Origin of the sequence: Novosphingobium sp. SG707, from assembly GCF_012275515.1 — a bacterium.
In the GTDB taxonomy this organism is placed as follows: Bacteria; Pseudomonadota; Alphaproteobacteria; order Sphingomonadales; family Sphingomonadaceae; genus Novosphingobium.
Genome location: NZ_JAAZQL010000002.1, coordinates 230,686 through 287,581, shown reverse-complemented (window position 1 = coordinate 287,581; position 56,896 = coordinate 230,686). Strand labels below are relative to the sequence as shown.

50 protein-coding genes (2 of these 50 running past the window's edge) are annotated in these 56,896 nt (G+C 64.2%); 16 read left to right on the top strand and 34 right to left on the bottom strand.

What is annotated here, in order from left to right:
* The 11 genes from xrtA to FHW92_RS06035 all read right to left on the bottom strand — a co-directional run.
* Positions 1 to 785, bottom strand: the 5' portion of a protein-coding gene (xrtA, locus tag FHW92_RS06085) for an exosortase A (RefSeq protein ID WP_349237653.1). It extends 757 nt beyond the left edge of the window; the window shows 785 of its 1,542 coding nt (coding positions 1-785); its start codon is at positions 783 to 785; the stop codon falls past the left edge of the window.
* The gene (locus tag FHW92_RS06080; protein WP_168602369.1) at positions 782 to 2,017 is read right to left on the bottom strand and encodes a TIGR03087 family PEP-CTERM/XrtA system glycosyltransferase; all 1,236 of its coding nucleotides are present in this window, start codon (positions 2,015 to 2,017) and stop codon (positions 782 to 784) included. Before FHW92_RS06080 ends, xrtA begins: the two co-directional genes overlap by 4 nt.
* 9 nt (positions 2,018 to 2,026) lie before the next feature.
* Positions 2,027 to 3,082: a FemAB family XrtA/PEP-CTERM system-associated protein gene (locus FHW92_RS06075; protein ID WP_168602863.1), complete on the bottom strand. Its 1,056-nt coding sequence runs from the start codon at positions 3,080 to 3,082 to the stop codon at positions 2,027 to 2,029.
* A 20-nt stretch (positions 3,083 to 3,102) separates the two neighbouring features.
* Entirely contained in the window at positions 3,103 to 4,005 is a 903-nt protein-coding gene (locus tag FHW92_RS06070) for an XrtA system polysaccharide deacetylase (RefSeq protein WP_246869974.1), read from the bottom strand.
* Positions 4,006 to 4,045: 40 nt separating this feature from the next.
* Positions 4,046 to 5,254, bottom strand: a complete 1,209-nt coding sequence (locus FHW92_RS06065; protein ID WP_168602368.1) for an XrtA/PEP-CTERM system-associated ATPase — start codon at positions 5,252 to 5,254, stop codon at positions 4,046 to 4,048.
* Positions 5,255 to 5,274: 20 nt separating this feature from the next.
* Positions 5,275 to 7,296 carry a preprotein translocase subunit YajC gene (locus FHW92_RS06060; RefSeq protein ID WP_168602367.1) on the bottom strand — a complete coding sequence of 674 codons (2,022 nt, stop codon included), beginning with the start codon at positions 7,294 to 7,296 and terminating at the stop codon, positions 5,275 to 5,277.
* 15 nt (positions 7,297 to 7,311) lie between these two features.
* Complete coding sequence (locus FHW92_RS06055; protein ID WP_168602366.1) at positions 7,312 to 8,412, bottom strand: AAA family ATPase; 1,101 nt, start codon at positions 8,410 to 8,412, stop codon at positions 7,312 to 7,314.
* A gap of 10 nt (positions 8,413 to 8,422) precedes the next feature.
* Positions 8,423 to 9,952: an XrtA system polysaccharide chain length determinant gene (locus FHW92_RS06050; protein WP_168602365.1), complete on the bottom strand. Its 1,530-nt coding sequence runs from the start codon at positions 9,950 to 9,952 to the stop codon at positions 8,423 to 8,425.
* Positions 9,953 to 9,967: 15 nt separating this feature from the next.
* Positions 9,968 to 10,612 (bottom strand): XrtA/PEP-CTERM system exopolysaccharide export protein, encoded by a 645-nt coding sequence (locus tag FHW92_RS06045; protein ID WP_168602364.1) that lies wholly within the window; start codon positions 10,610 to 10,612, stop codon positions 9,968 to 9,970.
* A gap of 305 nt (positions 10,613 to 10,917) precedes the next feature.
* Positions 10,918 to 12,147: a pyridoxal-dependent decarboxylase, exosortase A system-associated gene (locus FHW92_RS06040; RefSeq protein ID WP_168602363.1), complete on the bottom strand. Its 1,230-nt coding sequence runs from the start codon at positions 12,145 to 12,147 to the stop codon at positions 10,918 to 10,920.
* The gene (locus FHW92_RS06035) at positions 12,144 to 13,712 is read right to left on the bottom strand and encodes an acyl-CoA ligase (AMP-forming), exosortase A system-associated (protein ID WP_168602362.1); all 1,569 of its coding nucleotides are present in this window, start codon (positions 13,710 to 13,712) and stop codon (positions 12,144 to 12,146) included. Before FHW92_RS06035 ends, FHW92_RS06040 begins: the two co-directional genes overlap by 4 nt.
* A gap of 26 nt (positions 13,713 to 13,738) precedes the next feature.
* On the opposite strand from FHW92_RS06035, the gene FHW92_RS06030 reads away from it, so the two are divergent.
* From FHW92_RS06030 to FHW92_RS06015, 4 genes are all read left to right on the top strand, one after another.
* A complete protein-coding gene (locus tag FHW92_RS06030; RefSeq protein ID WP_349237652.1) occupies positions 13,739 to 14,758 on the top strand; it encodes a GNAT family N-acetyltransferase in 1,020 nt (339 codons plus the stop codon).
* A gap of 120 nt (positions 14,759 to 14,878) precedes the next feature.
* Positions 14,879 to 15,142, top strand: coding sequence for an acyl carrier protein (locus tag FHW92_RS06025; RefSeq protein WP_168602361.1), 264 nt, complete (start codon positions 14,879 to 14,881; stop codon positions 15,140 to 15,142).
* Positions 15,143 to 15,196: 54 nt separating this feature from the next.
* Complete coding sequence (locus tag FHW92_RS06020) at positions 15,197 to 15,889, top strand: hypothetical protein (protein WP_168602360.1); 693 nt, start codon at positions 15,197 to 15,199, stop codon at positions 15,887 to 15,889.
* Positions 15,889 to 16,671, top strand: a complete 783-nt coding sequence (locus FHW92_RS06015) for a hydrolase 1, exosortase A system-associated (protein WP_168602359.1) — start codon at positions 15,889 to 15,891, stop codon at positions 16,669 to 16,671. The genes FHW92_RS06020 and FHW92_RS06015 overlap by 1 nt, the downstream gene beginning before the upstream one ends.
* A 20-nt stretch (positions 16,672 to 16,691) precedes the next feature.
* Here FHW92_RS06015 and trxB read toward each other — a convergent pair whose 3' ends face one another.
* A complete protein-coding gene (gene trxB / locus FHW92_RS06010; protein WP_168602358.1) occupies positions 16,692 to 17,681 on the bottom strand; it encodes a thioredoxin-disulfide reductase in 990 nt (329 codons plus the stop codon).
* Positions 17,682 to 17,856: 175 nt separating this feature from the next.
* Here trxB and FHW92_RS06005 point away from each other — a divergent pair, with 175 nt between their 5' ends.
* The gene (locus FHW92_RS06005; protein ID WP_168602357.1) at positions 17,857 to 18,597 is read left to right on the top strand and encodes a hypothetical protein; all 741 of its coding nucleotides are present in this window, start codon (positions 17,857 to 17,859) and stop codon (positions 18,595 to 18,597) included.
* 33 nt (positions 18,598 to 18,630) lie between these two features.
* Here FHW92_RS06005 and pobA read toward each other — a convergent pair whose 3' ends face one another.
* Positions 18,631 to 19,800: a 4-hydroxybenzoate 3-monooxygenase gene (gene pobA, locus FHW92_RS06000; RefSeq protein WP_168602356.1), complete on the bottom strand. Its 1,170-nt coding sequence runs from the start codon at positions 19,798 to 19,800 to the stop codon at positions 18,631 to 18,633.
* Positions 19,801 to 19,925: 125 nt separating this feature from the next.
* Here pobA and FHW92_RS05995 point away from each other — a divergent pair, with 125 nt between their 5' ends.
* Complete coding sequence (locus FHW92_RS05995; RefSeq protein WP_168602355.1) at positions 19,926 to 20,777, top strand: helix-turn-helix domain-containing protein; 852 nt, start codon at positions 19,926 to 19,928, stop codon at positions 20,775 to 20,777.
* A gap of 9 nt (positions 20,778 to 20,786) precedes the next feature.
* Here FHW92_RS05995 and FHW92_RS05990 read toward each other — a convergent pair whose 3' ends face one another.
* The 4 genes from FHW92_RS05990 to FHW92_RS05975 all read right to left on the bottom strand — a co-directional run bounded on the left by FHW92_RS05990 (position 20,787) and on the right by FHW92_RS05975 (position 25,710).
* Positions 20,787 to 22,898 carry an acetate--CoA ligase family protein gene (locus FHW92_RS05990; protein WP_168602354.1) on the bottom strand — a complete coding sequence of 704 codons (2,112 nt, stop codon included), beginning with the start codon at positions 22,896 to 22,898 and terminating at the stop codon, positions 20,787 to 20,789.
* A gap of 25 nt (positions 22,899 to 22,923) precedes the next feature.
* On the bottom strand, positions 22,924 to 23,775 hold the full coding sequence (locus FHW92_RS05985) for a p-hydroxycinnamoyl CoA hydratase/lyase (protein ID WP_168602353.1): 852 nt from the start codon (positions 23,773 to 23,775) through the stop codon (positions 22,924 to 22,926).
* Between the two features lie 183 nt (positions 23,776 to 23,958).
* Complete coding sequence (locus FHW92_RS05980) at positions 23,959 to 24,705, bottom strand: FadR/GntR family transcriptional regulator (RefSeq protein ID WP_168602352.1); 747 nt, start codon at positions 24,703 to 24,705, stop codon at positions 23,959 to 23,961.
* 96 nt (positions 24,706 to 24,801) lie between these two features.
* Complete coding sequence (locus FHW92_RS05975; protein WP_168602351.1) at positions 24,802 to 25,710, bottom strand: LysR family transcriptional regulator; 909 nt, start codon at positions 25,708 to 25,710, stop codon at positions 24,802 to 24,804.
* 113 nt (positions 25,711 to 25,823) lie between these two features.
* Here FHW92_RS05975 and FHW92_RS05970 point away from each other — a divergent pair, with 113 nt between their 5' ends.
* From FHW92_RS05970 to FHW92_RS05960, 3 genes are read left to right on the top strand one after another with little or no spacing between them, the layout of a single operon-like run.
* Positions 25,824 to 26,600: a class III extradiol ring-cleavage dioxygenase gene (locus FHW92_RS05970; RefSeq protein ID WP_168602350.1), complete on the top strand. Its 777-nt coding sequence runs from the start codon at positions 25,824 to 25,826 to the stop codon at positions 26,598 to 26,600.
* Positions 26,601 to 26,639: 39 nt separating this feature from the next.
* Complete coding sequence (locus FHW92_RS05965; RefSeq protein WP_168602349.1) at positions 26,640 to 27,224, top strand: NAD(P)H-dependent oxidoreductase; 585 nt, start codon at positions 26,640 to 26,642, stop codon at positions 27,222 to 27,224.
* Positions 27,225 to 27,236: 12 nt separating this feature from the next.
* Positions 27,237 to 27,845: a YceI family protein gene (locus FHW92_RS05960; protein ID WP_168602348.1), complete on the top strand. Its 609-nt coding sequence runs from the start codon at positions 27,237 to 27,239 to the stop codon at positions 27,843 to 27,845.
* 77 nt (positions 27,846 to 27,922) lie between these two features.
* On the opposite strand, the gene FHW92_RS05955 is transcribed toward FHW92_RS05960, so the two are convergent.
* From FHW92_RS05955 to FHW92_RS05940, 4 genes are all read right to left on the bottom strand, one after another.
* Positions 27,923 to 28,438 carry a hypothetical protein gene (locus FHW92_RS05955; RefSeq protein WP_168602347.1) on the bottom strand — a complete coding sequence of 172 codons (516 nt, stop codon included), beginning with the start codon at positions 28,436 to 28,438 and terminating at the stop codon, positions 27,923 to 27,925.
* 110 nt (positions 28,439 to 28,548) lie between these two features.
* Positions 28,549 to 30,981: a TonB-dependent receptor gene (locus FHW92_RS05950; protein ID WP_168602346.1), complete on the bottom strand. Its 2,433-nt coding sequence runs from the start codon at positions 30,979 to 30,981 to the stop codon at positions 28,549 to 28,551.
* 118 nt (positions 30,982 to 31,099) lie between these two features.
* Positions 31,100 to 31,777: a response regulator transcription factor gene (locus tag FHW92_RS05945; RefSeq protein WP_216662325.1), complete on the bottom strand. Its 678-nt coding sequence runs from the start codon at positions 31,775 to 31,777 to the stop codon at positions 31,100 to 31,102.
* Positions 31,777 to 32,976 (bottom strand): HAMP domain-containing sensor histidine kinase, encoded by a 1,200-nt coding sequence (locus tag FHW92_RS05940; protein ID WP_168602344.1) that lies wholly within the window; start codon positions 32,974 to 32,976, stop codon positions 31,777 to 31,779. Before FHW92_RS05940 ends, FHW92_RS05945 begins: the two co-directional genes overlap by 1 nt.
* A gap of 112 nt (positions 32,977 to 33,088) precedes the next feature.
* Between FHW92_RS05940 and FHW92_RS05935 the strand changes: the two genes are divergently transcribed.
* On the top strand, positions 33,089 to 33,409 hold the full coding sequence (locus FHW92_RS05935) for a DUF779 domain-containing protein (RefSeq protein WP_168602343.1): 321 nt from the start codon (positions 33,089 to 33,091) through the stop codon (positions 33,407 to 33,409).
* A 114-nt stretch (positions 33,410 to 33,523) separates the two neighbouring features.
* Here the strand turns inward: FHW92_RS05935 and lepA are convergent, their stop codons facing one another.
* Together lepA and FHW92_RS05925 are read right to left on the bottom strand one after the other, a co-directional pair.
* Positions 33,524 to 35,341 carry a translation elongation factor 4 gene (gene lepA / locus FHW92_RS05930; RefSeq protein ID WP_168602342.1) on the bottom strand — a complete coding sequence of 606 codons (1,818 nt, stop codon included), beginning with the start codon at positions 35,339 to 35,341 and terminating at the stop codon, positions 33,524 to 33,526.
* A gap of 248 nt (positions 35,342 to 35,589) precedes the next feature.
* Complete coding sequence (locus tag FHW92_RS05925; protein WP_349237651.1) at positions 35,590 to 38,313, bottom strand: EAL domain-containing protein; 2,724 nt, start codon at positions 38,311 to 38,313, stop codon at positions 35,590 to 35,592.
* 225 nt (positions 38,314 to 38,538) lie between these two features.
* Between FHW92_RS05925 and FHW92_RS05920 the strand changes: the two genes are divergently transcribed.
* Both FHW92_RS05920 and FHW92_RS05915 read left to right on the top strand, forming a co-directional pair.
* Positions 38,539 to 39,840 (top strand): FAD-dependent oxidoreductase, encoded by a 1,302-nt coding sequence (locus tag FHW92_RS05920; RefSeq protein ID WP_168602341.1) that lies wholly within the window; start codon positions 38,539 to 38,541, stop codon positions 39,838 to 39,840.
* Between the two features lie 137 nt (positions 39,841 to 39,977).
* A complete protein-coding gene (locus FHW92_RS05915; protein ID WP_168602340.1) occupies positions 39,978 to 41,117 on the top strand; it encodes a diguanylate cyclase in 1,140 nt (379 codons plus the stop codon).
* Between the two features lie 317 nt (positions 41,118 to 41,434).
* Here FHW92_RS05915 and dnaN read toward each other — a convergent pair whose 3' ends face one another.
* From dnaN to FHW92_RS05895, 4 genes are all read right to left on the bottom strand, one after another.
* The gene (gene dnaN / locus FHW92_RS05910; RefSeq protein WP_168602339.1) at positions 41,435 to 42,553 is read right to left on the bottom strand and encodes a DNA polymerase III subunit beta; all 1,119 of its coding nucleotides are present in this window, start codon (positions 42,551 to 42,553) and stop codon (positions 41,435 to 41,437) included.
* 312 nt (positions 42,554 to 42,865) lie between these two features.
* Positions 42,866 to 43,852: a KpsF/GutQ family sugar-phosphate isomerase gene (locus tag FHW92_RS05905; protein ID WP_168602338.1), complete on the bottom strand. Its 987-nt coding sequence runs from the start codon at positions 43,850 to 43,852 to the stop codon at positions 42,866 to 42,868.
* Positions 43,853 to 43,966: 114 nt separating this feature from the next.
* Positions 43,967 to 44,806 (bottom strand): class I mannose-6-phosphate isomerase, encoded by an 840-nt coding sequence (locus FHW92_RS05900; RefSeq protein ID WP_246869973.1) that lies wholly within the window; start codon positions 44,804 to 44,806, stop codon positions 43,967 to 43,969.
* Positions 44,807 to 44,816: 10 nt separating this feature from the next.
* Positions 44,817 to 45,854, bottom strand: coding sequence for a sugar phosphate nucleotidyltransferase (locus tag FHW92_RS05895; RefSeq protein ID WP_168602337.1), 1,038 nt, complete (start codon positions 45,852 to 45,854; stop codon positions 44,817 to 44,819).
* Between the two features lie 753 nt (positions 45,855 to 46,607).
* On the opposite strand from FHW92_RS05895, the gene FHW92_RS05890 reads away from it, so the two are divergent.
* Complete coding sequence (locus tag FHW92_RS05890) at positions 46,608 to 47,741, top strand: capsular biosynthesis protein (protein WP_349237650.1); 1,134 nt, start codon at positions 46,608 to 46,610, stop codon at positions 47,739 to 47,741.
* A gap of 778 nt (positions 47,742 to 48,519) precedes the next feature.
* Here the strand turns inward: FHW92_RS05890 and FHW92_RS05880 are convergent.
* A complete protein-coding gene (locus FHW92_RS05880) occupies positions 48,520 to 49,599 on the bottom strand; it encodes a polysaccharide biosynthesis/export family protein (protein WP_246869972.1) in 1,080 nt (359 codons plus the stop codon).
* On the opposite strand from FHW92_RS05880, the gene FHW92_RS05875 reads away from it, so the two are divergent.
* The 3 genes from FHW92_RS05875 (at position 49,592) to FHW92_RS05865 (ending at position 53,261) form a co-directional block, all read left to right on the top strand.
* Positions 49,592 to 49,945, top strand: a complete 354-nt coding sequence (locus FHW92_RS05875; protein ID WP_246869971.1) for a hypothetical protein — start codon at positions 49,592 to 49,594, stop codon at positions 49,943 to 49,945. The two genes, FHW92_RS05880 and FHW92_RS05875, sit on opposite strands and share 8 nt — an antisense overlap.
* A complete protein-coding gene (locus FHW92_RS05870; RefSeq protein WP_168602332.1) occupies positions 49,914 to 50,663 on the top strand; it encodes a hypothetical protein in 750 nt (249 codons plus the stop codon). The genes FHW92_RS05875 and FHW92_RS05870 overlap by 32 nt, the downstream gene beginning before the upstream one ends.
* A gap of 939 nt (positions 50,664 to 51,602) precedes the next feature.
* Positions 51,603 to 53,261, top strand: coding sequence for a glycosyltransferase family 2 protein (locus tag FHW92_RS05865; protein ID WP_168602331.1), 1,659 nt, complete (start codon positions 51,603 to 51,605; stop codon positions 53,259 to 53,261).
* Positions 53,262 to 53,267: 6 nt separating this feature from the next.
* Here the strand turns inward: FHW92_RS05865 and FHW92_RS05860 are convergent, their stop codons facing one another.
* The 6 genes in view from FHW92_RS05860 to FHW92_RS05835 are tightly spaced (at most 19 nt apart) and all read right to left on the bottom strand, a layout consistent with a single transcriptional unit that may run on beyond the window.
* Positions 53,268 to 53,915, bottom strand: a complete 648-nt coding sequence (locus FHW92_RS05860) for an ATP-binding cassette domain-containing protein (RefSeq protein WP_168602330.1) — start codon at positions 53,913 to 53,915, stop codon at positions 53,268 to 53,270.
* The gene (locus FHW92_RS05855) at positions 53,912 to 54,694 is read right to left on the bottom strand and encodes an ABC transporter permease (RefSeq protein WP_168602329.1); all 783 of its coding nucleotides are present in this window, start codon (positions 54,692 to 54,694) and stop codon (positions 53,912 to 53,914) included. The genes FHW92_RS05860 and FHW92_RS05855 overlap by 4 nt, the downstream gene beginning before the upstream one ends.
* 2 nt (positions 54,695 to 54,696) lie before the next feature.
* Positions 54,697 to 55,473 carry a capsule biosynthesis protein gene (locus tag FHW92_RS05850; protein ID WP_168602328.1) on the bottom strand — a complete coding sequence of 259 codons (777 nt, stop codon included), beginning with the start codon at positions 55,471 to 55,473 and terminating at the stop codon, positions 54,697 to 54,699.
* Positions 55,380 to 55,826, bottom strand: coding sequence for a hypothetical protein (locus tag FHW92_RS05845; protein ID WP_168602327.1), 447 nt, complete (start codon positions 55,824 to 55,826; stop codon positions 55,380 to 55,382). Before FHW92_RS05845 ends, FHW92_RS05850 begins: the two co-directional genes overlap by 94 nt.
* A gap of 19 nt (positions 55,827 to 55,845) precedes the next feature.
* Positions 55,846 to 56,880 carry a glycosyltransferase family A protein gene (locus FHW92_RS05840; protein ID WP_168602326.1) on the bottom strand — a complete coding sequence of 345 codons (1,035 nt, stop codon included), beginning with the start codon at positions 56,878 to 56,880 and terminating at the stop codon, positions 55,846 to 55,848.
* Positions 56,816 to 56,896, bottom strand: partial view of a hypothetical protein gene (locus tag FHW92_RS05835; RefSeq protein ID WP_168602154.1) — the end only. 237 nt of this gene lie beyond the right edge of the window; 81 of the gene's 318 nt are visible here — the last part of the coding sequence; its start codon lies off the right edge, out of view; its stop codon occupies positions 56,816 to 56,818. The genes FHW92_RS05840 and FHW92_RS05835 overlap by 65 nt, the downstream gene beginning before the upstream one ends.

The window sequence follows — 56,896 nt, the reverse complement described above, 5'->3', positions numbered from 1 at the left end:
TAAATGATATGATCGACCCCGCCCGCCACGACCGCGCCGTAATATTGCGCGACATAGACCGTGCCCCACGCCCGCACGCCATTGGCCAGAATCGGCACAGCGATGCACAGCGCCATGAACGCCGCCCGCCGCCGCCACGAGATGAAGCACACATGCGCCGCCAGCGCGCCAAAGGCGATCATGGCGATCAGGAACTTCACCCCCGAACAGGCCTCGGCCACCTCGAACAGGCCCGCAGGCGTGGCGATGAACACGCCGTCGATCCGCGCCGGAATGCCGCTGATATGGACAAGCGCGATGGTGATCTTGGCGGTAATCGTCTGGAGCAGCGGAATGGCCTCATCGCCAAACGGCACCAGAAAGCCCATATAGGCCAGCGGAAACAACAGCCCGAGCGCCGCCCTCGGCCCCAGCACCAAAGGCACCGCCGCCATCAGCATCGCCACCGCCGCGATCTGGGTGATCTGCGCCACACTGGCCAACGCGCCCAGCGCCCAGAGCAGCAGCGCCCCCCCCATCAGCCCCAGCCCGCCCCGCCACAGGCCCACCGGCAAGGCAAACAGATCAGGCAGCCTTTGCGCCACCAGCCAGCCCAAAATGGCCGGCACCATCAGAATGTGATTATAGGTAGAGGAATCCCACCACTGATGCCCCATCGCGGCCCAGTCGCGCCAGAACAGCGCAATCAGCCCACCCCAGACCAGCGCCAGCCTTGCCAACGCCCTGCGCCATGCCTGATCCACCGCCCAACCCGAGCGGCCCTGTTCAGACAGGCTAAGGCTCACGCCGCATCGCGCCACTTGCGCACCGGGGCCGAAAGCATATCGGCCAGCGGCGCCAGCGTGCTTTGCCAACTGGCCCGTTCGACCACGAGGCGGCGCGCGTCGATGCCCATCGCCTTGCCCGCATGCGGCCTGTCGGCCAGACCGTTGACCAGTCCCACCAGCCCTTCGTCGCTGTCGGCCACGGCAAAATGGTGCCCCGCCACCGCGTTAATGCCATTAGCCGCCGCAGAGGTCAGCACCACCGGCAATTCCATCGCCATGGCCTCAAGCACCTTGTTCTGAACCCCGCGCGCGATGTCGAGCGGCACCAGCGCCATATCCGCCGCCTTGAGCCAGGGGCGAATGTCATCCACCCGGCCCCAGACATAGACGCCCGCCAGATTGTCCAGCGCCTTGACCGCATCGGTCGGATTGCGGCCCACGATGTGGAAACTGGCGTCCGGGTGGCGACGGCGCACCTGCGGCAGGATCTGGCGCGCCACGCGGATCACGGCGGCGACATTGGGCTGATAATCCATCTGGCCGGTAAAGATCAGGCGCGGGCCCGGCACAGAGGCCATCTGGCATTCCGGTCCGACGCCCAAAGGATCGAAATATTCCGAATCGATGCCATTGCCCAACACCTCGATCCGCACCTGACGCGCCAGCGCGCCCAGCCTCTGTGCAAACAGGTCCGCCTCGGCCCGGCTGATCAGCAGATTGTAATCGGCGCGCAGGGCAAGGCGCGCCTCCTCGGCGGCCAGCAGTCGCCCCTCGCGGCCATGGACCCAGCCCATCGGCCCGCGCGACTTGGCCGCATAGGCGTCGAATTTGGCCGAATCGACATCGACAAAATCCATGATGACGCGGCCCGCGAAATCATCGGGCACATATTGGCCCATCTGGCTAGAAAAGACATAGATCGTGCCGATCCGCCCGCTGGCCAGCATGTCGCGGACATAGCGCGCCATGCTATCGTCGCGAAACGCGGTCAGGCTGATCGGCTTGCCCTGCTTCAACGCCTGAAATCCGGCCAGCACCAGAGGCTTTGACCGGCGCACCAGCCGATAGGAATGGGACAGCGAGGCCAGTTCCACCTCTTCGGCCAGATCGGCATGATCGTCGGCAAAACAGCCCACATGCACCGGCGCCATCCGCGCCAGACGGCGCAGGATATGATGCGAGCGGATCTTGTCGCCCCGGTTGGGCGGGAAAGGAATCCGATGCGAAAGAAACAGGATTTCCGTGCTCATCCCAGCCCCCTATCCCAGCCCACGGGCGATCCACGGCCCGATCAGATTGGCCACCGGCAAGGGCAGCTTCTTCCACAGGTCGATCCGGCGCGAATAGGTCGCGCTGGTGGGATCGGCATCGCGCTTGGGCGCGCCCGGCGCGGTCCATACGCCATAGGAAAGCGGCTGTGGCTCAAAGCCCCAGTTGCGCTTGAAATCATAGGCGCCGCTGCCCGTCTTGCTGCGCCCGAAATCGAAATGGGTGCATCCCCGGCGGCGGGCGTGCAGCATCAGTTCGTAATACATGCGGTCATTGGCGCGCAGCCGCCGCGCATCCCACGTGCCCCCGCCCCAATAGGGCATGACCGCGCCATTGTGATAGAGCGACAGCACACTGGCCACCGGGGCGCCATCGTTACGGATGGTCAGAATATCGGCATCATCGCCAAACAGGTCCAGCACCGCATCGAAGAGCGCGCGCGGAAACACCGGCGTGCCCAGATTGCGCACGCTTTGCGCATAGGTGGCGTAATGGGCGGCGCGATCCGCCGGGCCGGTGCCGGTTTCCACGGTCAAATCACCGGCAAGGCTCTTGCGCACCTCGGCGCGCTGTTTGCGCGGGATGGCGGTCAATTCGGCCTCGTCGCTCTCGGCCAGCGGGCGGATGAAGCCGCAATGGCTTTCGCGCTTGATCGCCCAGCCTTCGCGCCCATCGGGCAAAGGCCCGCCACGCAATTCAACGCTGGGGGTGGACTGGCGCAGCGCCAGTTCCTCAACGGCCGCAAACAAGGGCGCGGGATCAACCTCGGGCGCGACCAGCACGCCCCCGCCCACAGCAAAGCCGCTCGACGCCAGCACCCGGCCAAAGATCGGTGAATGCACCTGCGTCAGCGGCAGATAACCCTCGACCACGCCGCAGCGGGTCAGCACCAGCGCCAGCGCCTCATTGCCCGTTCCGCGCGCCACCGCGCGCAGCCAGACAGGGCGATGGAAAGGCGTCGCCTCGGAATGGGCGGCCACGAAGGCCTCAATCGAGCGCGCCACGTCCGGGTCGCCCAGATCGGCCAGCCCCACGCGCAGGTCCATATCAAGGCGAAAAGGCGCGTTCACCGCTTGAACTCCACCAAGCGTAAAACCTCGGTTGCCGCCACGTTATCCATACGCCCCCATGCGAATTCTTTGAGCATTCGCCGTAGTTTAGTCTCCATCCCGTCAATATTTGTATAATGACGCAGACGACTTTTCAGCGGAGCATTGGCAACACGCGGTTGCTGTGTGTCGACTTCCCAGGGGTGGAAGTAGAAGATGATCGGGCGCTCGTCCTGGGTATTGACGCGGCGCATCGCCCATTGGCTGAAGGCATAGGGCAGCACGCGGAAGAAACCGCCGCCGCCCGCCGCCATGCGCCGCCCCATCGCCTCGACGGTCGTGACGGGGATTTCGATCAGATCGGCCCCGGCCACCGGGCGGAACGCGAAACGCGGTGCCTCGCGCCAGCCATAATGGTCATGGGCGATGGGGGCCACGCTGCTGGAATAGAGATAGCCTTGTTCTCCAAGGATTTCATGCGCCCATGGGGTGCGGGTGTCGATGGAGAAGCTGGGCGCGCGATAGCCGATGACCCGCGCGCCCGAGGCATCCTCCAGCGCCTTGCGCGCATCGCCGATGTCGCGGGCAAAACCGGCGGCATCCATCGTGAAAACGCGGGCGTGGGCCCAGCCATGGCTGGCCAGTTCATGCCCCTGCTCCACAATCCGCCGCATCAGCGCCGGGTGGCGCGCGGCCACCCAACCCAGCGTGAAGAACGTGGCCTTGACCCCCAGTTCCGCGCACATATCGAGCAGGCGGTTGGTGTTCACATCGACCCGGCAGGCCAGACTGTCCCAATCGGCCGGGTCGATCACCTTTTCAAAAGCGCCGACCTGAAACCAATCCTCAACATCGACCGAAAAGCCGTTGAGCAGCCCGGTCTTGGCAGGCCCCTTTACCAGCGGCATCTCGGCCACCATACATCTGTCTCCCGGCCCTGATGAAATCTTGCGCAGTGGATCAGGCGGCGACGCGCTGCGCCTCGTCGCGCTCGATCCATTCAATCAGCATGGTCAGCGTGTGGCGGATCGTGCGGTCCTGCTCGATCAACCGGCTTTCCAGCTTGGCCAGACGTTCCTGCATCACCTCGATGGCGGCCTTGTGGGCGGCATCCGCGCCTTCCAGCCCCGATGTGTCGCCCTGATTGGCCAGTTCGATCACGGCCTGCTGCAACTCGGCAATCTGGCCGTCGCGCTGGGCCAAAGCGGCCTGAAGCTGGGTCAGCCCTTCGGCGGCGAATTGGGCCGGGGCGGTGGCCTGCGCTGCATTGGGCTGCGGCGTGGTGGGCAGCGTCAGACCCTGCGCGGCGGCGGTGGCGGGCGTGGGCTGGCTGGGCGCGGGGGCGATCTGCAGACCGCCATCGGCCGTCAGCTCGGCCAGCACCTGCGCCAGCATCACGCCGTCAAGATGCTGGCGCTGTTCGACTGCGCCAAGGATCAGCAGGCGGTTGACGATCTGGTTGATCCGGCGGGGCACACCGGCCGTTGCGGTGTAAAGCTCGTCAAAGACGCGCGCATCGAAGGTCGGATTGCCGTTCCACCCCACCAGACGCAGCCGGTGCATGATGTAGGGCTCCATTTCGCCCGGCTCCATCGCGTCGAGGTGATGGGCCGCGATCACGCGCTGGCGCAATTGCTCAAGGCCGGGGTGGCCCTGCAGGCTTTCACGGAATTCGGGCTGGCCCAGCAGCAGAATCTGGAGCAGCGGATGGCTGCCAAGCTGGAAGTTCGAGAGCATCCGCAATTCTTCGAGCGCGCCCAGAGCAAGGTTCTGCGATTCGTCCACCACCAGCAGGCAGCGGCGCCCCGCGCGCGCCTCGTCATGCAGGAATTTCTCGATCGCGCCCAGCGCGCTGGCCTTGTCCTGCCCCGGCACGCTCAGCCCGAAGGCCTGCGCCACAACATGCACCAGCTCGCCGCTGTCCAGACGGCTGGTGACGATCTGCGCGGCAGTCAGGCGGTTGCGGTCGATCGTGGCCATCAGATGCGCCACCAGCGTCGATTTGCCCGCACCCACCTCGCCGGTGATGACGATGAAGCCCTCGCCCTGCGCCAGGCCATAGCCCAGATAGGACAGCGCCTTGCGATGGGTCAGGCTCTCGAAATAAAACGCCGGGTCCGGGGTGAGCTGAAACGGACGCCCGGTGAAACCATAGAAATTATCGAACATTCTTGCTCTCCCCAATGGGATCAGAAGGTGTAACGCATACCAAGCGCGGCCGCCGTGCTCCACAGGTCATCGGCCTTTTCGCGGGTGATCCCGTCCAGAGCCAAGGATGCGGTCGCCGTCAGGTGGCGCGACATGTAATACTGATAAAGGCCCACGGCGCGAATGGCGTTGATGTCGCCCTGCGCGGTGTTGAGGCCGCTGATATACTTATACCCGTCCAGCGTGGCGCCAAAGGTCGAACGCGGCGTCACGTGATAGCCCAGATAGGTCGAGACCCAGTAATACTGGTCCACCTTGCCGTTGATATTGGCCAGAATGGTGTTGGGCGCGGTGATGTATTGGCGGCGCTCATAGCCAAAGCCGATACCGCCGCGCAGGCGGCTGTGGTCAAACGAATAACCGGCCGAAAAGCCATTGCCGCGATAGACCGTGGAATTGACCGAACCAATCGACCCGGCAAGGCAATTGCCCGAAGTCGCTGCCGCAACGCAGCTCGACAGATTGCCGGTGATCGCATCGCGCACGGTGGAAAATTGCGTGGGCAGGTTGAAGAGCGAGTTGGTCAGCGCCCCGCCAAAGCCCGTCACGCCCTGATATACCACCAGATTGAAGCTGGAATGATCGTCGGGCTGATAATTGATGAAGCCATAGCCGCCCAGACGGCCATAACGCTCGCCCACATGGAATTCCATGTTGGTGCGGCGGCTGGGGCGCCAGACAACGCCCGCATCCCAGATCAGCCCTTCGGTGTCGAAGGCGATCTGACGGCCCTGCGAGTAATCAGTGACATAGCGGCCATTGGCGTCGACCACCACATTGCCCGCGCTGTCGAATTTGGCGTTGCGCGCCGAAACCCGCACATGCTCATAGCCCGCGCCGCCCACCAGCGACACGTCCTCGGCCACGGGGATGGTGATCGAGGCGCGCGCGTGCTTGTCGCTGACGCGCTGGGTCAGGTTCGAAACGTCTTCCTGATAGACGCCCGCATCCACGCCAAGGCCGACGGGAAGCCCCTCGCCCGGACGGTTGCCAATGGCAAAGCGACCCTCCTGAACCGTCGAATGGTCGAGCCGGTCCACGCCCGCCGAAACGCCGTTGGCCGTCACATTGCCCTGCGAATTGAGCGCGGTGTAACCGGCATGATAATGCGCGGTCACGGCCACATCGCCCTTTTGCGTGGCCAGCGTCGGCCCGGCATAGACCGAGTAAACCTGCGTCAGCGAATCCGCGCCCACCGCGCTCGATCCAAAGGCCGCGCCGGTTTCCGTCACATAAGTGCGGTTGGCAAAGCCGCCGTAATCGACGCGCAGCGCATTGGGGACGATGGAGGAGGACATACGCGCAATGCCCGTCACGCCATCGGTGTTGCTCTTGCGGTTCCAGGTAAAGCGGCGCTCGTAACGCACGGAAATCACGCCCTGATTGTTGCGCCCGTTGATCGTGGCGTCGGCGCCCGCCGCCAAGGTCGAATAGGTGACGACATCGTCATTATAGGCAAGGCCGCTGCGCGAACCCAGATTGGCCTGCACCACCTGCGCGGCCTCGATATAGGGGCGGATCGCCAGACGGCGCTTGTCCACCGTGCCCTGATCGAACACGCCAAGGCGGCGCGGCTTCATCGTGGTCTTGCCGCGCGTGGAATTGTAATCGTCGTCCGAATAGGCCGCCGAGGCCAGATCGCCGCTGCTGTAGGCCGCGCCGTAATAGCGGCCCGCGCGGTCGGCCGGGGTTTCGCGGCGGTTGGTGTTGCTGGTGCGCAAACCATCGGCCTGCGTATAGGTCACGTCATTGTCATAGGAAAAGGGCGTATAGGGATTGGCCCCGATCGCCTGATCCTGCTGGACCACGCCCTGCGCGCCATTGTCGCGGCTGTTGTCGGTGGTCTGGATGGTGTTGTCGGCAAGATTGGGGGCGATGGCCTGCATCGCCGCATCGTTCAGACCCTGGGTCTGAGCGGCGGTCTGGCGGGGCTGGGCGGCGGCCACCTGCGGCAAAGCCGCAAGCACCGCGCCCAGCGCCAGAACAGAAATCCGATGAGGCATCGCCCGCATGATCAATTACCCGCGATAGTTGTGATAGGTGCCGAAGCGACGGCCGCTGGGGCTGAACTGCACCCCGTTGAGCAGCGCCTGCACATTGGGACAGCCCGCCGAGAGCAGCCCTGCGGCGTCCTGCACCGCGCTCCCCGAGGTCTTTTCAGCCTTCACCACCAGCACGGTCTGGGCCGACAGCTTGGCGACCTCGACCGCAAGGGCGGCGGCCAGAACCGGCGGCGTGTCAAACACGACCACGCGGTTGGGGTGTCCTTCGACCAGCCGGGCCAGCACCGCCTTGGCGCGGGCCGAGGCCAGATATTCGGAGTCCGACGCCGTCGGGCGGCCGCCCGGCAGCACCGAAAGCCCGCCCAGATCGGTCTTGATCACCAGATCGCGCACATCGATGCGCGGATCGGCAATCGCATCGACCAGACCCGGACCCGAAGGCAGGCCCAGCGTGGAGAGCACCGAGGAGCGCGCCATGTCGAGATCGACCAGCACGACTTCGCTGTCCTTTTCCGCCGCGATCGACATGGCAAGGTTGATCGCCACGAAGGTCTTGCCTTCCTCGGGCAGAGCCGAAGTCACCAGGATCGCCTGAGCCTCGACCCCGGCGCCCTGACGGCGCAGGTCTTCGACCTGTTCGAGAAGCTGGCGCTTCACGATGCGGAATTCCTCGACCTGCGCATTGGCCGCACCGCCCGGCACCGCGAAACCTTCAAGCGCAAGGCGCTGGTGGTTGATGCGGTGAAAGGCTTGCGCCGGAGCAGCGGGCGCATGGGCAGGCTGCTGGGGCGCAAATTGGGAGGCATGAGCGCCCGGATCGCCATAAGTCTGCCCGCCATATTGCGGCGGCGGGGCGACCGGGGCCACGATCGGTGCCGGGGCATAAGCCTGCGGATTGACCGGCGCTTGCGGGTTGACCGGCGCATAGGCCTGCGGCTGGGCGGCGGCGATCCCTTGCGGCGCCTGCGGCGTCAGCGATGGGGGCAGCAGATCGGCCGGACCCGAAGGCGGCACGAACTGGCCGCGATCGAAGGCCTGCATCGCGCGCTGGATCAGCGAGCTGTGCGATTCTTCCGGCTTTTGCGAAAAGTCCTGATTCTTGAGAGGTTCGTTCATGTCATCCTCCTCAGGCGATCGTGCCGCGCTGGATGAATTCCATCGCCAGCAGCAGGGCAAACACACCGCCCAGAGCCGCCGATGCAGCGTAGAAGTTGCGGGTGCGGCGCGCCTTGCTGGCGGCGCCCTCGGCGGTCAGCGTCTGCGAAATGGCGCCCAGCACCGGCAGACCCGTCGAACGCTCCAGCTTGCTCGTGGTCGAGAAGCTCGACTGAAGCTCACCGGCGGCGAAAGCCACGCCAATCCCGGCCACAATGCCACCTGCCAGAACGATCAGCAGCAACAGCGGACGATTGGGCGCGGTGGGCGCACGGGGCAGAACCGGCGGATCGAGCACATCGACCTTGGCCGTGCCGCGGGCCGAGACGACCTGACCCTTGAGGCGCAGGTTTTCGCGGTCGGTCAGCATCTTGTCATACTGACTCTTCAGCACGTCATAGTCGCGGCTGATGTTCTGGGCTTCCTGCATCAGTTCGGGGTTGGTGAACTGCTGCGAGGTGATCTGGGCGATTTCCTGCTCGGAAGCGGCGCGGCGGGCCTGCAGCGATTGCAGGTTGGCCTGCCGTTCGGCGCGGATCGATTCGAGCGAGCTGTAGGCCGGGTTCGGCGTGCCCGAGGCGACGCCCGAATTGCCTTCCGCCTTGATCTGCTGGCGCAGCGAGACGATCTGGTTGCGCGCGGTGATCACGTCGGGATGGTTTTCGGTCAGCCCGCGAGCGCGCATCATCGCCAGATCCGACTGGACCTGAGCAAGCTGGCCACGCAGGCCGCCGGTCGGGCCGGCAACGGCCACGGTCTGGGGCGTGCTGGCGACCTGCGCCTGGATAGCGGCCAGCGAGCTTTGCGCCGCGGCGATGTCAGCGTCCAGACCACGGATCGAGGCGCGGCTCTGTTCCAGACGCTGGATCAGCGAAACGCCGCCCTGCGCCAGTTCGGGATGCTGCGATTCAAAGGCCAGACGGCGCTGTTCGGCGGCCTGAAGCTCGCCCTGACGGTTGGCCAGCTGCTGGTCGAGGAACTGAAGCGTCTGCTTCATTTCGCCCTGACCGCCGTTCTGGTTTTCCTCGCGGAAAATGTCGATCAGCTTCTGGACGATATCGCGCGACAGGCGGGCGTTTTCGCCATCGGAATAGCGCATCGAGGCCGAACGCGCGGTGATCGTGAACAGATTGTCCTGATCGGCGTTGATCTTGATCGCCTTGCCAAGGCCCGCCACGGCGCCGTCCATCTGCTTGCGCGTGGTGATGTTCTCGCCCAGACGGGTCGAGCGGATCACGCGCTCCAGATTGAGCGTGCCGGTCAGCGAATCGCGCACCTTGTCGATGGCGGCCTTGCGGTCGGTGTCGTTGATGCCGACCTGCGCGGCCAGCGGATCGTAGAGCTGGACAAAGATGCGCGCGCGCGATTCATAGGTGTTGGGCACCATCGAAACGCCCAGCCAGCCCAGAACGCACACCACCCACGCCACAGCGAGCGCAAGCCAGCGGCGTTGCCAGATACTGTGCAACGTGGCCCGGAAATCTTCCAGAAGCGTATTCATCGGATGGCCCCCTGCTTAGAAGATGCTTTCGGGGATGATGATCACATCGCCCGGCATCAGCATCACGTTGGCCTTGGAATCGCCCTTCTTGAAAAGGTCGCCCAGGCGCAGCGAAAATTCCTTCTGCTTGCCGGTGGCCTTGTCGAAGCGAACCAGCTTCGAACGGTTGCCGGCCGCAAATTCATTCATGCCGCCCACCGCAATCATCGCGTCCAGAATGGTCATGTTCGCGCGATAAGGGATCGAGGCGGGGCGCCCGGTGGCGCCGACGATGCGGATCTGTTCAGAGAACGTGCCAGCAAAGCGGTTGACGATCACCGAGACCAGCGGGTCCTGAATATACTGACTGAGCTGAAGCTGGATGTCCTGCGCCAACATGCTGGGCGTCTTGCCCGTGGCGGGCAGGTCGGCAATCAGCGGCGTGGTGATGCGGCCATCGGGGCGGACCTGGACGCGCGCGCCCAGTTCAGGATTGCGCCAGACGAACACGGTCAGTTCGTCCATCGGCCCGATCACGTAATCCTCGCCCGGCCCTTCCTGAAGCGCGACAAAGTTGGCGGAGGGCAAACGCGGGGCGGTTCTAGCGTCGGCGCAGCCCGCCATGGCGACGCTGGCCAGCGCAGCTCCGCCAAGCAGCGTTGCAAAACTCTTGCTCGACATGGTCCTTTTCCTCGACGGCGCCGTCCGGTTGCCCAACAGGATGCATTCCTGATGGAAGGTACGGCAGTTCAAGGTGCGGTATGGGCAAGAAGGGTAAAGATCCGGTTAGCCATTGCGGCACGCAATCGGCCAAATCCGGCCTTTTTGGATAGTGGTCCCAGATAGGGACAATTGCCGGAAACTTCTTAACAGCCGGGATTCTTGCGGCGTCTTGGCGCGTCTTGCGCAAAACTTTGCCCGATGCGCGTCAGGCAAAGTAAAGCCATATTGGTAAAGGCGAAGCCGTCGTGACTAGGAAACAATACCTACACCATCATCTCGCGCGCCGGGCCCTGTCCGAGGAAGGCCGAAGGGCTGGCGCTGGCCCCATAGGCGCCCGCGCAGAACACCGCGACCAGATCGCCCACATCGGCATGGGGAAAGCCCGCCTTGTCGGCCAGCCGGTCAAGCGGGGTGCAAAGACAGCCCACGACGCTGGCCTCTTCAACCGATTCGGCGCCGAATTTCGTGGCAATGGCAACGGGATAGTTGCGCCGCACAACCGTGCCGAAATTGCCGCTGGCGGCCAGTTGGTGATGCAATCCGCCATCCGTCACCAGATAGACTTCGCCATGACTGATCTTGCGATCGACAATACGGGTCAAGTAAACCCCAGCCTCACCTACCAAATAACGGCCCAGTTCGATGCAGAACTGCGTTTCGGCCAGAACGTCAGGCATCTGTTCAAATTCGCGCGCCAATGCCTCGCCTACACGCTTCGCATCGACAGGCGTGTCGCCGGGGAAATAGGGAATGCCCATGCCCCCACCCAGATTGCAATGCGGCAAGCCAACGCCCGCCTCCTCGGCCAGCCGGGCGGCCAGTTTGATGGTCTGGGCCTGTGTCTCGATGATCGCATCGGTATAGAGCGATTGCGACCCGGCGAAGATGTGAAATCCGCGCCACTGCGCCCCTGCCGCAACGATTAGCCGCGCCAGTTCGGGCACGCGCTCGGCATCCACGCCAAAGGGCTTGGCCCCGCCGCCCATCTTCATGCCCGATCCCGCAAGGCCGAAATCGGGGTTTACCCGTATCGCCAGCCTTGGAGTCTTGCCGATTCGCTCGGCAATCTTCAGCGCGCGCTCCGCCTCGCCTTCGGATTCCAGATTGAGCGTGACCCCGCGCATGATTGCAGCCTGCAATTCCATGTCGCGCTTGCCCGGCCCGGCAAAGCTGATCCTCTCAGGGTCCAGCCCCGCCTCGAGCGCCATGCCCAACTCGCCGCCGCTGGCAATGTCGAACCCATCCACCAGCGTGCCCATCAGCCGCAGCAGGGGTGCAAAGGGATTGGCCTTCATCGCATAATGGATGGCCAGCCGGTCCGGCATCGCCGCGCGGAGATCCGCCACCCGCGCGCGCAGCATGGCGCCCGAATAGACAAACAGCGGCGTTGCCCCCCCGCTCTGCGCGATCAGTTCGGTGACCTTGGCCCCGTCAATCGTCAAAACTCCGTCACGCCCGGCAAAACCCGCCGGAATCGGCCCCAAAGGCTTCATGCATCACGCTCCCGCGAGGTGGCCTGATCGACGGCAATCTTCCATTCCAGCATTTCCTGATACAATCCTGTGCGGTCCAATTTGCCATTGGGGCTGATGGGCATGGCCTCCTTCCAGTGGATCACCGAAGGCTGCATGAAATTGGGCAGATCGGCCTTCAACCTTCGGGGCAATTCCTCGGCCGGGTTTTGCGCGCCCGGCACAGCGCGCACCACCAGACAGACCGCATGGCCCAGCCGATCATCGGGCAGGCCCAGCGCCACCGCCTCGGCCGCCAATCCGGTGGCGATGGCGGCGTCCTCGATTTCCTGAGGGCTGATGCGGTTGCCCGCGGATTTGATCATCGCATCGCGCCGCCCCACAAAATAGAGCAGCCCCGCCGCATCGCGCCGCACGCGATCCCCGCTCCACACCGCCATGCCGCCATAGGTGCTGGCTTCCGGCGCGGGCTTATAGCGCTCTGCGGTGCGCGCCTCATCCTGCCAATAGCCCTTGGCCACCAGCGGGCCGCAATGGACCAGCTCACCTTCCTCATCATCCCCGGCGATGGCGCCATCATCGCGCACCACCAGGATTTCGGCATGGGGGATCGCGCGCCCCATGCTGGTGGGATTTGTGTCGATCAGCGCGGGATCGAGGAAGGTCGAACGAAACGCCTCGGTCAATCCATACATGGCGAACAGGCGCGCATCGGGAAATATCCCCCGCAGGCGGTGCACCAGATCGACCGTCAACGCCCCCCCGCTGTTGGTCAGCCGCCGCAATTTGGCGGCCACATGCGCGGGCCATTCCTGCTCGGTCAATTGCACCCAGAGCGGCGGGACACAGGCCAGCGTGGTCACATCATGGCGATCAATCGCCTTCACCACATCGCGCGGCATCAGATAATCGAGCGGCACCGCGCTGGCCCCGGCATACCAGTGCGAGAGCAACTGGTTCTGCCCATAATCGAAACTCAAAGGCAGCACGGCGAGCGCCCGGTCATCCTCGCGCAGCTCCAGATAGGCCGCCACACTCTGCGCCCCCAGCCACATATTGGCGTGGGACAGCATCACCCCCTTGGGCCGCCCGGTCGAACCGCTGGTATAAAGGATCGCGGCCAGATCATCGGGATCGCCTTGCGAAGGCCCCAGCGGATCGAAACCACGGCTCTCCTCAATCGCCTCACCCTCGCCCATGGTCGGGCAAGGCGCATCGCCCGCCTCCAGCGAAGCCAGCCGCGCGGGCGTGGCGATCAGCAGCGCCGCCCCGCTGTCGGCCAGAATATGCGCCACCTGCGCCCGCTTGAGCAGCGGATTGATCGGCACATGCACCATCCCCGCCCGCGCCGCCGCCAGAGGCATCAGGCAAGTCAGTTCGCCTTTGGCCGCCCAAGTGGCGATGCGCGCGCCCGGCTCCGCCCGCGACGCCAGCCATGCCGCCATCGCACCGACACGCTCTGTTAAATCCTTATAGCTAAGAACACCTTCGCGCAGCACGAGAGCCGGAGCCTCATCCCTGCCCCGGATCGCCAGATGGTCCAGCGGCAAAGGAGCGGTTTCGAGCGGAATACTGTGCTGTACCATGGATTTTCCCGATTTCGGACAGGCTTGTGACCCGGCTCAGCTATCACGCTAACCTTAACGAACTGCAAGGCGATTATGCGCTGGGCGCGCTGCTGCGTGCCCCGGTTGCGCCCGGCCCTTTTGACCGGCTGGAATGGTTTGCGGGTCTTGCCGAACTGGGCGGGGTGCGCCCGTTGCTGGGTGTGGCGCGCAATGGGGATGATGTCGCGGTGCTGCCGCTGGCCTATCGGGATGATGGGCTGGGACCGCTGGCCAATTGGTATGCCTTTACAGTGCGGCCGCGCGTCTCGCCGGGGGCCGATGGGCTGGGGCTGCTTACGGCGCTGGCGCGTGACTTGAAGGGGCGCACGGGGCGGGTCACGCTCTGGCCAGTGCCGGATGAGGATGGCGAGGCCGCCCTGCTGGAGGCTGCCTTTGCCCGCGCGGGTTGGTTTGTCGAGCGCGTGCCTTGCGACACCAATCACTTTCTGCGCCTGAACGGGCGGTCCTATGCGGACTATCTCGCCGCTCGCCCCGGCCCTTTGCGCACCACGTTAAAGCGCAAGGCCAAGAAGGTCTCGATCACCCTCTATGACGCCTTTTCCGATGCCGCATGGGATGATTACGAGGCCATCTATGCGCAAAGCTGGAAGCCGGAGGAAGGTTCGCCCGCCCTCTTGCGCCGTTTCGCGCAGGAAGAAGGCGCGGCGGGCCGCTTGCGCATGGGCGTGGCCCATGGCGAGATCGACGGCGTGAACCAACCCGTTGCCGCCCAGATGTGGACCGTCGAAAACGGCACCGCCTATATTCACAAGCTGGCCTATATCGAGGCGGCCAAGCCGATCTCGCCGGGCACCAGCCTGTCGGCGGCGCTGTTTGAACGGGTGATCGACGGCGACCATGTACATACCGTTGATTTCGGCACGGGCGATGATCCCTACAAACGCGACTGGATGGAGGAATCCCGCCCGCGCTACCGAATCACCGCCTATCACCCGCTGCGCCCCGGCCAGTGGGGGGCGATCGCCAAATCGGTGCTGCGTCGGTGGTTTGATAGGCCCAGATGATTTAACCCAAATAATTCGGCGTCGATAATTTGGAAACCAAATGCCGCTATGCAGCCAAGGCTTGAGGCAAACCCACAGGGCGGCTACCGGGGCATGGTGAATTAAACCTACAGGACTCTCATGCAAGACGATACCGACCAACTGCTCCGCGCCATCCTGCGCGATGTGCTGGGGCTGAAACCGGGCCAGGCCGAGGCTTTCACCGCGCAAACCGGCCTGTTTGGCCATCTGCCCGAACTGGATTCGATGGCGGTGGCCGGGCTGCTGACGGAGATCGAGGACCGTCTGGGCATCATCGTCGAGGATGAGGATGTCGATGGCGACATGCTGGCCGATTACGGCTCGCTGCTGAATTTCGTGACGGAGCGCCGGAGCGCGACCTGAAACGAAGAACCGGCGCGGCCTGAACCCATATAAGGAATTGTTCGGTTGCGAGAAATGACCCAATGGCCCTGCCCGCTGCCGGGCGGCGGAACGGTGGAGGAATGGGCTTTGGCGCTGCGCCCCGAAGGCGCGCCCAAGGCCTGCCTGTTGATCGTTCCGGCGCTGTTTGACGAGGGCAACAAGCTGCGCCGCTTTACCGTCGAGGTGATGCGGCGGCTGGCGGCCAGCGGGATCGCCTGCGTCTTGCCCGATCTGCCGGGGCTTAACGAAAGCATCCTGCCGCTGGAGGCCCAAACGCCCGGCGACTGGCAGGTGGCGATGGAGGGGGCCGCGCGCCATTTCGCGGCCAGCCATATGCTGACCATTCGCGGCGGGGCGCTGGCCGCGCCGCGCGGGGTGCCGGGATGGTATTACGCCCCGGTGGCCGGGGCCAGCCAGATGCGCCAGATGCTGCGCGCGCGCATCCTTGCCGCGCGTGAGGCGGGGCGCAGCGAAACGCAGGACAGTCTGCTCGAAGCCGGGCGGATGCATGGGCTGGAACTGGCCGGATATCGGCTGGGAGCCGATTTTATCGCGGAATTCGGCGGATTGGTCGCGCGCGAGGAGCCCGCCGTTCAGACCATCACGCAGGACGGGCTGGGCGGCCCCGGATTGTGGCTGCGCCCCGAACCGGGCGAGGATGCAGGCCAAGCCGATGCTCTGGCCGCGATCATCGCTGTCGCTCTGGCCCAGCGGGAGACGGCGTGATGCGCCGGATGCTGAGTTTCCCTTGCGAGGGCGCCATGCTCTTCGCCACGCTCGACCTGCCCGATGCGGCGCCCACCACCGGCCTGTTGATCGTTTCGGGCGGCAATGAAATCCGCAGCGGCGCATGGGGCAGCCATGCCCGCATTGCCGAGGGCGCGGTGGCGCAAGGCTATGCCGCATTCCGTTTCGACCGGCGCGGCGTGGGCGACAGCGAGGGGGCCAATGGCGGGTTCCAGTCTTCCGCGCCCGATCTGGCGGCGGCGATTGCGGCGTTTCGCGCGGCGGTGCCGTCCATGATCCGCGTGATCGCGCTGGGCAATTGTGATGCAGCCAGCGCGCTGATGCTGTCCTCGGGCGCGGGGGTGGATGGGCTGGTGCTGTCCAACCCCTGGACGTTTGAGGAAGAGAATGCAGGCCCCTCGGTGCAGGCCCTGCGCGCGCATTATCGCAAGCGGCTGGTCAATACCGATGCCTTGATGCGCCTATTGACGGGGAAAGTTTCGCTGGCCAGCCTGTTTGGCTCGCTGCTGCGTCTGGCGCGGCCCGCGCCGCCGCCTGCGCCTCTGGTGCAGCAGATGCGCGATGGGCTGGCCGCTTTTGCCGGGCCGGTGCGGCTGCTGCTGGCGGGCAATGATTCGACCGCGCAGGCCTTTGCAGGCGTATGGGATGGCAAGGATGCGCGCATCGCCCGCTGCGACGGGGCCAGCCATTCTTTTGTCGAACCCCATGCGCGCGAATGGCTGATGGATCAAATCATCGGGGCGTTAAAGGGCGGCGCGTAAACCCGCCGCCCTTTATGCCATCAGGCGTCCGCCCCCGCGACATCTGCGCCCGCCTGCGCCGCAAAATCCAGCGCGCCGACAAAGCGTTCCGCATCCAGCGCCGCCATGCAGCCCGTGCCCGCCGCCGTCACGGCCTGACGATAGGTGTGGTCCATCACGTCGCCAGCCGCAAACACGCCCGGGATCGCGGTCTTGGGCGTGCCAGGCTGAACCACGATATAGCCGCTCTCGTCCAGCTCCAGCTTGCCCTTGAACAATTCGGTGGCGGGTGCATGGCCGATGGCCACAAAAGCCCCCTGCGCCGGTTCGACCGACTTTTCGCCCGTGACCGTATCGACCAGCGCCAGACCCGTCAGGCCCGCCCCGCCGATGGCGCCATCGCCGACGAATTCCTCGACTTCCTTGTTCCACAACACCTTGATGTTCGGATGTGCAAACAGGCGGTCCTGCAGGATCTTTTCCGCGCGCAAAGAATCGCGGCGGTGGATCAGCGTCACGTCCTGCGAATGGTTGGTGAGGTAAAGCGCTTCCTCGACCGCCGTATTGCCGCCGCCGATCACCACGACCTTCTTGCCGCGATAGAAGAAGCCGTCGCAGGTGGCGCAGGCCGAAACGCCCTTGCCCGAAAATTCCTGCTCGCCCTTGGTGCCCAGCCACTTGGCTTGCGCGCCGGTGCAGATGACCAGCGTGTCGCCTTCATAGACATCGCCCGAATCGCCAATCGCGCGGAACGGCGGACCCGACAGGTCGATATCGACAATCGTGTCCCACATCATGCGCGTGCCCACATGCTCGGCCTGCGCCTGCATTTCCTGCACCAGCCAGGGGCCCTGCACCGCTTCACGGAAACCGGGATAGTTTTCAACGTCGGTGGTGATGGTCAATTGCCCGCCGGGCTGAAGCCCCTGCACCACGATAGGGTTCAAACCCGCCCGCGCGCCATAGATCGCCGCGGTCAGCCCGGCCGGGCCGGAACCAATGATGAGCATCCGAGTAGTATGCGTTGCCATGCGATTCTCACTTTCCTAACCGCGCCGAGATAGGCAGGAGTTGCAAGGAAAGCCAGTATGGCGCTCTGTTCCTTGGCCCAATATTCGCTATAGTGCGGCCAAGTCTGGATTTTGTTCACGCAGTTTAGAACCGGCCATGATCATTCGCCCTCTCCTCTCTGGCCTTTGCGGCCTGATGTCCGCCGCCCCCGCCTGTGCGCAGGAGATGCCTGTCCGCTGGCCCGAGGCGCTGCAGGGCAGCATCGACATGCGCGAGGAAACCTCGGTCGAGGAAACGGCCATGGCCATTGCCGATGAAACCGGACCGGAACTGGAACGGGCGATGGATGCGGCACTGGCCATGAACATTGCGGCCACGGGGCAATATACCGGATTTTCGCCCGACAGTTGGGGCGGAACCGTGAATGGCCGCGCCATCGTGGTCAACGGCGCCAAGCATGGCAAGAACGACATGTTCCCCGATCCGGGCGTCAAGTTTCAGGATCTGGGCACCTACAAGCTGGGCGATCCCAGCCTGCTGGCCGTGGGCATCGAGCAACGCTTTGCCGATGCGCGCAATATGGCCACCAATGTGAAGCTGCGCCATATGTCCGGCCCGGTCGATCTGCAGGTCGATGTGAAGGGCAACAAGTCGCTGGCCAACCCCAACCCCATGCATCTTTCCTATAATTCCAGCGCGTTTTATCGGCTCAATTCGGCGCTGGCGCTGGGTATGGTGGCGCGGGGCGATCTGGGGACATTCGACAATTTCGCGCCTCTGGCCCGGCATGATGCGGGCGCGGTGGCCCGGCTCAAACTGCTGGGCAAGGACAAGTCGCTCTCGGCCGAAACCGGCTATGACATGCGCCTGGGGCCGGGCAGCGCGAACCAGCCGAACCGGACCTATGTCAATCTGAACTTCAACTGGAAACTGTAAGGGGCGGAAGGTTTCCCCTCCGCCCCACGGGTATTATACAGGCAGGCCGACGTAATTTTCGGCAATGCTGGTCTGGGCCGCCTTGCTGGTGGCGATATAGTCGAGCTCGGCCACCTGCATCGCGCGCTCGAACGGGCCGTCCTCGGGGAAGCGGTGCATCAGCTTGGTCAGGCTCCAGCTGAAACGCTCCGACTTCCAAACGCGGGCCAGCGCCTTGGCGGAATAGCCGATCACGGCATCATTGTCGGCGCGGCGGAAGAAGCCGACCAGCGCCTCGGCGGCATAATGCACGTCGGACGCGGCAAGGTTGAGACCCTTGGCCCCGGTGGGCGGCACGATATGGGCCGCGTCCCCGCACAGCAGCAGGCTGCCATGGCGCATCGGTTCGAACACATAGGAGCGCAGCGGGGCGATGCTCTTTTCGATGCTGGGCCCGCGCGTGATATTGGCCGCCGCATCCGGGCCAAGGCGGATCGCCAGCTCGTCCCACACACGATCATCCGACCAATCCTCGATCTTTTCGGTCAGCGGCACGTCGACATAATAGCGGCTGCGCGTATGCGAACGCATCGAGGCCAGCGCAAAGCCGCGCTCGTGGTTGGCATAGATCAGCTCGTGGTTGCAGGGCGGCACATCGGCCAGAATGCCCAGCCAGCCGAAGGGATAGACCCGCTCGAACTCGCGCGCGACGCTGGCGGGAATCGCCTTGCGGCTGGGGCCGTGGAAGCCGTCGCAGCCCACGATGAAGCGGGCGTCGATGCGCTGCTCGGCCCCGTCCTTGGTGTAGGTGACATAGGGCGCTTCGGATTCGATGTCATGCAGCGCAACGTCGCCCGCCTGATAGATCACCTCCAGCCCGCGCGAGGGGGCGGCATCCATCAGGTCCTTGGTGATCTCGGTCTGGCCGTAAACCACCACGGTCTTGCCGGTCAGGTTCGCCACATCAATGCGGATCAGGCGTTCGCCATCGGCCAGATTGAAGCCTTCCTCGACAAGGCCCTCGGCCTTGAGGCGCGCGTCCAGACCAAGGCGCTCCATCAGGCCAACGGTGATCTGTTCCAGCACGCCCGCACGGATGCGGCCCAGCACATAATCGCCGGTCTGGCGTTCGAGCACCACGCAATCGACGCCTTCGGATTTCAGCAAATGGCCCAGCAGCAGACCCGCAGGCCCGGCGCCAATGATGGCGACCTGAGTTTTCATGGATTTATCTCCCTAATTCCACCTACAGCCTACGTTGCGGGGGCAGGCCGATTGGCGCGGATATTGACAGCGGCGCGGCTTTGCGGAAAGGGATGGGTCGGTCATTCTATTGGCACTTTTCGGACATGCACGACACATCCCCTGCCATTCCCGTCTATGGCCTGTTTGGCGAGAGCAATACGCCCTCGCCCGCAGGTTTTGCCCATATCGAAACGATTGCCGAACGATCCAGCCTGCATGACTGGGAAATCTCGCCCCATCGCCATGAACGCGGCATTCAGGTACTTATCGTTAGTGCAGGACAGGCTGAGGTGACGCTGGATGGCGCCCGTTTCGCGCTGGTGCCGCCCGCCTATGTCGTGCTGCCTGCGGGCAGCGTGCATGGCTTTCGCTTCAGCCCCGGCACGCATGGGCATGTGCTGACGCTTTCGCTCGATTTTGCCGGACGGGCGCAAGGGGCGGATGATCCGCTGCGCCGTCTATTGGCCAAGGGCGGCCATGGCACGATGAGCGAAAGCGCGGCGCGGCGTGTGGGCCTGCTGGCCGGGGAAATGAACGCTCTGGCGCAGGAATGGCAGGACGGTCATCTCTTCCTCGCCATGGCCGAGGCTTTGGCGCGAAGCCTGCCCGACCCGGAATTGAGCGCCGAGAGCATGGATGACCGCCGCCTCGCGCAATTCCGCCATCTGGTCGAGGTGCATCTGCGCGAACATCGCGGTCTGGATTTTTACGCCGATCATATCGGCTGCACCCCGCGAACGCTGGGGCGCCTGTGCCATGCCCGTCTGGGGGGCAGCCCGCTTGATGTGATCCATCGCCGTCTGGGCGTCGAGGCGCAGCGCCTGCTGCGCTATACCAATGCGACCATCACCCAGATCGCGCAGGAATTGGGCTTTGCCGACCCGTCCTATTTCTCGCGCTTTTACCTGCGCGTGATGGGCCAGCGGCCTCAGGCGGAGCGAGATCACTCCGCCTGAGTTCACCGTTTACTTCACCAGCATCAGCGCGTCGAGCGCCACAACGCCCTCGCCTGCGGGATGCAGGATCACCGGGTTGAGGTCCATTTCCAGAATGGACGGTTCGGCCAGCAAGACCGCGCTGATCTGACGGATCAGCTTGGCCAGCGCCGCCACGTCCAGCGCGGGCGAACCGCGATAGCCCTTGAGCAAGGCCGCCTGCTTCAGCCCATAGAGCTTATCGACAATGGCGTCTTCCGACAGGTCGGGCGTAATCAAGGCCACGTCGGCCAGAATTTCCGCCGTCACCCCGCCAAAACCGGCCAGCACCACCGGACCCCATTCGGGATCATTCTTGGCGCCCACGATCATTTCCAGACCGCGCTTGCCCATCTTCTCGATCAGCACGCCGTCGAGATTGATCGAGGCATCATAGGCCGCGACATTGGCCACCATCTTGGGGAAAGCCGCGCGCACAGCGTCAGCATCGGCCAGATTGAGCATAACCCCGCCCGCATCCGACTTGTGACCCAAAGCCGCCGCCTGCGCCTTCATCGCCACCGGATAGCCCACGGCTTCGGCCGCAGCCACAGCAGCTTCGGCATCCGCCGCGAACTGACCCGAGGGGAAGCTGATGCCCAGCGGACCAAGCAGCGCCTTGGCCTGATATTCGGCCACCACGCCTGCATAGTCACCCAGACCCGCCACCGACAGCGCATCCGGCGCCGCATTGGTCAGATCCAGCGCCGCCCGCCGCGTCAACGCGGCCAGAGCGCGGAAAGCCCGCTCGGTGGTGGGGAACCAGGGAATGCCGCGAGCGCGCAGATCCGCGATGTAATGCGCGGGCATATCCGCGCCTTCATCGAGGCCCGCAAAGACCAGCGGCTTGGTGATCTCGCGCCCGTCGAGAGCGGCAACAATCGCAGGCACCTTGATCTTGGCCGTGATCGGATCGGACTGGATGATGCCGGCCACGACCGCACCCACGCGCGCATCATCCATCAGCGCGCCCAAGGACTGCGTATAGATCACCGGCTGCGACAGGCCCTGCGCGGTAATATCCAGCGGGTTCGACACCGGCACGAAAGGCGGCAAGGCAGCGCGCAGTTCCGGGCTGTCCTCATCATGCAGATCGGCCAGCGGCAGACCCAGTTCCTCGGCCAGATCGAGCGTCAGCGCCTTGAACGCGCCGCTCTCGCCCAGCACGGCGGCCGAAGGATGGCTCATCCCCGCACAGCGGATCAGGATCTCGGCAATATCGCCCAGTTCCTGAAGCGTTTCGGCAAAGATCACGCCGGTGCGTTCCACCTTGGCGCGCATCAGCTTGTAATCGCCCGCCATGGCGCCGGTATGCGTGGCCGCGCTTTCCCGCGCCGCCGAGGACTTGCCGGGGTGCAGCAGGACAATGGGCTTGCCCGCCGCGCGCGCCCGGTCCGCCGCCGCGATGAAGCGGGCCGGATCGCGGAACTGCTCGACGATCATCGCGATCACCTGCGTATCGGCATCATCGACCAGCCAGTCGAGATAATCCTCCACGCCCGAGGCCGCCTCATTGCCGGTGGAAACCGAATAGGAACAGGCCAGTTCGCGCGCCAGCAAAGTGGTGCACAGCACCGCCGCCATCGCGCCCGACTGCGACACCACCGAGACCGAACGACGTCCGGCGGGCGGCACAATCGCCGTTTCCACAAAGGTCAGCGGCACGCCATCGACATGGTTGACCATGCCAAGGCAGTTCGGCCCTTCGATCACCATGCCGGATTCGGCCGCAATGCGCCCGATCTCGGCCTGTTCGGCCATGCCCGCTTCGCCATCCTCGGCAAAACCGGCGGCAAAGATGATCGCGCTGCCCACGCCGCGTGCGGCAAGGCCCTTGATCGTATCAAGCACGAAGGCGCGGGGAATGGCGAGAACCGCCACATCCACGCCATCGGGCAAAGCATCCACCGAGGGCAGGCAGGCGCGCTCCCCGATCTTTTCCCGGTTGGGATTGATCGGGTAAATCGCGCCCGCATATCCGGCACGGTCCAGATTGCTGATCAGCGTTGCGCCCAGAGCGCCCGGCTTGTCGCTTGCGCCCACCACCGCAACACTGCGCGGCTTGAGCAGGCGAGCAATGCTCGCCCGTTCCAGTCTTGCCATCTTAACTGCCCTCTCCGGAGGATGATTACTTGTTGATCTTGGTGATGTCGAACGTGCCCAGACCCGGCTTGAAGGTCTTGTCGTCAAGGAACTGCTTGGTCGCTTCCTTGCGCCCTTCCAGACCGCCAAAGCCGTTCAGCGCTTCCTGCGCGCGGATCAGATAGTCTTCGGCATTGTCATAGGTCATTTCGACCATGCGGCGCATCGCCCACTTCGTGGCGCGCAGCGCGTTGGCGTCCTTCTTGAGCAGCGCTTCGGCGATCTCGATCACGCGGGCCTTGAGCTGGTCATGCGGCACGCTTTCGGTCACCAGACCCTGCGCTTCGGCCTGCTTGCCGGTCAGGTTCTCGCCCATCATGGCGTGATACATCGCCTTGCGCAGCGGCATCAGTTCCTGCGCCACCTTGGACGCGCCGCCGCCGGGCAGGATACCCCAGTTGATTTCCGACAGGCCGAACTTGGCATCGTCCGAGGCGATGGCGATGTCGACCGCATAGAGCGGGCCATAGGCGCCGCCAAAGCACCAGCCGTTGATCATGCCGATGGTCGGCTTTTCATACCAGCGCAGACGTTCCCACCAGTTATAGGCTTCACGCTGCGCCTTGCGGGTGGCCCACAGGCCCTTCTGTTCGTTTTCGCGGAAATATTCCTGAAGGTCCATGCCCGCCGAGAAAGCCGAGCCTTCGCCCGTCAGCACGACCACGCCCACGTCCTCGCGGAATTCCAGATCTTCAAGCACGCGCGTCATCTGACGGTTCAGCTTGGGGCTCATGCAATTGCGCTTCTCGGGGCGGTTGTACTTCACCCAGGCGATGCGATTCTCGATGTGGACCGCAACGGTATCTTCTTCTGCGCGTTCAATGGTCTGCTCGGTCATGACAAGCTCCTCTCCGAATGGACGGTGCCTCCCGCTTGGGACGGCGTATGCTATTATTCATAACATTTATCCCGAGCGCGTCAAGCCGCTCTGCAAGGCCTCTCAAACGCGAGCGCAAAAACGGCCCGCCCCGGCCCCATGCCGGAGCGGGCCGCGCAGGGCCGCCATCGTCGCTTTGAAAATTCAGGCTATGCTGTCCACCACGTCCGAACGGGCATATTCCAGCAGCACCCGCATCGCGCGGCGCGCGCCATCCGGGTCGCCCGCCGCAATGGCCTGATGCACCGCCTCATGCTCGGGCAGGGAATTGCGCGGCGCGGGCGAATTGCTCTGCTTGAAATGCGTGGTCCAGCGCACCGCCGCCCCCACCGATCCGATCAGCGAGGTCAGCGCATCATTGCCCGCCGCCTCCAGCATGGTGGAGTGGAAATCCTGATCCGCCGCCTGTCCCTCGCCGCAGGCAAGGCCATGGACGCGCATCCCGTCAAGCGCCTGACGCATTCCGGCCAGATGGCCGTCATGGCGCCGCTCGGCCGCCAGCGCCGCCGCCTCAGGCTCAATGATCCCGCGCAGTTCGAACAGGTCGCGCACGAAATCACGATCCGGCTTTTCCGAAAACATCCACGCCAGAATGTCGGGATCAAGCAGGTTCCATCGCCGCCGGGGCAACACATGCGTCCCCGCCTTGGGCCGGCTCTCGATCAGCCCCTTGGCGATCAGGATGCGGATCGCCTCGCGATAGGCGGTGCGCGATACGCCCAGACGCTCGGACGCCTCGATCTCTCCGCCCAGCGACGAGCCGGGCTCATGCGTGCTGTTGAGGATGGCGATGCCCAACTTGCGCGCGATGGCCTGATGGATGCGCAGCCCCTCGCCCCCCTTGCGCTTGCGCGATCTGGTGACGGGTGGCGGCGTGGCTGTAGATGACATTATGACAAAATCTCCCTGAACCTTTTGTGTAAGCCCGCCGGGGCCGGGGCGCAACGCCTGCCGTACAATGCTGCGCACAAAGAACGGGGTTTTGCCTCAGACTTTCCCGCTCTGCGGCCTGTTCGGCGCCTCGCCGGAAAACAGGTCTTTCTCGGCCGCAAAGGCATCGTTGAGCGCATCGATCACCGCTCTGATGCGCGGCATGTGGCGCAAATCGGCATGAACCCCCAGCCACACTTCGCGCGACGGCCCCAGCCCCGCATCCAGCCGCACCACCCCCGGATCACGATCGGCCAGATAACAAGGCAGACAGACCACGCCGATCCCCGCCCCCGCGGCGGCCAGTTGCCCGTCGCGGCTGTTGTTGCGCATGGCCACGCGCGCATGGGGCAGCATTTCAGCCAGCCAGCGCGCCTCGGGCTGATGGGCATGATCCTCCAGCACGGTGATGATCGCATGGTCCGGGCCGGCCAGATCCTGTCCATGCTCGGCCAGATAATCGGGGCTGGCGTAAAGCGCGCTCGAGGCGGTCGTCATGCGGCGGGTGATGACGTCATGGCTGTCAAACCGGGTCATGCGGATGGCAATGTCGGCCTCGCGCTTGGACAGGCTGAGCGAGCGGCTGTCGGTCAGCACGTCCAGCGTGATCGCCGGATAGCGCGCCTGCAAAGCCCGCACCGCGCCGGGCAGCAGCAGGTTCGACAGGACCTCCACCGTGGTCAGCCGCACCACGCCCGAGAGCGCCACGTCGCGCCCCTGCACCATGCGCTCGACCGCGATGGCCTCGGCCTCCATCCGCTCGGCATTGCCCAGCACCGCCTCGCCCAGCGCGGTCAGCTCATAACCATTGGTGGTACGCTGCAACAGGCGGGCGCCGTTGCGCGCCTCCATCGCTTCCAACCGGCGGCTCATGGTGGACTGGCGCACGCCCAGTTCGCGCGCGGCGCCCGACAGGCTGCGCGTGCGGGCAATGGCCAGAAAGCTGCGAACGTCATCCCAATCCATAGACACCTATCCGTTTTCGCATGGATGATCTGCAATATTGGCCAATTGGAATGCAAAAGTCATTAGCCTATTTAGTTCTCAACGCCGAGCAAGTCTCGGCACGGAGAAAATCGATGCAGCCCACTCTCTATCTCTCACACGGTTCGCCGATGCTGGCGCTGCAGGACCACCCGGCGCGCCATTTCATCGCGGGCCTTGGCGGCCAGCTGGAACGCCCGGACGCCATCGTGGTGATCTCGGCCCATTGGGAAACCGACGTTCCCACCGTCAATGCGGTAGCAAGCAACGAGACGATCCACGATTTCTATGGCTTTCCGCCCGCGCTTTATGCGCTCACCTATCCCGCCCCCGGATCGCCCGATCTGGCCGCGCGGGTGGTGGATCTGCTGGGCGATGCGGGCCTGCGCGCCGGGATCGACACGCGGCGCGGGCTGGACCATGGCGCATGGACGCCGCTGCTGCTGATGTGGCCCGAACATACCATTCCGGTGGTGCAGCTCTCGATCCAGAGCCGCCTCGGGCCGGGCCATCATGTGCAACTGGGCCGGGCGCTGAACGCCTTGCGCAAAGAGAATGTCCTCGTGCTGGCCTCGGGCAGCTTTACCCACAATCTACGCGCCATCAGCCGTCACTTGGGTGATGGACCCAGCCCGGAATGGGTGACGTCCTTCGCCGACTGGATGCACGATGCGCTGATGAACGGGCGGACATGCGATCTGGTTTCCTATCGCCGCCTTGCCCCCTATGCGGTGGAAAACCATCCCACCGACGAGCATCTGCTGCCGCTGTTTGTCGCGCTGGGCGCGGCGGGCGAAGGGGCAAAGCCGACCCGCATTCACCAATCCACCGATCTGGGCATCCTGCGCATGGATGCCTACCGCTTCGACTGAAATCTTCCCCTCTCATTTCCCCCGTACAGGAGAATTCCCATGGCTAATGTTCTTGTCATCCGTTCGGCCGCCACTGGCGAAGCCTCGGTCAGCAACAAGCTGATCAACGCCTATCTGGCCGCCCACCCCGAAGCCAATGTGGTTGAGCGCGACCTCGACGCCAATCCGGTGCCCCATGTCGACTCCGCCTCGCTGGCCGGGATCGGTCGCCAGGCCCCTGAAGGCGACCAGTTCGCCGCCGCCCGCGCGCTTCAGGACGAAATCATCGGCGAAGTTTTTGCCGCCGACATCATCGTGATCGGCCTGCCGGTCTATAACTTCGGCATGCCCTCGACGCTCAAGGCCTGGTTCGATTACGTCAGCCGCGCCGGCACCACGTTCCAGTACACCGAAAAGGGCCCCGAAGGTCTGGTCAAGGGCAAGAAGGCCATTCTGGCCCAGGCCCGCGCCGGCAAGTATGACGACGCCACCGGCTTCCCCTTCGCCGTGCCCCACACCAAGAGCCTGCTCAGCTTTGTGGGCGTCGATGATGTCACCGTCGTCACCGCCGAAGGTCTGGCCTTTGGCCCCGAAGCCGCAGCCGAAGCCATCTCGGGCGCGGTTGCCGAAATCAGCGCTTTGTAAGGAATCATCGCCATGTTTCGTTCTTTGATCGCCGCCGCCCTGATCGTTGCCCCGGTTGCCGCCTATGCGCAGTCGCCGGTGGCCAACCCCGCCCCTGCCGCCGTGCAGGCGGGCAATTACGCGGTCGAAACCACCCACACCCGCGTGCAGTTCACCGTCAGCCATATGGGCTTTTCCGATTGGTACGGCGATCTGACCGGCGTCACCGGCTCGCTGGTGCTTGACCCCAAGGCGCCCGCCGCAGCCAAGGTGGACATCACCATCCCGGTCAGCAGCATCTCGACCACCAATGCCACGCTGGACGGCGAGTTGAAGAGCGAAGCATGGCTGGATGCGGGCAAATATCCCGAAATCCGCTTCACCTCGACCGGCGTGACGCCCACCGGCCCGCGCACCGCCAATATCGCGGGCAATCTGACATTCCACGGCGTGACCCGCCCGGTGGTGCTGAAGGCCGCGTTTCTGGCCAGCGGCGTGAACCCGCTGAGCAAGGGCTATACGGTGGGCTTTAACGCCACCGCCGCGCTCAAGCGCAGCGATTTTGGCGTGAAGACCTACATCCCGCTGATCGGCGATGAAGTGACCCTGCGCATCAGCGCGGCCTTTGAAAAGGCCAAGTAAGAGCTGCCCGCACAACCCTTGCCCCCCGAGGGTTGCGTGAACCCCCGTCCGGCGCTGCCGGGCGGGGGTTCGTCGTTTTACGGGTTCAGGCCATTCGCCCAGTCATGGGCGGCCTGCGCATAAACATAATTGGCATCGCAGATTTTCAGGTCGGCCTCGGTGATGCTCGCCAGGACGGGATTGGCGGCGGGGCCTTCAGGAATTGCGGCAGGGTGATCTGTGGCGGCGCGGGCTGGATCGGGCGCGGATGGGCGCAGGCGGTGAGCGGCAATATAGGCAGCAAGGCGAGCATCCCCCTGCGCCAGCGCGGCGGCATGTCGGGCATCGGCATCATCGGCAAGGCTCCTGTAGCGGGCTTCGGCGGCGGTTTTGGCGGCGGCGGCGGCCTTGCGCTCGGCATCCCATGCGGATTGGGTGGCGTGGGCGGCGGCGGCCCAATGCGCGGCGCGATGATATTGCCACCCCGCCACGCCCAGCGCGACCAGCGCCAACCCCGCCCAAAGCCGCAAGGCCGAACCGTCCAGCCAGCGGGCCAGCCCGCGCAACCAGCGCAAGGCCCCCTCCATGCTCAAAAACAGCGTGTTAAGACCCATGAGAACAACTCCCTGAGACCGGGCATCCTCGCATTTTTGCGAATCGCCCGGCCCGGCAGAGTTATCAGCGCCTTGGCCGTGTAGGACAGAATTTTAACCGAAACGGTTAATCACAGCTGCACCCGCAGCCCCACCTCGAACCGGCGCGGCGCGGCGGGGGCAAGGAATGTGCTGTGCACCAAAGGCCGCTCGCCGCCGATCACCGGGCCGCTGAACGGGCGGGCGACAAAGGCGCCATTGGCGTCGAAGCCGCTGGCCGCCAATTGCGCCGCTGTGGCGTAATGGGCGTTCATCAGATTGCTGACCCCGGCGGTAAAGATCACACCCTTGCGCGGCCGGATTTCCAGTGAGGCATTGACCACCGCATAGGCATCGGTTTTGCCCGCGCCCAGATAATAGGTGCCGTCGGGCTGGTGCAGATTGTTCTCATTCCCCCGTGCATAGACGCCGCCGGCCGCCACCATTTCCGCCCGGACGCTCAGCCATGAGGCCGCGTCAAAACCCGCCTGCGCCTTGAACAGATGGCGCGGCAGGAGCGGCAGACGGTCGCCGGGGCGCACGGCGATCTCGCCATCGAAACCGGGGGCCGCGGCGTCATTGCTGCTGTTCGATCCGCCGTTCAGCGTCAGCGGGGTGCGATAGGTGGCGTCGAGCAACGTATAGCTGCCCCCCACCTGCCAGCGCCCCCAATGCGCCGCGCCGCTGGCCTCGATGCCCTGCCGCCGCGTGGTGCCGACATTGGCAAAATAGCCAAAGCCCGAAGCCCCGCCCGCAATGAATTGAATATCATCGTGATTGTCGCTGCGAAACGCGGTCAGCCGCAGGTTCCACGCCTTGCGCTCGATCCGCGCGCCCAGCGAGAGGCTGCGCGCCACCACCTGCCGCAGCGGCGGATCGCCCGCCATCGCATTGGGCAGGCGGCAGGGGCTGGCCGGGTCCGAACAGCCCAGCTCCACCGCCGAGGGCGCGCGCGAACTCTCGCCCGCCTGCGCGGTGATGGTCAGGCCATGGGCCACGTGCCAATCGACCATGGCCGAGGGGTTGAACCGCGCGAACACCGGATCAGCATCGAGCGACCCCGTGCCGCCGCCCGGCGTGATCTGATCCCGATTATGCAATTGCGTGCGGTCATACCGCCCCGCCAGCGTCACCGTCACCCGCGACCCCAGCGTCAGCACATCGGCGGCATAGAGGCCAAGGCTGGAAATCCGGCTATGCAGATCGACGCGGGCGTCAAAGGCATTTTCGCTGTTCTGCGTGCCATCGGCAAAGGCCCCCGGCCCCGACACGGCCACCACCGAATGATCGGACAACAAGTAACCAAACTGGCTGTTCTGGATAAACCGCGCCCGCGCCTGCGCATAGCTGGCCCCCACGGTCAGATGCTGCCCCATGCCGGTCCAGCCCAGTTCCACCGCCCCGCCCCATTCTTGCTGGCGCGTGGAGGAGCGCGTCAGCAACCCGTTGCATTTCTCATTCGGCTCACCATTGAGCAGGACATTGGCGATGCAGCGCCATTTGGGAAAGGCGGTATTGGCCTGCGTCTCGCCGCTGATGGGGAAACCGGTATAGCCCGCCTCCGTCAGCGCCGCGCGCTCGGCGGCATTGGGCTGATACAGGCTCTCGCCCAGCGCGCCCTCGTTCATGTCGCCATTGATGCTGCGCGTCACGATGCTGCGCCAGAAGGCATTGGCCGAGAGGGTGAGATTTTCCGACAGGCGATGATGGCCCGACAGGGTGATCTGGCTGGCGATATTGCGGGTGTTGTCGGGCGAAGTATAGACGCTGCGCCAGTCGCGGGCGAGCAGGCGGTAATCCTGCAACCCATTGCCGTTGAGATCGGATTGCGCGCGGTTGAAGCTCAGGCTGATCCCGCTATTGGCCCCTTCCCAGCCCGCCTTGGCAAAACCCTTCCACGCCTTGCTGGCCGAGGCATAGCGCCAGCCATCCTCCTGAAACCCCTCCAGCGCGCCATACCAGTGCAGACCATTGTCGGCCTTGCCGCCCGCCTCGATGCTGCCGCGCAGCCGTCCATAGGAGCCGCCCGAAACCGAGGCCGCAATGCCCGGCGCGCTGCGCCCATCCTTGGTGCGGATGCTGAGCGCCCCGCCCAGAGCGTTGCGCCCGAATTGCGGCGCGGCGCCCTCGACCAGCGTCACCTGTTCCATCGCCGCCGAGGGGAGCAGGTCCCAGCTCACCACCTCGCCAAAGGGCTGGTTGGCGCGCACGCCGTCGACATAGACCGCGATCCCCTGCGGCGTGCCCAGCAGCGGCGAGGCGGTATAGCCGCGAAACGACAGATCGCTTTGCAGCGGATTGCCCTGCACCTCGTTGATGACCACGCCCGGCGTCTGCCGCGCCAGCGCATCGCTGACGCTCAACGCCTGCATCGCGCGCAAAGCCTTGGCGTCGATCAGCACCCGCCCACTGTCCGCCGCGCCCGACAAAGGCGTGCTGGCGCTGACGACAATGGCCGCATCTTCGGCCTGTGCCACAGCGGGCATGACCATAGCCGCAACCATCAACGCAAAACGCCCCTGCATATGCCTCTCCCTGTATGCGCCCGTTGGCCGGGTCGCCTGACGGGTTCTGGCTATCAGAGGTTGCGCCGGGAAAACCTTAGAAAGGCCTCAGACTGGCAAAGGTATAAGGCGGACAGAATTACGTCTTATTTTCAGTTATTTCTATCGCCACACCCGTTCCGCGCACGGTGCGCACCTGCACTTCGGGGGCGGCCTGCGCCAGCCTTTTGCGCAGCGAGGAGAGCACCACGTCCAGCGCATTATCCGTCACCGCCGCATCGCCCCACACCGCATCCATCAGCGCCCGGCGCGTCACCACGCCGCCGCGCGCGCGCAGCAATTGCGTCAGTACGAGAATGCCCTTCGGCTCAAGATCCAGCCTTTGCCCCGCCCATCGCGCCTCGCCCGCCAGGGGGTCGACCTCCAGCGCGCCCAGCACCAGCGGATCGGGGCGGCGCTGTTGCGCATGGCGCACCATCACCCGCACGCGGGCCAGCAATTCGGCAAAGGCAAAGGGCTTGGCAAGATAGTCATCCGCCCCGGCCGCAAAGCCATCGAGCCGATCATCCAGCCCGCCCCGCGCGGTCAGCATCAGCACCGGCAGCCGATGCCCATCAGCCCGGAGCGCGCGGCAAACATCCAGCCCATCGCCATCGGGCAGGCCAAGATCGAGCACCAGCGCCTCCACCCCGCCCTGCGCCACCAGCGGGGCGACCTCCGCCCCCCGCCGCAGCCAGCGCGCAGCCAGCCCCGCCGCTGTCAGCCCCTGCGCCAGCGTGCGGCCAATGGTCACGTCATCCTCGACGATCAGGATCATCACGCCTCCTCCATGGGCAGGCTCAGGACGATGCGCGCGCCGCCCGTCGGCCGGTTTTCCGCGCGGATCGCGCCGCCATGCTGATTGGCCACCCATCGCGCAAGGGCAAGGCCAAGCCCGGTGCCACCGCGATGGCGCCCTTCCTCGCTTTGATAATAGGCCTCGAAAATCAAAGGCAAATCGGCCTCGCCCATGCCGGGGCCATGATCGGCGATCGACAGGATGGCATGGGCGCCATCGCAGACAAGCGCAATTTCCAGCGCCGCGCCGGGGTCGGAGATTTTCAGCCCGTTGTCGATGATGGCCAGCAGCGCCTGACCCAACCAGCGCCCGTCAGCCCGCACACGCACGGGATCGGCGGGCGGATCATAGGCCAGATCAACCTCGACCAGCCGCGCAAAAGGCCCCGCCGCCGACAGCGCCCCGGCAACGATGTCGCGCAGGTCGCAAGGGGCGAGCGTCAGCACCGGCTTGCCTTCCTCGGCGCTGGCCAGGCTGAGCATTTCGTCGATGCGATGCGAGAGGAATTGCGCCTGCGCCACCACATCCTGCAGCGCGGCCGGGCAATCGCCCTCGGCAGCCAGCGTCACCTCGGCCAGCGAGCGCATCGCGGCAACCGGGGTGCGCAATTCGTGGCTGGCCTTGGCAAAGAACAGGCGGCGCGAGCGGTCCACGGCCTGCAATTGCGCACTGCGGGCGGCCACTTCGCGCTCCAGCGCCCGATTGGCCCAGACCAGCCGCCACAACCCCGCCCCCGCCGAGGCCAGCGCCAGCAGCGTCAACAACCCGCCCAGCACCAGCATCCTGCGGCGGCTGTGATCAAGCGCGGCGCGGGCGGCGGCGACTTCGGCGCGCTCACCCGCCATCATCGTGGCCAGCAGGGCCTCGCGCCGGGCAGTGTCGGCCATGGCGGGCAGCCGGTTGATGCGGGCCAGCTCGTCGCTGTGCGCGGGCGAACCCAGCGCGCTTTCCTGCGCCACCAAGGCGCGATATTCGGCCAGGCGTGGCGGGATCTGCGCCAGAGGCTGTCCCGCAAGACCGGCGATCAGACCCGCCTGCCGCTCGGCCAGCAGGGCGATTTCAAACTGCCGCGCCGCGCTGCTAAGGCTGAGCACAAAGCCCGCCATCAACGCCGCCAGCGCCGCCGCCATCACCAGCCATCCGACAAAGCCGCGCGCGATGGGCATGGGACGGGACATGGGGGCAGGTTCGGGCATACTTTGGGTTCTCATGCCCCGCCCATCGTCGCAAGCCCCCCTTGTGCCAAAGTCCCATTCGCCAGAGAGGGGGCGGCCATGGCATAGGTGTGCGATGACCAGCACGCGCCAGATCCCGATTACCCCCGCCGCCCATGCCGCTCTCGACCGGCTGCGTGCCGAGCATGGACGGCTGGTGCTGCATGTGACGGGCGGATGCTGCGATGCTGGCACGCCGCTTTGCCTTGCCGAGGGGGACATCATCCTGGGCCAGCGCGATCAGTTGCAGGGGATGTGCGATGGCGTGCCGCTCTACCGCATGAGCGATGAGGCCGAGCAATGTCCGGTCTCGCTGGCGCTGGATGTGGAACCGGGCCGGACGGTGGGCTTTTCGCTCGATATCGGCGATGGCACAAGGTTTGTGCTGCGCGGCTAACCCCGCTAAGCGGCTTCAAAAATCGCCAGAAAGCCACCGCGCCTTTAACACGCAACCCCATAACGGGATTGCAAAGGGCTTTCGCCCTTTGCCCGCCGGAGGCCTCCTAAACCCTTATTCCTCGCCCATCCGCAGCGCAGCGATGAACGCTTCCTGCGGGATCTGCACATTGCCATACTCGCGCATCCGGGCCTTGCCCTTCTTCTGCTTGTCGAGCAGCTTCTTTTTGCGGCTGATGTCGCCGCCATAGCACTTGGCGGTCACGTCCTTGCGCATGGCGGCGATGGTTTCGCGGGCGATGACCTTGCCGCCGATGGCCGCCTGGATCGGGATCTTGAACAGGTGGCGTGGGATCAGGTCTTTGAGGCGCTCGCACATATGGCGCCCGCGTTCCTCGGCCACGCTGCGGTGGACGATCATGGACAGCGCATCGACCGGCTCGTTGTTGACCAGGATGCCCATCTTGACCAGATCGCCCTCGCGCAGGCCGATCTGTTCATAGTCGAAGGATGCATAGCCGCGCGAAATCGACTTGAGGCGGTCATAGAAATCGAACACCACTTCGTTGAGCGGCAATTCATAATTCACCTGAGCGCGCCCGCCGACATAGGTCAGGCCCGTCTGGATGCCGCGACGGTCCTGACACAGCTTCAGGATGCTGCCCAGATATTCGTCGGGCGTGTAGATGGTCGCCTTGATCCACGGCTCGTCGATCTGTTCGATCCGGCTGGGATCGGGATAGTCGGCGGGGTTGTGCAGCATGATCTCGCCTGCATCGTCGGTGCGGCTGGCGCGCAACTGGATGCGATAGACCACCGAGGGCGACGTGGTGATCAGGTCAAGGTCATATTCGCGGCTCAGGCGCTCCTGAATGATTTCAAGATGCAGCAGCCCAAGGAAACCGCAGCGATAGCCAAAGCCCAGCGCGGCCGAGGTTTCCATTTCAAAGCTGAACGATGCATCGTTCAACCGCAACTTGGCGATGCTCTCGCGCAGCTTTTCAAAATCGGCCGCGTCCACCGGGAACAACCCGCAGAACACCACCGGCTGCACTTCCTTATAGCCCGGCAGAGCCTCGGTCGCGCCGCCCTTGACCGTGGTGATCGTGTCACCGACCTTGGCCAGTTCAACTTCCTTGATCTGCGCGGTGACAAAGCCGATTTCGCCCGGCCCCAGTTCGGCCAGTTCCTCGCGCTTGGGCGTAAAGCAGCCCACGCGGTCGATCAGATGTTCGGTGCCGCCCTGCATGAACTTGACGTTCAGGCCCTTGTTGATGACGCCGTCGATGACGCGCACCAGAATGACCACGCCCAGATAGGGGTCATACCAGCTGTCGACCAGCATCGCCTTGAGCGGCTTGGATCGGTCGCCCTTGGGCGCGGGGATCTTCTTGACCACGGCCTCAAGGATTTCCTCGATGCCGATGCCCGACTTCGCCGATGCCAGAACCGCCTCGCTGGCGTCCAGACCGATCACTTCCTCGATCTCGGCCTTGACCTTTTCCGGCTCGGCGGCGGGCAGGTCGATCTTGTTGATGACGGGCACGATCTCGTGGTCATGCTCGATCGACTGATAGACATTGGCCAGCGTCTGAGCTTCAACCCCCTGCGCCGCATCGACCACCAGCAGCGCGCCCTCGCAGGCCGCCAAGGACCGGCTGACCTCATAGGCAAAGTCCACATGGCCCGGCGTGTCCATCAGGTTCAGCTCATAGACCTCGCCGTCATGCGCCTTGTAATTCAGGCGGACGGTCTGGGCCTTGATGGTGATCCCGCGCTCTTTCTCGATGTCCATATTGTCCAGCACCTGCGCGCTCATCTCGCGCTCGGTCAGCCCGCCGGTGAACTGGATCAGCCGGTCAGCCAGCGTGCTTTTGCCATGGTCAATATGAGCAATAATAGAGAAATTGCGGATCTTGGACTGGTCGGTCATGAAATGTCTTTATCAAAAGGGCGCGGGCCAAAAGGGCGGTAAATCCCCACCCCACATAGAATCGCAGCCGTTAGCAGCACCGGCCCGCCCTGTCACGTTATGATGGTTGGCAAATCGCCTGCGCGATTTGCCCCGGCACCGGCCCTCTCCCCCGGCCCTGCCACCCAACAGCATACCCCATAGGGTAACAGGGCCGGGGGAGAGGGTCGACGCCGGAGGGAACCGTACAAGGCGGTCCCCCTAACCTCCTACCCCACCTGCCGATAGGTCGGCGCCTCGCCGTCGCGGTCCTGCGGGCCGAACAGGCTGGCGCGGATGATCGCGCCGCTGCCCTCAAAGGCCACCGGCTCGGCAAAGGCAACACCCGTGCGGCCATAGCGGCTCCAGCGCACCGTGGCTCCCACCGCCAGATCGTCGGACAGTTCGATCAACATTTCCATGCCCATCGGCACATCGGTCAGCCCTTCGAACATCGCGCCATTTTCCGAAATATTGCGGATCGTGGCGGGATAGCGGCGGCCCTGCGCGGTCAGCATCACCTTGCGCAGCATCGTGCGGCGCGGGGCGCGGGCCGAACGCGGGCCTCTCGCCTCGATGATGCCGCCCGAGCTCAGCCGCATGTCGGCCTCGTCGCGCGGCAGGGGCTTGGAGAAGATATAGCCCTGCACATGGCTGCAGCCCAGTTCGCGCACCAGATCGAGTTCGTCGAGCGTCTCCACGCCTTCCGCCGTCGTCTCCATGCCCAGCGCATCGGCAAGGCTGACGATCGAGGCGATGATCGCGCCATTGCGGCTGCCCGGCATCGTCGCGCCGCGCACAAAGCTCTGGTCGATCTTGATCTTGTCGAAGGGCGCTTTTTTCAGATAGCCCAGCGAGGAATAGCCGGTGCCGAAATCATCGAGCGCCAGACGCACGCCGATCCGCTTGAGCGCGGTGAACATCGCATCCGTATTGGCGCTGTCGTTCAAAAACACGCTTTCGGTGATTTCCAGCTCCAGCCGCGCCGGATCGACGCCGGCGGCTGCCAGCGCATTCGTGATGATCGTGGGCAGCGCCGGATTTGCAAATTGCAAAGGCGAGACATTGACCGCCGCCCGCACATGCTCGGGCCAGCGCGCCAGATCATGGCAGGCCGTGCGCAAAGCCCATTCGCCGATCTGGGTGATAAGGCCCGTATCCTCGGCCACCTCGACAAATTTGGCGGGCGACAGGCGGCCCAGCGTGGGATGGTTCCAGCGCAGCAGCGCCTCGAACCCGGTGATCTTCTGCTGGCTCAGCGCGACCGAGGGCTGATAGTAAAGCTCCAGCCCGCCATGCGCCAAGGCGTCGCGCAGGTCATGCTCAAGCTGGCGGCGCTCCTCGGCGTCGGAATGCAGTTCCTCGTCATAGAAGTGATAGACGCCGCGCCCGCGATCCTTGGCGGCATAAAGCGCAAGGTCGGCATTGCGGATGATCGCCTCGCTGGTCACGCCGTCATCGGGGGCCATGGCGATGCCGATGCTGGCCCCGATCACCACCCGCGCGCCGTCGATCGAATAGGGCTGCGACAGGTTCTCGATGATGCTGGTGGCCAGCGTGGCCAGCTTGTCGCGCGCGATGCGGCCCGGCAGGATGACCTTGAATTCATCCCCGCCCAGACGCCCCACCCGGCCTGCCTCGCCCACGGTGCGCTGCAAACGCTGCGACACCTGTTTGAGCAGCGCGTCGCCCGCCGGATGGCCCATCGTATCGTTGACCTGCTTGAACCTGTCCAGATCGAGCAGGAACACCGCGCAGTCGCGATGATCGACCTTGGGCGCCGACAGGATCTTTTCCAGCGTCTGGCTCATCTGGAACCGGTTGGCCAGCCCGGTCAGCGAATCGAAATGGGCAAGGCGCGTGGCATGCTGCTCGCTGCGCCGCTTCTCGGTCAGATCGCTGCCCGCGCCACGGAAGCCCAGGAAATTGTTGAAAGCATCATAGACCGGGCGACCATTGACCGCCCACCATTGCTCATCCCCATCCTTGGCCGCGCGCAGCGCCAGATCGTTAAAGCCCGAACGCGCGTTGAGATGGAACAGCAAGGTCCGCTCGCCCACCTGCTCCTGCTCCTGCATCACGAACAGGTCGGTCAGCGGGCGGCCGATCAGATCGCCCTCCTCGCGCCCCAGCAAGGCGATGATATTGGGCGAAACATAGGTCAGCGCCCCCTTGCGGTCGGTTTCCCAGAACCAGCCCTGCCCGGTCTTTTCAAACTCGTTCAGCAATTCCTCGGCGCGCATCTGGGCGTGGCGCATCTCGCGCTGTTCGGCTTGCCCGGCGCGGTCGATGCCCAATTGGCGCAGCGCCGCCACCAGCCCGATGCCTCCGCCCAGCACCAGCGTCACCAGCGTATAGACCGAGCCCAGCGCCAGCGCGATCGGCGTCCACAGCGCCAGCTTGGCCGCCACCATCGTAAACAGCCGCCCCGACAGCGTGACCGCCATCACCAGCCCAACCACCACCATCGCGCCGATCAGCAGCACCGGTTCGGACAACATGCCCGATGCGAACCACATGGCCAGACCCGCGCCGTAAAGCAGCATGGGCACGACCACCCCCGCCACCATCGCGGCCACGCGCAGCGCCAGCGGGCGGCGACTGGTGCGTTCAAACGATACGAACAGGCGCGCGGCCGCCACCATCGCTACCGCCGCGCCCAGCAGGCCGAGCACCACCGGCCCGGGCATCCGAAACTGATTGAGCCAGAGCATCATGGCCGCGATGCCCATCGCGATCGCGGTCATCGACCAGCCTTCGGAAATCAGGAAATAGCCCAGATAAGGCTCGCTTTCGCGGCGCACGGGATCACTTTTGCGGCGCAGATGCGTGACATCAACAGGGGCCGACTCGGGCTCGGGCGCGGCGGCGGCGCGACGGCGCTCCATGGCCGGAGCGGGCGCGGGCGTTTCGGCTTTTCGCAGCAGGGCTTGCGCCCGATTGGACTTGGTCACGCCTGATGTGCCCCTGTGGGAATTGGTGAAGTCATGGCACCCGAATTGCCCGAAATGCTTTTAAATCGCGTTAAGGACATCTGCGGAGCCGCGCGCCCATCGGGGCTTGCAACGGCAAGCAAACAGGTATGTGATAAGAATCAACGCGAGAACGCCCGCAAGCCGAACGGGCCCGCACAAAAAGGAGGCGCAACAAGGCGCCATAAAAGGGAGTGCATCAGACCCATGCTGCATCTTGCCATCATCGGTTCCGGCCCGGCCGGATATTACACCGCCGAAGCCGCGCTCAAGCGCTGGGGCGAGGAGGTGCATGTCGATATATTCGATCTTCAGCCGGTGCCCTTTGGCCTGATCCGCAGCGGGGTGGCCCCCGACCATCAATCGATCAAGGGTGTTGCAAAACGCTATGACGCCGTGGCGCAGGCCCCCAATGTGCGCTTCATCGGCAAGGTGGCGGTGGGGCGCGATGTCTCGATTGCCGAATTGCAGGAATTGTATGACGCGGTGGTGCTGGCCACGGGCGCGCCGTCGGATCGCGCGCTGGGCATACCAGGCGATGATCTGGGCAATGTGTTTGGCAGCGCAGCCTTCGTCGGCTGGTATAACGGCCATCCCCATTTTGCCGATCTGGCCCCCGATTTTGCCGGAGCCCATGCGGTGGTCATCGGCAACGGCAATGTCGCGCTCGATATTGCGCGGATTCTGGCCAAGGTGCCGCAGGAGTTTGAGGGCGCCGATATTGTCGCCCATGCGCTTGATGCGCTGAAAGGCTCGGGCATCGCCTCGGTCACGATCCTTGGCCGCCGCGGCCCGCATCAGATTGCCATGACCCCCAAGGAACTGGGCGAGTTGGGCAATCTGGAGCGCGCCCGCCCGCGCGTCGATCCCGCCGACCTGCCGCCCGAAGCCGAGGACGCCGCGCTCGATCCGGGCATGCGCAAATCGGTTCAGCACCTGCGCGCCTTTGCCGCCGATGGGGGTGCGGACAAACCCTTCACCATCGACTTCGACTTCTTCGCCGCTCCGCGCGCGCTGATCGGCGATGGGTCGGTGCGTGCGGTCGAGGTCGAACGCACCGCGCTGGTCGATGGCCGCGCGGTCGGCACGAGCGAAACTTATCAGGTCCCCGCCGATCTGGTGATTGCGGCCATCGGCTATCGCACCAATCCCATCGAGGGCGTGCCCTATGACACTGCCGCCGGGCGCTTTGCCAATGAGGAGGGGCGCATCCTGCCCGGCCTTTACTGCGTCGGCTGGGCGCGGCGCGGGCCTTCGGGCACGATCGGCACCAATCGCCCGGACGGCTTCGCCATCGTCGATCGCATCGCGGAGGATTTCCCCACCCCCGGCGACAAACAGGGCCGCGCCGGTTTCGAAGCTTTGGCCGCCGCGCGTGGGGTTGATTTCGTGACCTTTCGCGATTGGCGAAAGATTGACGAAGCCGAAGTCGCCCGCGCTCGCGATGGCGCCCCGCGTGAGAAATTCGTAGCCTTCGATCAAATGCTTGCCGCCGCCGGTAAGCATTAAAAACTTGTTAGCTTAACCCTGAATTAGTCATTTCCACTTAGTTCTCGCGTCAGCAGAGCTAAGCGGGGAGTGACTAATTGCCGGTTGATCCAAAGCGGGATTTGTCAAACCCCTCCCCGCGCAGGCGATGGCACAAGATGCGCCGCCGCCTGTTTTCGCCTTTTACCGCCCCCGTGCCGCCGCGCGTGGCCGGGGCCATGGTGCGCCTGCAGTATCAGCGGGTCAGCGCCCATTTGCCCTGGCTGTGCCTGCTGCTGGGGATCCACTCGCTGGCCACGGCGCTGGCGCTGCGCGGCAATTTGCCCCTGTGGCAGCAATGGGGACCCGCCGGGCTGATTTCGGCCACCTGCCTCTATGTCCTGATCCGCAACCGCCGCCGCAATCGCGCCGCGGCCCCGCTTCCGCGCGCCCAGATCTATCGCCACCTGCGCCGCGCCAGCATGATGAGCGCGCCGGTCGGGCTGATCGCCGGGATTTGGGCCGCCAATGCCTTTACCCATGCCTCTCACCAATATTGCATGGTCGCGCCGGTTTTCATCGCCATCGCCGCGCTGACCAGCGCCTCGTGCCTGCTGGGCGTGCCGCGCGCGGCCATTGCGGGCATGGTGAGCGCGATCGCCCCGATTGCGCTGAAACTGGCGCTTTATGATTCGCTGGGCATGCGGGCGCTGGCGCTGATGCTGGTGCTGATGACGGTGATGCAGATCCATGTCGTGTTGGCCAAATTCAACGAAACGCTGGCCATGCTGACCCAGCAGCATCAGGCGATCCGCGCCTCGCTGACCGACCCGCTGACCGGGCTGGACAACCGCCTCGCCTTTATGCGGATGCTGGAGGACCGGCTGATGCGGGACCGGCCGATGATGCTGGTGCTGGCCGATCTGGACGGGCTGAAACAGGCCAATGACACCCACGGCCATCTGGCGGGCGACGCCATCCTGGCCGAAGTGGCCCACCGGATGCAGCGCCTCGGCGCGCGGGCACTGTGTGTGGCGCGGCTGGGCGGCGATGAATTCGCCATGCTCTACGACATTTCGCGCGGCCAGCAACTCGCGCTGGGCGAGGTCGCGGCGGTGCGTGCGGGCCTCTCGCTGCCCATCGTGTGGAACGGCATCATCGTCCCCATCGGCGCCAGCTTCGGCACCGCCATCGCGCCCCTCGAAGGCGCCGATGCCGCCGCGCTCATCCAGTCCGCCGACTGCCGCCTCTATGCCGACAAAGCCTCCCGCAAGCGAGCTGCGCCGCGTGAGGTGCCGCAAAGGATTTGGCGGTTTTAAAAGGATTTAGGAGAAAAGTTTGCCTCCGGCGGGCAAAGGGACTCGTCCCTTTGCAATCCCGTTAATGGGACGGCGTGAGGTTGACAGCGAAGCGCAAAATCCATGGCTCCTCAAAAGCCTGCGGCGCGGTGAACTGGCGCGGATCGGCGCCGCAGGCTTTAAAAGCATAAGCACAACGCTGCCTGTCTGGCGCAACCCAGTATCGGGATTGCAAAGGGCCCCCGCCCTTTGCCCGCCGGAGGCATCAAAATCCCAAAACAAAAAGAGGCGGGAAAGCCCAAAGCCTCCCCGCCCCTTTGTTCAATCGCCCGAGCCGATCACACCCGCATCGGCATCAGCACATAGAGCGCAGGGCTCTTGTCGCTTTGACGGATCAGGGTCGGCGCGCCGGCATCGGCCAGATGGAGTTCGACATTGTCGCCATCGATCTGGTTCAGGATGTCTTTCAGATAGGTCGCATTAAAACCGATCTCGAACCCGGTCGAACCGTAATCGGCGGGCAGTTCTTCAGCCGCCGTGCCATTGTCCGGCGAAGTCACCGAGAGCGTCACGCGGTCGGTTTCCAGCGCCATTTTCACCGCGCGGGTCTTTTCCGTAGCGATCGTGGCCACGCGGTCCACCGCCTCATAGAAGCTCTTGGGGTCCAGACGCAGCAGCTTGTCATTGCCGGTCGGGATCACGCGATTGTAATCGGGGAACGTGCCGTCGATCAGCTTACTGGTCAGCACCACGCCCTCTTCGCCGCCCAACGAGAAACGGATCTTGCTGGCCGACAGGTCGATGGCGACATTGCTGTCAGCATGTTCGTCGAGCAGCTTGCGCAATTCACCCACGCATTTGCGCGGCACGATGACGTCGGGCATGCCGTCCGCGCCTTCCGGCTTGGCCAGCGTAAAGCGTGCCAGACGGTGGCCATCGGTGGCGGCCGCCTTCAGCTCTTCCTCGGAAACATGGAGGAAGATGCCGTTGAGATAGTAACGCGTTTCCTCGGTGCTGATCGCAAAGCGCGTGCGGTCGATCAACTGCGCCAGCGTGGCGGCGGGCACCTCAAAGCTGGTGGGCAGATCGCCCTCGATGATGACGGGGAAATCGTCACGCGGCAGGGTCGGCAGTTGGAACCGGCTGCGCCCGGCCTTGATCACAAGGCGGTTGTCGGCGGTTTGCAGCGAGACCTGCGCCCCATCGGGCAGCTTGCGCGCGATGTCGAACAGCAGATGCGCCGAAACCGTGATCGCGCCGGGCGCCTCGACGCTGACGGCGGGCAGATGCTCGACGACCTGAAGATCAAGGTCGGTGGCCATCAGGCGGACCGAACCGGTGCCGCTGGCCTCGATCAGCACGTTGGAAAGGATGGGGATGGTATTGCGCCGTTCCACCACCGATTGCACATGGCTCAAACAACGCAGCAAGGTCGCGCGTTCGATCGTGGCTTTCATGGCGTTTCTGTTCCCAAACTGTGTGGAGGCCGCCAGTATGTGATGACAGGCCCCAAGCGTAAAACCGGCCCGAACCGGCGGGAAAGCGCGGATTCGTCCAAACATCCGCCAATTCGGATCACCTTCCTAACGCACCATCGGCGCGCAGCAAGAGTTTCATCGCAAAGGTGCAGCGATTCTGGGGATAAATCCGGGGGTTTTGCAGGTTTGGCGGTTTTAGGGCCGATTTTGCCGCCCCCGCGCCGCGCCCATCGGCCCGAAATAACCCTTATGGCCGGATGCCTTGCCCTCAACGCCCGCCGCCCCGGTGCGTCAGGCCGGCTCCAGCCCCATCGGCAAGAGATCATGCATGTGGACAATGCCGACCGGCATCTCTCCACCCTCGGCCATGGGCGCGACGACAAACGCGGCGGTGATCTTGGCCTCGTTCATCCATTGCAGTGCATCCACAGCCACCATATCGGGGCAGAGCGAGCGCGGATCGCGCGTCATCACCTCGCCCGCGCTGGCCTTGCCCAGCGCGCTGAAATGCCGCCGCAGGTCGCCATCGGAAATCACCCCCATCAGCCGCCCCGCCGCGTCCACCACCCCGGCCAGCCCAAAGCGATGGTCGGTGATCACCGGCACCACGTCGCGCATCGGCGCATCGGGCGAAACCAGCGGCAATCCCGCGCGGCTCATCACCTCACCCACCGGGGTCAAGCGCTGACCGATCGCGCCGCCGGGATGCAGCGCGCGGATCTGCCTGCGGCTCACCCCGCGCGCGTCCATGACAGAGAGCGCCAGCGCATCGCCCAGCGCCAATTGCATCACCGTCGATGTGGTGGGCGCAAAACTGTCCTCGCAGGCCTCGGGCCGGTCAGGCAGCAGGAGCAGCACATCGGCCATATCACCCACCATAGAGCGCGAGCGCGCCACCATGCCGATGATCGCCACCCCCAACGCCCGCGCATGGCGCAGCACAGGCCCCAATTCGGCCGTATTGCCCGAATTCGACAGCACCAGCAGCACATCGCCCGCCATCATCATGCCCAGATCGCCATGCGAAGCCTCCGCCGGATGCAGAAACAGCGCCGCCGTGCCGGTGGCGGAAAAAGAGGCGGCGATCTTGCGCCCGATATGCCCCGATTTGCCCATGCCCGACACCACCAGCCGCCGCCGCGCACCCGCGATCAGCCAGCATGCCCGCGCAAAACTGTCGTCCAACCCATCGCCCAGATGGCGCAGGGCCTCGGCCTCGTGCGCAATGATCGCGCGGCCACGCCCCCGGATCGTCGCGATCTGGGCGGCGTTGGGCATGGAATGGGCAATGGCGGGGTGATTCATGCGGTCCGGCAACCCTTTGGGCAGCGCCCGGCCCCTCATCAGGGCCACAGCGCCGGGCGGTTCCTCCCGCCCTTCAGACCTATGGGTTTACGCCCGGAGCGGCTTGGCGACGAGCCAAAGCGCATCGCTTTCCCAGCTAATTTCATCCAAACCGGCCGCTTTTGCGCAGGCTCCGGCCGGCACCGGCTGGCCCTTGACCATCACCAGCCCCTCCACCGGGATCACCAGCAGCGGCCCCTCGGGATAGCGCGCCAGAAGGTCCTGATCAGCCACACCATTGACCCGGTCGAGCCGGAAATAAGGCCCGTCCACCAGCGCCACCGTGCCCGTTTCGGGCAAGCGCTTGTGCCAGCGGGCCAGATCGTAAACCTCACCCAGCGAGACAGCCAGACCTTCATCCAGGTGCAGTTCACGCGGGCGGCCATAGTCGAACAGGCGATAGGTGATGTCGCTGTTCTGCTGAATCTCGATCACACTGACGCCAGCGCCGATGGCATGGACGGTGTTGGCCGGAATATAAAAGAAATCGCCCGGCCGGACCTTGTGCCAGACCAGCATATCCTCGATCCGCCCATCAAGCGCGGCCGCCCGCAGCGTTTCGGTATCCACCGCCCGGTCAAAGCCGATGCCCAGCCGCGCGTCATCCTGAGCGTCGATGACCAGCCAGCATTCCTCCTTGCCCTGGCGGCCCAGCCCCTTGACCATCGTCTGGCTGTCGCTGGGGTGGACCTGAACCGAGAGCTTGTCGCTGGTGAAGATATATTTCACCAGCAATTCAGGGATCTGCGCCGGAGGCTCGAACCAGATTTCCCCGATGCGCTTACCATCGGGCGCCTCAAAAGGTCGCGGTAGAACATCACAGCCCCATGGCTTTTCCACCTGCCTGACAGGCAACAGCATCTCGCTCAAAACCGCCTCCTGCGTCATGACCGCCCGATTACTGGTTCACCGCGCCCAGCAATTTGCCCACCTTCTGAACGCCCGGCACACTCGTTACCAGCACGTCGCTGCCATCGACCACCACCATGACGCCTTCAAGACCGACCACCGAAACCTTCGGCCCGTCGCTTTCCACCAGAACGTTGCGGCAGCCGACAAGTTCCGCCTCGCCGATAACGCTGTTGCCCGCCTCGTCCTTCTCGCGCGCCTCCCACAGGGCGTGCCAGTTGCCGATGTCGGACCAGGCCATATTGGCCGGAACCACGGCTGCGCGTTCGGTCTTTTCCATCACGGCATAGTCGATCGAATCGCTTTCCACCGCGTTGAAAATGGCCGCGTCGGGGTGGAAGCGCTGACCATCGGTCACGCCGCCCGCCACCGCCTGCGCCACGCCTTCGAGAATGGCGGGGCGATGGGTGCCCAGTTCCTTGAGGAAATCGCCCGCGCGCATCGCAAAAATGCCGCCGTTCCACGCATAGGAACCCTCGGCAAGGAATTCGATCGCGCGCTCCAGATTGGGCTTCTCGACAAAACGGTCTACCCTGAACCCGTCACTGCCGATGGCCTCGCCGCGCTTCACATAACCAAATCCGGTTTCCGGGGCCGTGGCGACAATCCCAAAAGCGACAAGCCAGCCCTCCTGAGCCAGTCGCCCGGCGGACTGAGCGGCGGCGACAAAGCTGGCCGGATCACCGATATGGTGATCGCTCGGACAAACCAGCATCACCGCATCAGGCTCCATCCGCAAAGCGGCCAGCGCAATCGCCGCCGCCGTGTTGCGCGCCGAAGGTTCGACCAGAATCTGCGCATCCGGGGCCCCGTCCAGCTGGCTTTCCACATGGTCGAGATGCCTGGTTCCCGTCACCACCATGGGTGCTTCGAAAATGGTGCGATCGCTGGCCCGCGCAATGCCTTGCTCGAACAGGGTCACATCACCCACGAGCGGCAGGAACGGCTTTGGTTTTACAGCGCGGCTGCGCGGCCACAAACGGGTTCCACTACCACCGCACAGGATAACCGGGGTAATCTTCTGCATGTTGCCCTTCCACCGCTGAATCAAGAGAATTGGCATGGCGAGTGCCACACCAAAGCGCGTAAATCCACCCATATTGATGATGTTCCCAATTTATTGCATTTCGCACAGCGCCACAAAACCGAAGAGATTTTTGCACCGGCGGGCGTGTTTTCATGCGAAGACGCGGGACCGACCATTTCTGCCTAATCGCTGGACTGTTCAGATGTATAGGCGCTGAGACAATCGCAACAGGGCTCTTCATTCAGTCCGCAAGCGTAGCGTCAGTTCGCGGGCAGCATCGGGATATTGCCTAAGCCAAGCCTCAGCGCCCGCCCATCGGCGGTTATTATTTTTTACACTACAATCCAATTTGGCACCGATTCATTGTGGAACACCTAAACCGCACCTTCGCTCCCATTAGTTCCAATACGGAGGAGTTACTAATGGAAAGCACTAGGTATTCAGCCTAATTTGCAGATCCAGAGCCCATGAAAATAACGGCTTATAATTCTCTTCTCATTAACTACTGTTCACAATGGGATGCCCATGCAGGATCTCGGCGTCTTCCGCCTCATCGCCCCGGCCGGACCCGATACTGCCTCTTGGCGCGGAGCGGCGCCGGGGCTGCAGCCGACGCCCCTACCGGCGGAGATCAGATGGGCGCGCCCGGTCCTGCCCATGCCCGCTCCGGTCCGGCGCTTCCTGTTTTTGCAAGGACCTCCCGGCCCCTTCTTTTTTCAACTGGCCCAAACTCTTGCTCAGAAGGGTCAGGAAGTGCGCCGCATCAATCTGAACGGCGGCGACGAGCATGACTGGCCCGGCGCGATCACCGATCGTTCCGGCACGCATCGCGCCTCCCCTTATCGCGGCACCCAGGAAGGCTGGCCGCTGTTCATCGACCGCTATTTGCGCCGCAGCGGTATAACCGATCTGGTGCTCTTCGGCGATTGCAGGCCAATGCATATGACGGCCCATCAGATGGCGCGCCTGAACGGTGTGCGGGTCCATGTGTTCGAGGAAGGCTATATCCGTCCGAATTGGCTGACGCTGGAGCGCGAAGGTGTCAATGGTCACTCCCCCTTGCCGCGCAGACCGCAGGACATATTGGCCGCCGCGCGCGGATTGCCCGGCCCCGCGCCCATGCCGCCCATCGGCGCTTCGCTGGGACGGCGGGTGCGCGACACATGGGGCTATTTCGGCCATATGCTGCTGGGCGCGGTGGCGCTGCGCTATCCCTTCTATCGCTCGCATCGGCCCGGCTCGATCGTCATGGAGGGGCTGGGCTGGATCGCCAAATATCTGACGCTTGGGCGTCAAGCGGCCAAGGCAGAAGTGACGTTGGAGCGACTGGAAGGGCGCAGCTATTTTCTCTTTCCGCTGCAACTCTCATCCGATTACCAGATCCGCGTTCACTCCCCCTTTTCCTCGATGCGTCAGGCCGCCGATTATGTGCTGGCCAGCTTTGCCGCCCACGCCCCGCACGAAACCAGCCTTGTCATCAAGGAGCACCCGCTCGATGCCACGCTGGGCGGATGGGGGGCCTATGTGCGCGACCGGGCGCGGGCGCTGGGGCTGGGTGATCGGCTGATCCATCTGGCGGGCGGCGATTTGAACACGCTGGCGCAGGGCGCGCGGGCGATGGTCGTGGTCAATTCCACCTCGGCTACCTTTGCCTTGGCAGGCGGCATCCCGGTCAAGGCGCTGGGCCGCGCGGTCTATGCCATTCCCGGCATCACCGACGAGCAACCGCTGGCGCAATTCTGGGCCACCCCCATGCCGCCCGAGGAAGCGCTCTATGGCGCTTTCTGCAGCGTGCTGCACCGCCATTGCCTTGTGCGCGGCGGACTGGCTAGCGAATCGGCCACGCGAATCCTGATCGCCAATGCGGTGGAGCGGTTGGTGGGGTGAGGTTTGCTTTGCCTCCGGCGGGTTAAGGGCGGGGGCCCTTAACGATCCCGATATTATCCACACTGTGGTTTGTGGGAGACGGGGAGTTTGGAGGCGAGGCTTCTAGTGATGCCGTTTCGCGGGAAGATAAGAGACGTTCCGGATGCGACCCGATTGCGGAAATAACGCAAGGTGCTATCTAAACCGATCATGGTCGTGGATGGCATGCAATCTATCCAATAGGTCTGGTATAAATTGTGGATAACATGCCCAACCTTAAGCAGTTTCGCCTAACATCGGTCCTTTGGATTTTATTGATTGCAGCAAATTCGGTTTTATTATCTGCAAAACTTGCCGAAAATCACATCGTATGGACGGCTTTCTCTTCAGTAATGGCAGCCATGATGGCGTATCAATCAACACCATACATTACTCGGTATAAAGTTATCGCGCTGCTCATCACCTTGATTGCATCGTTAATCTTACTGGGTAAAGTCGCATATTTGTGCGACAATAATGTCAGTCCACTCACTTTGTTCGCTGTGTTTTTCGCGTATTATATCGTATATTTGATATCGATGATTTATGCGATTAGATGATCGGGTCTCGATTTCGGCTATCATCTTTGTGACGTAGCGCAGCCAAGGGGCATGCCTGCCCCCTAACTTAGCCGACCGATCCCCGCCGCGCAGCGCAGCCGATCTCGCACAACGCCGACAGTACCGGGATTGCAAAGGGCACCCGCCCTTTGCCCGCCGGAGGCAAAATACAAAACCCCAACCCCCGCAAACCCAACGCCCTACCTCACCACCCCGGTGTTCACCAAAGCCCCCTGCACAGCAATGATCGGGCTGAACAACTGGCTGACCAACTGGATCAACTTGCCCGGCTGATTGGCGGCGGCATTGCCGATATAGAGCACGTCCTTGTCGCGCATGGCAAAGCGCTGGGCCAGAAAGACGCTGCCGGGGTTCATCATGTTGATGTGATAGACGGTGGGCGCGTCCCCTGCGTCAAAGCGGAAGATGAACACCGCCTTGGCATCGCCAAGATTGGGGTTCGGCCCTCCCGCCGCCGACAGCGCCTCGGCCAAACTGACCGAAGGGGCGGCAAAGGGCAGTTGCTCCACCCGCCCCGCCGCGCCCAGCACGGCAAAGGTCTGCGGTTTTTTGATCAGTTCGATCTGATCGCCGGGGCGGATGCGCCAGTCGCGCGCCGCGCCCTGCACGGCATCGGCCAAACGGAATTCGCGCAATTGCGCCCCGCGCGTTACCTGCACCGCCAGATCCTTGGCCTCCCCCCGATAGCCCCCCGACAGAGCGATCACCTCGGACAGGGTTTCCCGGTTCGTGGTCAGCACCAGCCGACCGGGCCGCGCCACTTCACCGCCCAGAATGACGCTGTTGGTCACCGATTGGGCGATGCCCACCACCACCTGCGGATTTTGCGACAGATCCTTCAATTCGGCCCGGATCGCATGGGCCAGTTGCGTCGACGTCAGCCCGCCCGCGCGCATCCGCCCGACAAAGGGCACAAAAATCTGCCCTTTGTCATCCACGCGCATCGCGGGCAGGCGCTCGGCCTGCGCCGCGCCATTGCCGCCCGCCGCCGCGATGGGGCGCGTGCTCGCAAACAGGCTGACGCCCGCCTCATAGATCTGGATATCGAGCATATCGCCCGGCCCGATCATGTCGGTGGGCGCGGCCGCGCCATCATCCTCCCCCGCCGCCGGACCGCTCAGAACCGGGGCCACCGGCAAGGCGGCCAGCGAATCCACCGCGACAATGCGAAAATTCGGCCCGGCCTGCGGCGCCATCACCTGGCGCCCTGTAGGCCCGCTGACCGGCAGGGTCGCGCAGGCGCCCAGCATCATGGGCATGACCGCCACCAATCTTGCGATTGGCCGCATTTCCCATCTCGATGCCTTTCTGGCCGATCATGGTCGCGCCATGGTGGGATGGGGGCGCAAGCCTTCGGGGCGGCGGGCGGAAATGGCGCCGCAATGGCTGCGGCGCCCCTTCGCCTTGCTGGAGGACGGTTTTCTGCGCTCGGTAGGGCGCGATGATCCGCCGCTCTCGTTGATCGTCGATGATCTGGGCTGCTATTACGATGCCTCGCGCCCCAGCTGGATCGAGGCCACCACCGCACGCGGAGCCGCGCCGGATCAGGCCCGCAGCGCGCGCGCTGATCGCTTTGTGGCGGGGCAACGGCCTGTCCAAATATAACCATGCGCGCGAATATGACAGCCCTCTGCCCGACCGCTATATTCTGGTTTCCGATCAATGCCATGGCGATCTGTCGGTAACGATGGGGCTGGGCGATGGGCCGTGTTTTGCCGCCATGCTGCAATCCGCGCTGCAGGACTGGCCCGACCACGATGTGCTGGTCAAAGTTCATCCCGATGTGCGCACCCATCGCAAGACGGGTTGGCTGAGAAGGGCGGCGTTGGACCATCCACGCATCCGGGTCATCGATGATGGATGCCATCCCGTCCGGCTGATCCGGGGCGCTTCGGCGGTCTATACGGTCACCTCGTTGATCGGGTTTGAGGCCTTGATGCATGGGCGGGCGGTGCATTGTTTCGGGATGCCTTTTTACGCCGGATGGGGCCTGACTCGGGACGCCATGCCCGCCCCGGCGCGGCGGCGCGCGGCGGCCATTGAGGATCTGGTCCATGCCGCGATGATCGAGGCGGCGCGCTACGTCGATCCCTGCGGCGGGGCGGTCTGGCCGGTTGAGCGGGCGATTGATTATGCCCGCAAACAGCGCGCCCGATGGGGCTGTGAACCGCCTGCCTTCCACCGACCTCTATTTTCTCAACACCATGGCGTCATGGGTACGGCCGCGTTTTGGCCTGCGCCGGCGCGCGCGCAAAAACCCGATCCGGGCGGCGGGGGCCAATGCTTTTATCGCGGGCGATACCTTTGTGCTGATCCGCCGTGATACGCCCGATGTGATGCGCGCGGCGCTCGATTGGCGCGGGCCAATGATCTATGTGATCGACGATGATGTGGCGGCGGGCGCGGTGTGTCCGCTGCTGCCCGATGGCTATCGCGCGCGGCTGGCCCGGTTCGAGCGGCAGTTTCACCGCGATCTGCTGGCGCGGGCCGATATTGTGCTGGCGGCCTCGGATATGCTGGCGCAGCGGCTGGCGCAGGAACGGGCCGGGCCGGTTGCGCGGATCGATCCCGTGTGGCGACAGGCGGCGGCCGATAGCGCGCATTTCGCCCCGCTGTTGCGCGGCGCGCCCTTGCAGATCGTCCAGTTGGGCAGCGCCAGCCATCGCGGCGCCCTGATGGCCATAGCCCCCATCATGCGCGACATGCTGGACCGGCATGAGCCTGTAACCTTTACCTATTTTTCGCCGCGCACCATCGACGAAGGACTGGAACGCCACGCCCGCGCCCGGCGGATCGAGCCGATGACATGGCCCGAATACCAACGCTGGATGGCGTGCAACAGATTTCATCTGGCGCTTTATCCGCTGGCGCAAACCGCCTTTGACCGCGCGCGTTCGGCCAGCAAGTTGACCGAACATGCGATTCTGGGCGCGGTGGCCCTGTATCCGCAGGGCTGGCCCCCGGCGCAGGGGCGCGAAGGCGTGCTGTTGGCGCCCGACCGACCGGAGGATTGGGGCGAAATCATCGCCCAATGCATCCATCGGCGCGATGAATTGCAATGGATGAGGCCAAGTTTTAGCAAAAGCCAGCCTTGCGTCCATCCTTTTGCAGTGCAACAAGAGATGTGGATAAGGATTTTACCCATAGAGCAATGGTGAATTTTTACAGGATCTTGTTTCACACGGCCCTGCGTAGGCCAAAACTTGCTGCAGAAGCGCTTTATTGGCGTCTGACCGGCAGAAAAGCGCGCGCGCGAAACAGATTGCGCGCCTGTCTGAAACAAGGACCCAATGCCTATCGCGACTGGATCGCCCTGGTCGAACGGCGCCCGGAAATGGTGGCCAAGGCCGCGCAGGACTGGCCCGAGTGGCCGGTGCGCCCGCGCCTGTCGGTCATCCTGTATCAGGCGCCGGGCGAAACAAGCGCCGATGTCGAACGCCGCCTCGCCTCGCTGGAGGTGCAGACCTATGGCGAATGGGAAATGGTGCTGGCCCAATCGCGTGCGGCGATGCCGACCCGCCCGCCGGTGGTGCCGCGCCTGACGCTGGTGCCCGGGAGGACGGATAATCCGGCCAAGGCATTGATTCAGGGCATTGAATGCGCAACAGGCGATTACATCCTGCCGCTGGGCGCCGATACGCTGCTGGCGCCCGATGCGCTCTATCATCTGGCGCGGGCGGTGGCGGCCAATCCCGAAGCAGGCGTGTTCTATGGCGACGAGGATCGGATCAACCGCAAGGGATTGCGCAGCCATCCGTGGTTCAAGCCGCGATGGAACCCCGATCTGTTTCTGGCGCATGATTACCTGTCGGGGGCCTGTCTGATCCGGCGCGAGGATGCGCTGGCGATGCCGCCGATCCATCCGGCGCTCTCGGCGGCAGGGCTTTATGCCATGCTGATCCACATGACGGCCCAGACCGAGGTCGTCCATGTGCCCCGCGTGATTGCCCATCGCCAGAATGCCGGGGCGAATGATCCCGATGCTCTGGCCGCCAGAGCGGCTGCGGTCGCGCATCATGTCGCGCCCATGGGCGCATCGACGCGGATCGGCGCCCATGGCACCGTGGCGGTCGATTGGCCGATGCCGGAGATGCAGCCGCTGGTTTCCATCATCATCCCCACGCGCGACCATGTCCGGCTTTTGCGCAAATGCGTGACCGGGGTGCTGAACGCCACGCGATACCGCAATATCGAGATCCTGATCATCGACAATGGCAGCGTCGAGGCCGAAACGCTGGATTATTTTGCCCGCGTCTCGGGCAATCCGCGCGTGCGGGTGATCCGGGACGACAGGCCCTTCAACTGGTCCGCGCTCAACAATCTGGGCGCGCGCGAGGCGCGGGGCGAATATCTCTGCCTGCTCAATAATGATATTGAGATCACAGATGAAAACTGGCTCTCGACAATGGTGCGCCAGGTGGTGCGTCCCGGCGTTGGCGCGGTGGGGGCCAAGTTGCTCTATCCCGACGGCACGATTCAACATGCCGGCGTGGTGATCGGGCTGGGCAAGGCGGCGGGCCATGCCCATCGGTTTCAGCCCAATGCCGAACCGGGCTATTTCGCCCGCGCGCATGTGCCGCATCGCGTCTCGGCGGTAACGGGGGCCTGCATGCTGGTAAGCAAGGCGCTGTTCCGTCAGGTGGGCGGGTTGGACGAGGATGGTTTTGCCGTCGCCTTCAACGATGTTGATCTGTGCCTGAAATTGCAGGCGGCGGGCTATCACAATATCTATGAACCGCGCGCGGTGCTGGTCCACCATGAGAGCAAAAGCCGCGCGCGCGACACCCATGCCACACAGGTCGAGCGCTATCAGCGCGAATTGGCGCTGTTGCAGGAGCGGTGGGGCACGGCCACCTATGCCGACCCCCTGCACCATCCCGCACTGGACCCCACATCGGAAACCTATCGCATCGCGCTATAGCCCCGATCACAGATTGGAATAAAGCGCGATGGCCTCGTCAATATCGCCTTTGACGCTGGCCTCGCCCTTGTCGATCAACAGCGCCATGTCGCAATATTGGCGGATGAAATCAACGCTGTGCGATGCCAGGATCAGCGCGCGGTCGGCCCGTTTGACAAAGATTTCCTCGTGGCATTTGCGCTGAAAATTCTGGTCGCCCACCATGATGACCTCATCGATCAGATAGCAGTCGAATTCGATCGCCAGGCTGAGCGCAAAGGCAAGGCGTGCGCGCATCCCCGAGGAATAGGTTTTGACCGGCATCGCCAATTGCCGCCCAAGCTCGGTAAAATCCTCGATGAAATCCTGAATATCTCGATAGTTGCGGCCATAGATGCGCGCGATGAAGCGGGCATTGTCATAGCCGGTCAGGCTGCCCTGAAACCCGCCGCCAAAGCCCAGCGGCCATGACACCGTCATCTTGCGCTCGATCCGCCCGGCATTGGGCAATTCCACCCCGCCGATCAGCTTGATCAGCGTGGTCTTGCCCGCGCCATTGCGCCCCAGCAGGCCCAGTTTCTGCCCTCGCCCGATTTCCAGATCCACCCCGCCCAGCACGATCTTGCGCCTGTGCCCAGCCGAATAGCTCTTTACGAGGCCACTACAGCGGATCATTCGACCATCATCACGCGGCGCACATGCCGACACAGCATCAGCCCCACCATCAGCACCGGCAGGCACCATGCCGGCGTGTAGACAAAGCTGAAATGGGGATAGACCGCATCACCGAAGACACCATAACGCATCATCTCCATCGCATGGACCGGCGGGGACCACAGCACCGCCGCCTTCACATCAGGGGCAAGCCATTCGGCCATGAAAAACGCGCCCGAAAAGGGCACCATCAGATAGGTCGTGACCGGCATGACCTTTTCGAGCACCTCGGACATTTCGGATAAAGGCGCGACGATCGTGGCCAGCGTCAGCGTGAAGAGCGCATAATAGGACCAGCCCAGCAGCAGATAGCCAAAATCATGCGGCCACGGAAACTCATCCAGCGCATAAAACACCGTGGCGATAAACAGATAGGCCATCATATGCCCGATCATCTCGACGAAAAAGCGCACGAGGATGAGGTCAAGGATCTTGACCTGTCGGTGATACATCAGGCTGGAATTGGCCGAAAAGCTGCCCATCGCGCGCTGCACCGTGCTGCGAAACATCACCAGCGGCAGATAGCCGGTGGCGACAAAGGCGATGATGGAAACCCCATGCTCCTGCGGCCCCTTTTCAAAGCGCCAGAGCAGGCCCACCAGCACCGCAAAGAGCAAAGGCTCGGCCATCACCCAGAGGAAGCCGATATTTTCCCGCCCAAACCGCGTCGTCAATTCGCGGATGATCAGCGCCTGTATCACCCGCGTCTGGATCGCCCAGCCCTGGTGCAATGCTGCCATGGTCAATCCTCCGGCGCATGTTCGAGGATGCCCACGATGAACATCCACGCCACGAAATAGAGGCACAGCGAGGCGCCCAGCACCGTCAGCACGATCTTCAGCCGATGCGGCAGCGCCGGTTCATCGGGCAGCGCGGGATCGACCACACGCTCAAGATAATATTGCTGACGCAGCGTTTCGACCCGCGCCTGTTCCAGCGCGGCATTGGCGACATTGAGGTTTTGCGCGGCAAAATCCTGCTCCTGCGCCAGCCGTTCATAGCCCGCCATTTTGGAGGCGATCCCGCCCGATGTGCCCGTCACGCGACCGTTCTGTGCGGCGATGGCGCGGCCGATCGCGGCCACCCTTTCCTGAAGCGCGGGGATGGCCGGATTGCGCGGCGTGGCCTCGCGCATCTGATCCAGTTGCGCCTGCACCGAGGCCTGCTCGGCCACCAGCCTATTGGCCACCTCCAGCGCGCCCTGCGCCTGACGCGCGGGGTCGATCAGCGCCTCGCTGTTGCGATAGGCGCCCAACGCGGCCCGCGCCTTTTGCACCCTTGCCTCAGCGGCACCCACACGGCGCTCGGCCTCGGCCACCTGCTTGCCCTCGGCCCGCGCGTTCAGCACATTGACCAGATCCTCGCCCAGCCCCAGCAATTGCTGGTTCAGATGCTGGGCATCGCCGGGGGCAAAGGCCTTGACCTTCAGCACCACCAGCCCCGTTTCATGGTCCATCGCCACATCGACCATTGTGCTGTAATAGCGGAACAGGCCTTCATGGCCCGGACGGTGCAGCACGCCGGGATAGCGCGCCAGCGCATCCCCCCCGCCTGCCCATACATGGCCGCCACCGCCCCGCCCCGGTTCAACGCCGCCAGCGCCGAGCGCGAGCGGATATAATCGATCACCTCATTGACCTGCTCCTGCCCGCCCGAAAGGCCAGTGGTCTGGATCAGATTAGCCAGTGTGGAGACCTGCGCCGATTTCTGCGCCGGGGCCTTGATGACGAACCGGCTTTCCGAAACATAGATGTCCGAGGCGAACAGCCCCTCATAGGCCGCCGTGGCCAGCGTGGGCAAAACCACCATCGGCACAATCCAGCGCTGACGCCAGAGCCATTGGGTGCTCAGGTGTGTGCTCAGGATTTTCACATGGTTTCTCCCGGCGCGCTCAGCACCATTTGGCCCGCCATTGTTCGACCAGATCGAATTGCCCGCGATAGCGTCCGCATACGCCGGCGCGGTTCAGCACCTGCTGATGGGCCAGCACATCGGGCGTCACGCCCGCCACGGCGGCATCGCGCGCGTTCAGATAATCCACGCTGGCCTTCACCGCTTCGGGATCTTTTTCAAAGCGGTAGTTGAACCAGCGCAGCCAGTAATCGCCCTCGATCCGCGAGACCTTATCTTGCGCGGCTTCGCTCAGATTATGCGAATGGAGGACAAAGGCGTCCGGCGCATAGGCCTTCTGATAGCCCTGCTTGATCACCTCCCATGCCCAGACCTGATCCTCGCCCCATGGAATGTCGGGATAGGGGATCTTTTCCCAGACACAGCGGCGCAGCGCCGCATTGTTGTCCGAGAAATAATGCAGCCATTGCTGCCAATTGATCCCGCCCCATTCCATGCCCGGCGGCGTCACACCCCATTGCGCGACGTGGGGCATGGCGGCGAAATGGGCGAAATGCCCCTCCTGCCCATTGCGGACAAAGCTGGTAGCATCGGCATAGGCCAGATGGCCGCCAAACACGCCCGCAACCTGATCCCCCTTATCAAAAGCGCGGATCATATTGGCCAGCCATTGCGGATCAGCGGGCGTAGCATCCTGCGTCAACACCGCGATGAATTCGGCATCGGTCAGGGAAATCGCCAGATTGCGCGTGCGCCCATGCGAAAACTCGGCATTGGGAATCTGATGCAGCCGCACGCCCCGGTGGCTGAATTCACGGATGATCTCCAGCGTGTTGTCGGTGGAGCCGCTGTCCAACACCATCACGTCAAAGGCCCAGTCGGTCTGCTGCGTCACCAGCGCCTGCAACACACCGCGAAACAGATCGCCGCCATTCCATGTCGGGATGATGACGGCGGCCTTGTGAGCATAGTCGCGCGTGGTGAACAGGGCGCGCGGGGCGACGGGCCGGCTATTCTCGCTCAACCCCTCGATCAGCGCCGCCTCCAGCGTCCTCGCGCTCTTTTCCCAGCTCAACCCCGCAACGAAAGCC

What these genes read in the sequence shown, in the direction of transcription:
- FHW92_RS06060 (WP_168602367.1), bottom strand. Translation starts at nt 7,296, where the DNA reads ATGCCTCATCGGATTTCTGTTCTGGCGCTGGGCGCGGTGCTTGCGGCT.
- FHW92_RS05895 (WP_168602337.1), bottom strand. Translation starts at nt 45,854, where the DNA reads ATGCAGAAGATTACCCCGGTTATCCTGTGCGGTGGTAGTGGAACCCGT.
- FHW92_RS05985 (WP_168602353.1), bottom strand. Translation starts at nt 23,775, where the DNA reads ATGACCGAGCAGACCATTGAACGCGCAGAAGAAGATACCGTTGCGGTC.
- FHW92_RS05900 (WP_246869973.1), bottom strand. Translation starts at nt 44,806, where the DNA reads ATGACGCAGGAGGCGGTTTTGAGCGAGATGCTGTTGCCTGTCAGGCAG.
- FHW92_RS06045 (WP_168602364.1), bottom strand. Translation starts at nt 10,612, where the DNA reads ATGTCGAGCAAGAGTTTTGCAACGCTGCTTGGCGGAGCTGCGCTGGCC.
- FHW92_RS05880 (WP_246869972.1), bottom strand. Translation starts at nt 49,599, where the DNA reads ATGCCCATGATGCTGGGCGCCTGCGCGACCCTGCCGGTCAGCGGGCCT.
- FHW92_RS05940 (WP_168602344.1), bottom strand. Translation starts at nt 32,976, where the DNA reads ATGTCCCGTCCCATGCCCATCGCGCGCGGCTTTGTCGGATGGCTGGTG.
- FHW92_RS05875 (WP_246869971.1), top strand. Translation starts at nt 49,592, where the DNA reads ATGGGCATGACCGCCACCAATCTTGCGATTGGCCGCATTTCCCATCTC.
- FHW92_RS06025 (WP_168602361.1), top strand. Translation starts at nt 14,879, where the DNA reads ATGCAAGACGATACCGACCAACTGCTCCGCGCCATCCTGCGCGATGTG.
- FHW92_RS05965 (WP_168602349.1), top strand. Translation starts at nt 26,640, where the DNA reads ATGGCTAATGTTCTTGTCATCCGTTCGGCCGCCACTGGCGAAGCCTCG.
- FHW92_RS06065 (WP_168602368.1), bottom strand. Translation starts at nt 5,254, where the DNA reads ATGTTCGATAATTTCTATGGTTTCACCGGGCGTCCGTTTCAGCTCACC.
- FHW92_RS05935 (WP_168602343.1), top strand. Translation starts at nt 33,089, where the DNA reads ATGACCAGCACGCGCCAGATCCCGATTACCCCCGCCGCCCATGCCGCT.
- FHW92_RS06070 (WP_246869974.1), bottom strand. Translation starts at nt 4,005, where the DNA reads ATGGTGGCCGAGATGCCGCTGGTAAAGGGGCCTGCCAAGACCGGGCTG.
- FHW92_RS06005 (WP_168602357.1), top strand. Translation starts at nt 17,857, where the DNA reads ATGTCCGCCGCCCCCGCCTGTGCGCAGGAGATGCCTGTCCGCTGGCCC.
- FHW92_RS05915 (WP_168602340.1), top strand. Translation starts at nt 39,978, where the DNA reads ATGCGCCGCCGCCTGTTTTCGCCTTTTACCGCCCCCGTGCCGCCGCGC.
- FHW92_RS06055 (WP_168602366.1), bottom strand. Translation starts at nt 8,412, where the DNA reads ATGAACGAACCTCTCAAGAATCAGGACTTTTCGCAAAAGCCGGAAGAA.
- FHW92_RS06080 (WP_168602369.1), bottom strand. Translation starts at nt 2,017, where the DNA reads ATGAGCACGGAAATCCTGTTTCTTTCGCATCGGATTCCTTTCCCGCCC.
- FHW92_RS05980 (WP_168602352.1), bottom strand. Translation starts at nt 24,705, where the DNA reads ATGTCATCTACAGCCACGCCGCCACCCGTCACCAGATCGCGCAAGCGC.
- lepA (WP_168602342.1), bottom strand. Translation starts at nt 35,341, where the DNA reads ATGACCGACCAGTCCAAGATCCGCAATTTCTCTATTATTGCTCATATT.
- FHW92_RS05855 (WP_168602329.1), bottom strand. Translation starts at nt 54,694, where the DNA reads ATGGCAGCATTGCACCAGGGCTGGGCGATCCAGACGCGGGTGATACAG.
- pobA (WP_168602356.1), bottom strand. Translation starts at nt 19,800, where the DNA reads ATGAAAACTCAGGTCGCCATCATTGGCGCCGGGCCTGCGGGTCTGCTG.
- trxB (WP_168602358.1), bottom strand. Translation starts at nt 17,681, where the DNA reads ATGGCAACGCATACTACTCGGATGCTCATCATTGGTTCCGGCCCGGCC.
- FHW92_RS05945 (WP_216662325.1), bottom strand. Translation starts at nt 31,777, where the DNA reads ATGATCCTGATCGTCGAGGATGACGTGACCATTGGCCGCACGCTGGCG.
- FHW92_RS05920 (WP_168602341.1), top strand. Translation starts at nt 38,539, where the DNA reads ATGCTGCATCTTGCCATCATCGGTTCCGGCCCGGCCGGATATTACACC.
- dnaN (WP_168602339.1), bottom strand. Translation starts at nt 42,553, where the DNA reads ATGAAAGCCACGATCGAACGCGCGACCTTGCTGCGTTGTTTGAGCCAT.
- FHW92_RS05970 (WP_168602350.1), top strand. Translation starts at nt 25,824, where the DNA reads ATGCAGCCCACTCTCTATCTCTCACACGGTTCGCCGATGCTGGCGCTG.
- FHW92_RS05950 (WP_168602346.1), bottom strand. Translation starts at nt 30,981, where the DNA reads ATGCAGGGGCGTTTTGCGTTGATGGTTGCGGCTATGGTCATGCCCGCT.
- FHW92_RS05990 (WP_168602354.1), bottom strand. Translation starts at nt 22,898, where the DNA reads ATGGCAAGACTGGAACGGGCGAGCATTGCTCGCCTGCTCAAGCCGCGC.
- FHW92_RS06020 (WP_168602360.1), top strand. Translation starts at nt 15,197, where the DNA reads ATGACCCAATGGCCCTGCCCGCTGCCGGGCGGCGGAACGGTGGAGGAA.
- FHW92_RS05860 (WP_168602330.1), bottom strand. Translation starts at nt 53,915, where the DNA reads ATGATCCGCTGTAGTGGCCTCGTAAAGAGCTATTCGGCTGGGCACAGG.
- FHW92_RS05955 (WP_168602347.1), bottom strand. Translation starts at nt 28,438, where the DNA reads ATGGGTCTTAACACGCTGTTTTTGAGCATGGAGGGGGCCTTGCGCTGG.
- FHW92_RS05960 (WP_168602348.1), top strand. Translation starts at nt 27,237, where the DNA reads ATGTTTCGTTCTTTGATCGCCGCCGCCCTGATCGTTGCCCCGGTTGCC.
- FHW92_RS05905 (WP_168602338.1), bottom strand. Translation starts at nt 43,852, where the DNA reads ATGCCCAACGCCGCCCAGATCGCGACGATCCGGGGGCGTGGCCGCGCG.
- FHW92_RS06050 (WP_168602365.1), bottom strand. Translation starts at nt 9,952, where the DNA reads ATGAATACGCTTCTGGAAGATTTCCGGGCCACGTTGCACAGTATCTGG.
- FHW92_RS06075 (WP_168602863.1), bottom strand. Translation starts at nt 3,082, where the DNA reads ATGGACCTGCGCGTGGGGCTGGCCGATCTGGGCGACCCGGACGTGGCG.
- FHW92_RS05995 (WP_168602355.1), top strand. Translation starts at nt 19,926, where the DNA reads ATGCACGACACATCCCCTGCCATTCCCGTCTATGGCCTGTTTGGCGAG.
- FHW92_RS05975 (WP_168602351.1), bottom strand. Translation starts at nt 25,710, where the DNA reads ATGGATTGGGATGACGTTCGCAGCTTTCTGGCCATTGCCCGCACGCGC.
- FHW92_RS06040 (WP_168602363.1), bottom strand. Translation starts at nt 12,147, where the DNA reads ATGAAGCCTTTGGGGCCGATTCCGGCGGGTTTTGCCGGGCGTGACGGA.
- FHW92_RS06015 (WP_168602359.1), top strand. Translation starts at nt 15,889, where the DNA reads ATGCGCCGGATGCTGAGTTTCCCTTGCGAGGGCGCCATGCTCTTCGCC.
- FHW92_RS06035 (WP_168602362.1), bottom strand. Translation starts at nt 13,712, where the DNA reads ATGGTACAGCACAGTATTCCGCTCGAAACCGCTCCTTTGCCGCTGGAC.